Raw genomic sequence first — 56,316 nt, forward strand, 5'->3', positions numbered from 1 at the left:
CTTCGCCGAATGGCGGCGCCAGGTGCAGTTGGCGACGGCGGCGGCAGCGTTGATTCAGGGCGTGGCGGTGAGCGTCATTGCTCGCGATCTGGGTTATTCGCCGAGCAGCTTCAGCGACATGTTTCGCCGAGAGCTGGGGGTAGCGCCTTCGCAATTCTCGGCAACTTGAACAGATCCCTGTGGGAGCGAGCCTGCTCGCGAAAGCTTTGCACCAGGCAATGAAGTGCTGACTGGAAGACCGCATTCGCGAGCAGGCTCGCTCCCACACGGTTATATGGCGGCTGCAGAAGGTTTGTCCGAAATTCAGAAGTCCTTGGCCGATACCGCTCCGCCCGTTTCCCTAGACTCTGCCCATCACTTATCGCGGCGGAGTTCCCCCATGAACTACCTCATTTCTCTGGCCATCGGCCTGGGCGTCGGCCTGCTCTACGGCGCGCTCGATTTCCGTTCTCCCGCACCACCGGCGATCGCGCTGGTCGGTCTGCTCGGCATGTTGGCCGGTGAGCAGTTGTGGCCGCTGGGCCGGCAACTGGTCGCTGGCTGGTTGTCCTGAATTTCCCTTTTTCTTTTCGGTGGATGTGCCCATGAAAGCGTTGCAATTCGATCAGACCGGCGACCTGTCTGCCCTGCGTTTCGTCGACGTCCCGACCCCGGTGCCCGGCGCCGATGAAGTGCTGGTGCAGATCAAGGCTGCCGGCCTCAATCCCAGCGATGTGAAAAACGTCCTCGGGCGTTTTCCTTACACCACGCTGCCACGGGTTCCGGGGCGGGATTTTGCCGGGGTGGTGGTCGAGGGGCCGCAAGCACTGATCGGTCAGGAAGTCTGGGGTACCGGGCGCGAGCTGGGCTTCTTCGCCGACGGCGCCCATGCGCAGTTCGTCAAACTGCCGGCCAGCGGCGTGGCGCACAAACCGGCGCATTTGAGTTTTGCTCAGGCGGCCAGCCTTGGCGTGCCGTACACCACGGCGTGGGATGCGCTGGAACGCAGCCTGGTCAGCGCCGATACGCGTTTGCTGGTGATCGGCGGCGGGGCAGTGGCAACTGCGGCTTTGGCCCTGGCAAAAGTGCGCGGCGCGCAATTGCTGGCGGCGGCGCGCCGGCCCGAGCAGGTCGCCGATCTGCAGCAGCAGGGCTATCAGACGATTCAACTGGATAAGCCAGAAGACCTCGGTGCCCAGGTCAACGCGGTGTATCGCGGCGGCGCCGATGTGATCTTCGACACCACCGGTTTCTGGCTGCCGGCCTCGGTCGCCGCACTGGCGACCTTCGGCCGCATCGCCATCATCGCCGCGCCGGTCGACGGCCACGTGCAATTGCCGGCGCTGGCGCTGTATCGCAAGGGCGGCTCGGTGGTCGGGATCAACTCGTTGTTGTACGGCGTTGAGGCGTGCGCGGCGATGCTCGAGCAGTTCGGGCGGTTCTTCGATGAGGATCGCTTGCCGCTGCCGCAGGGCCTGGTGGAGGTGCCGCTGGCTGAAGGGCCGGCGCGCTATGACGAGGTCAATCAGGGCGGCGGCGACAAGATCATTTTGCTGCCCTGACTCACGCAAACCCCTGTGGGAGCGAGCCTGCTCGCGATGACGGTGTATGAGTGAAACATTCGCCGACTGACACACCGCTTTCGCGAGCAGGCTCGCTCCCTTAATTGGGCACTCGACAGTGCTAATTTCAGAAGAGTCTGACGGGCCTTCGTGTCGCCCTCGTAAGAGTCTTCTTGATTGTCTTCTCAGGATTGAACGCACCATTCCGCACTCCTAGGATTGCTTCCGCAGTCCTGCGAAAACGCTCGCACGAGCGGTCCAACCTCCATCATGCAGCCCGGCAGCGCTCTGGAAACTCGCAGCTTGGCAAGCTCTGATCGAATCAATCCGGCACTCGACAAGGAGTCGTGCGATGCCCCGCCAAAGCGACCTGCGTTTCACTTTCGAGCCCCTGCAAGGCGATCCCTTTGATGTGGTCTCGTTCACCCTCGAAGAAAGCCTGTCCCAGCCATTCAAACTCTCTCTGGAACTGGCCAGCCACAGCGCCGCCATCGACTTCAATCGCGTGCTTGACCTGGCAGGGCTGTTCACCATCTGGCGCGGCGAAACCGCGGTGCGCTACGTCCACGGTCTGGTCAGCCTGTTCACGCAGGGCGACACCGGTTTTCGTCGCACCCGCTACAGCGCCGTGATCGAACCGACCCTGAAGCGTTTCGATCTGCGCTCCAACTGGCGCATCTTCCAGGGCCAGACCGTGCCCGACATCATCACCAGCGTGCTGGCCGAGCAACAGCTCACCGACGTTCGCCGCGAAATCTGCTTCGACCACCAACCCCGCGAATACTGCGTACAGGCCGGCGAAACCGACCTCGATTTCATCGCCCGCCTCGCTGCCGAGGAAGGCTTGCTCTACACCTTCGAACACCGCACCGACGGCCACACCCTGATCCTGACCGACCGCGTCGGCGGACTCGGCACCATCGGCACCCATAAAGACTGCCCGGTGCTCTACCAACCGATGGCCGGCGGCGATTCCATCGAACCGGCACTGACCCGCTTCCACTACACCGAACAAGTGCGCACCGCACGCCAGGTGCAGCGCGACTACACCTTCACCCACCCGCGCTACAACCAGCAGCACACCGCCACTGGCGACCAGGACCTGAACAACCAGCACAAGAATTACGAACGCTACGACTATCCCGGCCGCTACAAGCGCGACATCGCCGGTAAACCCTTTACCAAAACCCGGCTGGCAGCGCTGCGCAACGACGCCAAACTCGCGCATCTGGAAGGTGATGACGCCCGCCTGCAACCGGGGCTTGCGTTCGACCTCAACGATCATCCCCGTGAGGATTTCAACGACCGTTGGCGCACCATCGCCGTTCAGCATCAAGGCAAACAGCACAGCAGCCTCGAAGAGGAATCGTTCGGCAGCGACCGAGGCACGTCTTATGAGATGCACGCCAGCGCAATCCGCTGGACCTCCGACTGGAAATCCCCGCTACGTGACAAACCCTGCATTGACGGCCCACAGATCGCCACCGTGGTCGGCCCGCCGGGGGAAGAGATCTATTGCGATGAATGGGGCCGGGTCAAAGTGCAGTTCCCGTGGGACCGTTCGGACAAAAACAACGATCAGAGTTCGTGCTGGATTCGTGTGGCTCAGGGCTGGGCCGGGGCGACCTGGGGTGCGATGGCGATACCACGAGTCGGGCAGGAACTGATCATCAGCTATCTCGACGGCGACCCCGACCAGCCAATTGCGACCGGGCGTGCATATCGGCAAACCAACCTGCCGCCGTATGAATTACCGAAACACAAAACCCGCATGACCATCAAAAGCCGCACGCACAAAGGGGCAGGTTTCAATGAGCTGCGGTTTGAGGATGAGTTGGGCCAGCAGGAGGTGTTTATCCATGCGGAAAGGGACAAGAACGTTCATGTCAAAAACGACAATGGAGTGTTTGTTGGCAATGATCGTAACAAGCGGGTCGAACATGATGAAAAAGTCGAGGTCGGCCATGACCGTATAGAACAGGTCAGCAACAACGAGACCGTGAATATTGGCCAGGACCATCGTCACGCCGTCGCTCGGGATAGGTTTCACCATGTCGGTCGTGATCACGAGATCGTCATCGACAACAACCGTATCGAATGTGTTGGCAATGAGCGCCACGATAAAACGGGAACTGATCATCACATTCGAACCGGCGGGAACGTCGATCACAAAGTACAGAGTAATTATCGGCTGGCGGTTGGTAAGACTATTGAACAGGAAACTTCTTACTACGAAGTGAAAGCAGGGCAGCGCATTGTCTTCAGGGCCCCTGCGGGAACTCTCACCCTCGACGACAGCGGCATCACACTCGACGGCTTATTGATCACTATCAAAGGTCCGGTCGAGATGCACGGCCGGCCTGAAGGCCATGGCGGCTGGAGGGGAGAAGGCAGTCCTTCAGCCGGCGACTTGCAAGAATTTTTTATCCTGCGGGACGCCAATACCGGTGCTCCGGTAGCCGATCGGCCTTATGAAATATCACGCGGCAGCGGCCACACTTTACGCGAAAGAACTGACGCCGAAGGCAAAACCAAAATTGTTAGTTCAAGCGATGCAGAGCCTTTGGAAATTCAAGTATTAGCCGATGAGAACAAACTCGTGAAGCTCCGTGCCGGATACTGGGATGACTTCGGCGTTATGGACATTGACTTTGCCCTGAACCCGACATCGGAAGAGAACAAGTCATGAATGAACCCTTAAAGCCGCGAACAGCAAGCCGAGCCCCTGCCGGTAAAACCCGCAGTGTCACTAAACCCAGTAGTAGCGGCATGGTGTTACCCGTCACGGACCCCCTGGACTTATGGTACTTGTGTGAAAAAGCCTCATACGCTAAAGCGACTCCCTATAAGCGCGCGAAGGATGGCTATCCAATGTATCAGCGCACCGTCTCGCAGTTAGTGCGGTGTGATAACGAAGCGTTCAAGTATCACTTTCCTTACTGCGGTGAAGTCGGCTTTGATATGAGCAAAAGTCCACCGCAACCGATCATGAGCAAGCGCGAGCCTCATCGGCCAAGCAGTTTTCCGCTTTCGCAGTATCAACAGTTGCGCAACCGTCACTTTGAACAACTTGCAAGCATGCGCGTTGAAACCGATCTGTTGAGCAAAACGGATCTTGAACAACTTTTGTCACCCACGCCTTCGACGAGTGACGGTGCACTCTGGATTGATGGACAAAAAAAACCTCGTGGATTGCTGCGTATACCTGATGTCCTACGTCTTAAATCGTTCGGAAACCCAGGGGTGTCGCAATACAGTCAAGGTAATTTGGCATCGGTGATTGAGATGAAGTTTCCGGGGGACAGGCTAACTCGTGATCAACAGACCGCATACGCGGATATTGCAGGGGGGTATCAGAAGCTGAGGCTCCTTGAGACCAGAAATTGCGACTCAAGCGATAAACAAAAGTGGCGTGAGTGGGTCCGCTCCTCGGCCAGTGAGCCAGTCTACCGTCCGGTCGCGCAAGTCACTAGCTTGGCGTCGCGCGCCGCAGCGGCCAGGCACAAGCTGCTGGTTGGCCGCATAGATGCAGAACATGCGGCAGCGCGGCTCAGATTGGAAAACCAGTTCGTAGCACTTGGAACGCCAGTGATGACAGCAGCGCCGGATGAACGAGCGATACAGGCTGAGAATCGACGAGCTGTTGCAGGCATTGAAATCACTTTGGCCGCACCCTTTGTGGCGATTGGCGCGGCGATGACATCCATGGCGGCCGCGCCCGCTACTGCTGCGGCTGAAGCAACTGCTCTGGTCGCAAATGCGGGCGGACATTCGATCCGCTTCAAGCCTTTCATCAGTGCTGTCACCAAGCGACTTCTGGCGGGTGGCGGTTTAGGGACTGGAGCCGCCATGCCAGCCTTTGCACATCTCAATACAGGGCCTTCACATTCGACTTTAGTCGCGGACGAGCAGGAGGCCCAAGCCCGGTGGACCGAATGGAACCAACGTCAGCAGCACCAGCAGACCACCATCCACAATTATGTGTTCTGGGAAGATGCGCCGGAGACCCATCATGAATGAAGAGACATTTTTCAAAGACTTCGATGCTCATCGCTGGGACTTCACCATTGTTGATGAGGACGATGAAGAGAAGCCGGTTTTACAAGTCGGGATGGTCGCGGTTTTTCATTTGGTCGATGCTTATCTTCCTGTGCGGAGAAAACATATTGCTCAGGCTTTTGAACTCTATTGCACGTATTTCGGTGAAAAATTGGTGTGGGGTTATACGGGGGGAGAGGTCATGATTGAGAGAGCCTTCAACCCGCAAAACAAGCAGGACTGCATTGCGTATATACAGTCGGATGGACTATCAGAGTCGGCTGCACTTATGTGGTCATCCGGCAAGGGGTTTGAAAAAGTCGGCGCGTATATGTTTGATGTTTGCTCGCCTGCAGGGTGGTACGAAAAGGTTCATGGCTCGATGACAACTGTCAGACTCTACCTTCCCGTAGAAGAGCTTAAGGGCCCCGGTAAGAAAAGATTCGACACCCTAATGCTCGATCTTTGCAATATTTTACGTCCGCTGCACGGCGCCGCCGGACTAGGCGTTCAACACAGTTTCGAGTGGGAAAATTATCAACACATTGAATATGAACTCATACAAGAGTATCGGGGGGCAGATTTGTGCATTCCCTGCGGCAATCAAAAGTGGCGCACCGGCTATACCAACCTCAATTGGTACACCTTTATCGCCCACCATTGGGTAAGCAAATTAGGCACAACTGCGGACTTGCTCGAACAACTCAACGACGTACGCATCGGCGTCTTGCCTTACGAATGGGGCACGATCTTTCGTGCTGGGGACTGGCCTGCCTTGGGTAAGGCCAGCGTTGACCCGCGTCCTGAACTGTATGTGATGGTCAACGAAGTGCTCAAGCCATTGCGGGTCAGCAACATCGGTTCACTGCATTACGGCTCGATTGCTGGCGAAGTGAGGCTCAACGAGCGCACCAGCAATCAATGGATGCGCCGGTTTGACCTTCCCAAAGACACCCCGAAGCGACAGCCTTCACCGCAGTACCGCCGCATATCAGCAGCGGAGCAGCAGCAATTAAATGCCAGCAGGCAGATGTTTGATGGCTTTCTAGGACAAGCCACCGAAGACAAATCACAACAGTGACCAAACCCTGCCGGCGTTGAACGGATTCTCGAACGCGTCCGCTACCATCGGCGAATCCAGCAGAGTAGTGGCGAGTTTGGGGGCCACTGACCGGTAATCCCGCAGCCGGAATTACCGTTCTGGATAAGAAGGAGTAAAAAAGATGCCCGATTACATACCCACCGAAAATGCGCCGGCGGCAGACGCCAGTAATCCGCTCTTCGACTATTCGCAACAGGACACCAGCAACGCTGAACCGGACCTGCCCGAGCAACAAGTCAAGCCCAAGCCAACCTTGCTGCTAGCAGATCCTGAATTCGACATACGCGGTGTGGCCTGGAACCCGCTGTGCGATGCCGCCACGCCGCTGATCGGTCTGGTCATTCGCCTGCGCCGTCTGGACCAGCACGACGACGTACCTGCGCTGTACCAAAGCGTCAGCAACCAGATCACCACGATCATGGAAGAAGTCAGCCAGCTCGACTACGACGCCGGCATGCTCAAGGCCTATTCCTACAGCCTGTGCCTGTTGATTGACGAAGTGGTCATGCGCACCACTTGGGGTCGGCTCTCGAGTTGGAGCGCACGCTCGTTGCTCAGTCAGTTCCACGGGGAAACCCAGGGCGGCGAAAAATTCTTCACCGTCATGAACAACATGATCCCCGAAGCCGCCCGGTACCAGCACGTGCTGGAGTTCATGTACCAGTGCCTGATCTCCGGCCTCAAGGGCAAATACGGCGCCCATGCCAAGGGCGATGACGAAATACAGAAGATCATCGAACAACTGCATGGCTTGCTGCGCCCACTGCGTGGCGAGACGCCCGCGCGCCTGACCGATCCGCTGAAAAACGTCGCGCCACGCAACTACCGGATCAAGCGGACATGGCCGTTGTGGACGCCTTGGGCCATGGCCGCCGTCGTGCTGACGGTTGCCTACACGATCTACACGATCCGCCTGAATGCCATCACTGAGGAAGTGCTGGTGTCCCTGGAACGGATTCTCAACCTGTAACCGATTTTCTTCTGAAGACGAGGCAAATAGGCCGCGCCCGGCATGCACCCGACAGAAACGCTCCACCACGCTCTGCTAGAATCCGCCCCATTCATTGCCAGAGACTCTCCCATGAGCGAGCCGATTCGTCTGACCCAATACAGCCATGGCGCCGGTTGTGGCTGCAAGATTTCCCCACAGGTGCTGGAAGTGATCCTCGCCGGCAGCGGCGCACAGAACCTCGATCCGAAACTCTGGGTCGGCAACGCATCGCGCGATGACGCGGCGGTGTATGCGATCGATGCCGAGCGCGGGGTGGTGTCGACCACCGATTTTTTCATGCCGATTGTCGATGACCCGTTCGACTTCGGCCGCATTGCCGCAACCAATGCGATCAGCGACATCTACGCGATGGGCGGCGATCCGTTGATGGCGATCGCGATTCTCGGCTGGCCGGTGAATGTGCTGGCGCCGGAAGTGGCGCGGGAAGTGATTCGTGGCGGTCGCTCGGTGTGCGACGCGGCGGGCATTCCGTTGGCGGGGGGGCATTCGATCGATGCGCCGGAGCCGATCTTCGGCCTCGCCGTCACCGGGCTTGTGGAAAAGCGCCACATGAAACGCAACGACACCGCCACCGTCGGTTGCCTGTTGTACCTGACCAAACCGCTGGGCATCGGCATCCTCACCACTGCGGAAAAGAAGGGCAAGTTGCGCGCCGCCGACGTCGGTGTCGCCCGCGATTGGATGTGTACGTTGAACAAGCCTGGCAGCCGTTTCGGCAAACTCGCCGGCGTCACCGCGATGACTGACGTCACCGGTTTCGGCCTGCTCGGGCATCTGGTGGAAATGGCCGATGGCAGCCAGTTGACCGCGCGCATCGCCTACGACCGCGTGCCGCGTCTGGACAGCGTCGAGTACTACCTCGATCAGGGCTGCGTGCCGGGCGGTACGCTGCGCAACTTCGACAGCTATTCGAGCAAGGTTGGCCGCGTGCAGGAGTTGCACAAACGCGTGCTGTGCGATCCGCAGACCAGCGGCGGTCTGCTGATTGCGGTCACGCCTGAAGGCAATGACGAGTTCCTCGGCGTCGCCGCCGAACTCGGCCTGAGCCTTGCGCCGATCGGCGAACTGGTTGAGCGACAGACGAACGCGGTCGAGGTGATTTGATGCTCCGCGACTGCACCGACTACCGCGATATTTTCCTCAACGACCGGCCAATGATGGATGCCCGCGCGCCGGTCGAGTTTCACAAAGGCTCGTTCCCCGGCGTGGTCAATCTGCCGCTGATGAATGATCTGGAACGGCAGAAGATCGGCACCTGCTACAAGCAGCATGGCCAGCAGGCGGCAATCGAGCTGGGCCATCAAATGGTGTCCGGCTCGGTCAAGGCCGAGCGCATCCAGGCCTGGGCCGACTTCGCCCGGGCTCATCCCGATGGTTATCTGTATTGTTTTCGCGGCGGTCTGCGCTCGCAGATCACCCAGCAGTGGCTGCGCGACGAGGCGGGCATCGACTATCCGCGCGTCGGCGGCGGCTACAAGGCGATGCGCAGCTTTTTGATCGACACCCTTGAGCAGGCCATCGCGCAGTGTGATTTTGTTTTGCTGGGCGGCATGACCGGCACCGGCAAGACCGAAGTGCTGGTGCAGTTGCGCAACGGTGTGGATCTGGAAGGCCACGCCAACCATCGCGGCTCCAGTTTCGGCAAACGTGCCACCGGGCAGCCGTCGAACATCGATTTCGAGAATCGCCTGGCCATCGACTTTCTGAAGAAACGCGATGCCGGGATCGAGCAGTTTGTGCTCGAAGACGAGAGCCGTGTGGTCGGCAGTTGCGCCTTGCCGTTGCCGCTGTATCAGGGCATGCAGCAATACCCGATGGTCTGGCTGGAAGATCGTTTCGAGGATCGTGTCGAACGGATCCTGCGTGATTACGTCATCGATCTGTCGGCGGAGTTCGCCTCGGTGCACGGTGAAAACGGTTTTGCCTTGTTCTCCGAACGTCTGCTGGAAAGCCTCAACAACGTACAGAAACGCCTCGGCGGTGAGCGCCACTCGCGGATGCTGGTGTTGATGGAGCAGGCGCTGGCCGAACAGGGCCGCAGCGGCGCGGTGGATCTGCATCGCGGCTGGATCGAGGGTTTGCTGCGTGAGTATTACGACCCGATGTATGTGTTCCAGCGCGAGAAGAAGGGCGGGCGGATCGAGTTTGCCGGAGAGCGTCAGGCGGTGATCGAGTATTTGCGTGGGCGGGTGAGCCAGAAGGCTTGAGGCGCAAGCGACTGGCCTCTTCGCGAGCAGGCTCGCTCCCACAGTTGAAATGCGTTCCCCTGTGGGAGCGAGCCTGCTCGCGAAGACGCAATATCAGGCGCTACAAAACTCAGGTCGGGCAGGTGTCCTTGCCGTTATCCAGTCCCTGCTTGTAGCTATGACTCTGCAGACTGGCCTTGCCGTTGTGCCACTTCAGGGTCAGCACATACAGCGAGTCGAAGTCATCGCCGGCCCAGTCATCGGTGATTTTCTGCCGCTCGCCCACCGCATTGCCGGCGACCTTGTTGATCAGCTCCGGCAGATAACCGTGAGACCAGGCGGTGTAGATCGTCGAGTTGTGGTACTTCTCGTCCAGCAGCTCGCGGGCCAGATCGCTGGTGTCGTTGGCGGAGAACTCGATGTTCACCGGCAGGCCGAGCTTGATCGCGGCCGGGCTGATGGTCATCAGCGGACGAATGTAGCTGTAGGAATTGTCCAGCTCGCCTTCCTCGACGTTGCGCGTCGGGTTGGCGGCGAACACGTAATCAGCCTTGCCGAATTTTTCCGGCAGCAGCGTCGACAGGTCGATGGCGCGGTTCAGGCCCTGGCAGTTGAGCTGGCCGAGGCCGCCCTCGGGTTTCTCCGCGTGGCGCAGGAACACCAGCGTCTGCGTGCCGTCCGCCGGTTGTGCGCGGCTTTCGCTGGATTCGAGGGACAGAAAAAGCGCGCTGACTGCCAGCAGGGAGGGCAGGGCCACGTACGCGCGATGTTTGAAACGTTTGGCGAAACTCATCAGATTCGTCATCAATTCGAGGGTTCTTCAGCAAAATCGGTTAAGGCTGACAAACCTTGGCACCGCGGGCTCCCAGCACCGGGTGTTTCCCTGTCATGAACAGCTTCCTCTGCGAGAAAGGCATAACTCAGAGTCCTGTAACGCCGTTTGGTTCGTTCCAGGCCAGTGCGCAGCACTCTAGCGGCAACCTTTGCGGGCATGCAGGCAGGTTAGCGACAGGATGTTACGGTTCGTGTAGGCGCAGCGGCAGGCCTACTTTATGATCGGTTTTTCAATTTGTGACTGGATGCTTCCAATGACCGATCTGTCTGCATTCTCGATTACTCAGAAATGGCCGGCGCAGTACCCGGACTGGATTCAGCTCTACTCCCTGCCGACCCCCAACGGCGTCAAAGTGTCGATCATGCTCGAAGAGATCGGCCTGCCGTACGAGCCGCACCGCGTCGGTTTCGACACCAACGACCAGACCTCGGCGGAATTTCTTTCGCTGAACCCGAACAACAAGATCCCGGCGATCCTCGACCCGCATGGCCCTGAAGACAAACCGCTGCCGTTGTTCGAATCCGGCGCGATCCTGATTTATCTCGCCGACAAGAGCGGCCAGTTGCTCGCTCAGGAAGGCGCGCTGCGCTACGAGACCATCCAATGGCTGATGTGGCAGATGGGCGGCATCGGCCCGATGTTCGGCCAGCTCGGTTTCTTCAACAAATTTGCCGGTAAGGATTACGAGGACAAGCGCCCGCGTGATCGTTATGTCGAGGAGAGCAAACGCCTGCTGAATGTACTCAACACCCGCCTCGAAGGCCGCGACTGGATCATGGGCGAGCGCTACACCATCGCTGACATCGCCACGTTCCCGTGGGTGCGCAATCTGCTTGGCTTCTATGAGGCCGGGGATCTGGTCGGCATTCAGAATTTCCCCAACGTCACCCGAGTGCTGGAGCGGTTTCTTGCTCGCCCGGCAGTCATCCGCGGCCTGACTATTCCTTCCTGACTCACCGCGTGCCACCTGTAGGAGCTGCCGAAGGCTGCGATCTTTTGACTTTGATCCCAAAAAACAAGATCAAGAGATCGCAGCCTTCGGCAGCTCCTACAGGGATTGTTGCACCTGCGGTAACGCTCTCTTGATTGATCCAGGTTTGTCCCGCACCCGCCGCAAGGCATAAGCTTCGTCCCCTACGACTTTCGTCTCATCCGCTGTTTTCAGGAAAGGCCCCATGTCCAGTCAGTTCCCCGAAGCACGTCCCCGCCGTCTGCGCCGCAATGCGAGCCTGCGCAGTCTGTTCCAGGAAACCGAGTTCAGCCTGAACGATCTGGTCCTGCCGATCTTCGTCGAGGAAGAGATCGACGACTTCGTGCCGATCACCAGCATGCCCGGCGTGCAGCGCATTCCCGAGCGCAAACTGGCCAGCGAAATCGAGCGCTATGCCCGTGCCGGCATCAAGTCGGTGATGACCTTTGGCGTGTCCCATCATCTGGACGCCAATGGCAGCGACACCTGGCGCGAAGACGGTCTGGTCTCGCGCATGTCGCGCATTGCCAAGGACGCCGTGCCGGAAATGATCGTGATGTCCGACACCTGCTTCTGCGAGTACACCGATCACGGCCATTGCGGTGTGATGCACAACCACGAAATCGACAACGACCAGACTCTGATCAATCTCGGCAAGCAAGCCGTGGCCGCCGCCCGCGCCGGGGCTGACGTGATTGCGCCCTCGGCAGCAATGGACGGCCAGGTGCGCGCGATTCGCCAGGCGCTCGACGCTGCCGGCTTCACGCAGATTCCGATCATGGCCTACTCGACCAAATTCGCTTCGGCACTGTACGGCCCGTTCCGCGAGGCTGGCGGCAGCGCGCTCAAGGGCGACCGCAAAAGCTATCAGATGAACCCGATGAACCGCCGCGAAGCCCTGCGCGAATCGTTGCTCGACGAGCAGGAAGGTGCCGATGCGCTGATGGTCAAACCGGCCGGCGCCTACCTCGACATCATCCGCGACATCCGCCAGGCCTCGAACCTGCCACTGGCGGCGTATCAGGTCAGCGGCGAGTACGCGATGATCAAGTTCGGCGCCCAGGCCGGTGCGATCGATGAGGATCGCGTGGTCCGCGAAAGCCTTGGCGCAATCAAGCGTGCCGGCGCGGATCTGATCTTCACTTACTTTGCGATGGATCTGGCACTCGCCGGGATCTAAGCCGCATCGCATAACCCCTGTGGGAGCGAGCCTGCTCGCGAAGCGTCCGGTCAAACACCACAAAAACCAAAAAGGCCCCGCAACCGTGAAGCTGCGGGGCCTTTTTTACGACGCAATCACGCTTAGAAGTCGATGGTCCCCGACAACTTCGCCACTCGCGGTTCGCCCTGGGTCAGGTAGCCGCCCTGAGCCGATTCCCAGTACTTCTTGTTCGCCACGTTCTCGACGCCGAACCGCACGGTCACGTCCTTCTCCGAGACCTTGAACGCATAGCGCGCGCCGGCATCGAAGCGGTTCCACGTTGGCAGGCTGAGGTTGTTCGCCGCGTCGGCGTATTGCCCGCCTGTGCGCAGCATCCGCGCATTCAGCGCAACGCCTTGCAGGCCCGGCACGTCCCAATCCACGCCAGCGTTGAACTGGAAGGTCGGTACGCCGATGGCGTGGTTACCGTCGTTGGCGCCGTTGAGGGTGTTTTTCAGTTCGGTATCCATCAGCGTCAGGCCGCTGATCAGGCGCAGGCCGTCGATCGGCTCGCCGAACACGTTCATCTCCACGCCTTTGTTGATCTGCTCGCCTTCGCGCACGTAGGTGCAAGTGGTAGCGCTGTTGATTTCGCAGTAGCCGTCGCTCGGCTGTTCGATGCGATAAACGCCCAGGCTCGCGCCGTAGGTGCCCATGTCGACTTTCACGCCCAGTTCGGTCTGCTTGGAGCGTTTCGGTGCGTAGACTTCGTTGCCGTTGGTGACGCGGAAACCGCCGGAGCTGGTCGGCGAGGTCGGCCCCTGGGCCAGGCCTTCGATATGGTTGGCGTAGAACGACACATGCTCCCACGGCTTGAACACGATGCCGTACACCGGCGTGGTGATCGATTCGTCGTAGCTCGACGATCGCGGGCCGCTGCCGTAGCTGGCGTAGCTGTAACCCTGCACCACCAGTTGCTGACGACGCAGACCGGCGGTGACCAATAGGCGATCATCGAAGAAACCGAGGGTGTCGGAGATCGCCACGCTGCGGTTGAAGGTCTTGCCGACGACGCCCGGATCGTTGAGATCGCCGCCAGAGAAATTGCCGACCGGTGCCGGAGGAGTGATCGGATGGTAGATGTTGTTCGAGTAGCGGGTCAGGTCGAAGTCATAGGCACTGCGCTGCTCGGCCCAGATCCCGGTCAGGCCGAAATTCAGCTTGTGGCTGACCGGGCCGGTGTTGAATTTGCCGTTGAGGCCGGCCATGACGCTGGTGTTGTCCTCATCATGCGGGACGAACGAGCCAGTGGTGAACGACGCGCCGCTGTTGCCGACCAGCGTGGTCGAGTTGTACCGGCCGACTTCGCGGGTGTGCTTGGCGCCACCGGCGGCGTAGGCGGTCCAGTTGTCGTTGAGGTCGTACTCGGCGCGGAGCATGCCGAAGGTGTCTTCGATGTCGGTGTAGCCCCACTTCGGCGCGTAGTTGGTGTCCGCCGATGGCGCGTCCGGGATGTGCGTGGCGGTGCCGAGGTTGACCGAGCTGCGGCCGCCGTTGACGCGTTCCTTCTGATAGGCAAAGTCGCCGGACACCCGCAGCGCATCGCCGCGATAATCCAGGCCGATGGCGAACAGTTTCGAGCGCTGGTTCTCGTGATCGATGCCGGTGTCGCCTTCGCGCTGCGACAGGTTGACTCGCGCGCCGAAGCGGTTGTCTTCGCCAAAACGCTGGCCGATATCGAAGTGATGACCGATGCGGCCTTCGCTGTTGATGTCGGTGGTGTAACGGCGCAGCGGCACGTCGCCGGCGCGCTTGGGTTGCAGGTTGACGCCGCCGCCGATGCCGGAACCGGTCGGGGTCACGCCGTTGATGAAGGCGTTGGGGCCTTTGAACACTTCCACGCGCTCCAGCGCGTCGGTGGAAATGATCTGACGGGGCAGCACGCCGTACAGGCCGTTATAGGAAATATCATCGCCATTGAGCGGCAGGCCGCGAATCATGAAGACCTGCGCCTGGTTGGAGAACCCCGAGGCCTGACGCACCGAGGAATCGTTGAGCAGCACATCGGCGACGTTTTCCGCCTGCTGATCCTGGATCAATTGCTCGGTGTAGGACGCTGCGCTGAACGGCACGTCCATCATGTCCTGATTGCCGAGCACGCCCAACTGGCCGCCGCGCGCGACCTGACCGCCAGCATAGACCGGGGGCAGGGCGTTGGATGCAGGGGCCTGGGCATTGACGTTGACGTCGTCGAGCACCAGCGCTTTGCTGTTGTCTTCAGCGGCGTGGGCGGTGACGGTCAGGGAGCACAGCAGAGCAAGCAAAGTCGGGCGGAACGGAGCGCCGAGTCGAGCAGAAGCGGGCATGTCGGATACCTGGAGGCGAGCGGCCAATGAAAAAATAAGGGCGGCGCGGAACTCCTTGCGCTAATGCGACTCCAGGCGCGAATGATAGGGTTTCGCAGTAACGTTTTGCAATCAGTTTGTCATCAGCGCGTAGGAGCTGCCGCAGGCTGCGATCTTTTGATCTTGCTTTTTGCAGATCAAGGTCAACATCAAGATCAAAAGATCGCAGCCTTCGGCAGCTCCTACGCGGGTTGTGTATGGTGGTCTGGCTAATTTGATTGGATGGAGCAACATGCGATTACTCATTACTCTCGGCGCCGTGCTGCTGCTCGCCGGTTGCGCCAGCCAGCGCAGCAACGAACCGGCGCCGCGTCCGCCGGCCGAAGTGAAGGCTGAAATTGTTCGGCTGTTGCCGGCGAAAACTGCCGACCGTCAGGGCTGGGCCACGGACATCTACGCTGCGTTTGCCGCACAAGGCATCAGCACCACCACGCAGAATCTGTGTTCGGTACTGGCTGTGGCCGAGCAGGAGTCCACTTTCCAGGCTGACCCGACGGTGCCCGGCCTGGGCAAGATCGCCCGCGACGAAATCGACCGCCGCGCCGCCAAGGTGCACATCCCCAGCCTGCTTGTCAGCGGCGCTCTGCAAGTGCGCTCGCCCAACGGCAAGAGCTACAGCGAACGTCTGAATGCGGCGCGCAGTGAAAAAGAGCTGAGCGCGATTTTCGACGACTTCATCGGCATGGTGCCGATGGGCCGCACGTTGTTCGGCGGCTTTAACCCGGTGCACACCGGCGGGCCGATGCAGGTCAGCATCGAATTCGCCGAGGAGCACGCCAAGGATTATCCGTACCCGGTGGACGGCACGATTCGTCGTGAAGTGTTCAGCCGGCGCGGCGGCATGTATTTCGGCATCGCCCACTTACTCGGCTACCCGGTAAATTACCGCGAGCCGCTGTATCGCTTCGCCGATTTCAACGCCGGCTGGTACGCCAGCCGCAATGCCGCGTTTCAGAATGCGGTCAGCCGCGCTTCCGGCATCCCGCTGACCCTGGACGGCGACCTGATTCGCTACGACTCGATCATGCCCGGCAGTACCGAACTGGCGGTGCGCACCCTCGGCAAGTCGCTGGGCATGCGCAACCCGACGATTCGCGATCAATTGGAGAAAGGCAAAACCCTGGAATTCGAAGAGACCAAGCTCTATCAGCGCGTGTTCGAACTGGCGGAGCGGGCCGAAGGCAAGGCGTTACCGCGCGCGGTATTGCCGGGGATTGTGCTGCAGAGTCCGAAGATCACCCGCAAACTCACCACTGCCTGGTTCGCCAAGCGCGTGGACGAGCGTTACAAGCGCTGCATGGCGAAGGCCGGATAAATCAGACAGACATAAAAAACCCGGCTGCGGGAGCCGGGTTTCTCTGCGGTGTTGCGCTTGCAGTCATGCATCAGGCAACACGGCGTTCGATCAGACGATCCGAACCACCTTCGGCAACACGGCGTTCGATCAGACGATCCGAACCACCTTCAGCAACACGGCGTTCGATCAGACGATCCGAACCACCTTCGGCAACGCGGCGTTCGATCAGACGATCCGAGCCACCTTCGGCAACGCGGCGTTCGATCAGACGATCCGAGCCGCCTTCAGCCAGACGGCTTTCGATCAGCTTGTCCGAACCGCCTTCGGCGATCATGGTGTGCGCCGGGGTGGCGGCGAAAGCGTTAACTGCGAAAACCGAGAAAGCGATGCTGAGAAGAGTCTGGCGTTTCATGATGGTGTGCTCCGGGGTGTTGTTGGTTGGTATGGAGCTGATGTTACGCCCGGGATTTTTTATGAGAACTTCATTGCCGTGATGGTGAACATCGACGTCGATGATGGTTGCGGACAACCGCGTAGCAGAGCCTCAGAGCACTTTCACCGCCCGCCCGATCGCCTGAATCGGCCCGGTCGGTTTGCCAATCGGCGAGCCATTGGCGCCTTCCAGGGTCAGCTCAAACAGCTGGTTGGGTTGCAGCGGCGGCAGTTTGTCCAGCGGCACCGACAAAGCCTGCCCCGGCTTTACCAGCCCCAACGACACCGGTCCCGACCAGCCGTCAGCCTTGGTCCAGAACTCCAGCGCCTTGTCCGCCGGCACCTCGACCACGCCCAGCGGAATCAACTGGATCTCCCGCGCATTGCTCGCCTGAATCACCCAGCCCGGCGCCTTGTCCTGCGGCGTCACCAGCACCACCAGATAACTCGGTTTCGGCGCAGTCTGGGTCAGCAGCATCGTGCCGAGGATCAATGTCGCCGCCAGCCCGGCCGCGCTCAAGCCGCGCCACAGCGGCAGCAGATTCCGCCACGAGGTTAGCGGTTTCTTCACCGTCAGCCGTTCGAGACTGCGCTCGATACGTGGCCATAACTGCGCCGAGGGTTGCTGAGGTTCGGCCAGATCGGTCAGCTCCAGCAGACGCCGCTCCCAGGCATCCACCGCTGCACGCAATTCGGGATCGTTCGGCAGGCGCCGTTGCACCTCGATGCGCTGCTCGAATGACAAGGTCCCGAGTACATATTCACCGGCCAGTTCATCCCGTTCCTGCGCTGATTCGCCGGTCATCCCATGCACTCCCGCAAAGCATTGAGGCTGCGCTTGATCCACGCTTTGACCGTGCCCAGCGGCGTGTCGAGGCGCGCGGAAATCTGCGCGTGGCTGTAACCGTCGACGTAGGCGTGGAGGATGCAGCTGCGCCGCTGCGGTTCCAGCTGCTCAAGGCAGCGATGAATGCGCGCCGAGTGAACATCGACCGACTCATCAGGCGCCGCTGCCTCATGTTCTTCGCTGAACGGCGTTTCCCGACTTTGCTTGCGCAACTGATTCAACGCCAGATGCCGGGTCACGCTGAACATCCAGCCCCGCGCCGAACCGCGCGCCGGATCGAACCCGGCGGCGCCGTGCCAGATCTTGATGAATGCCTCATGCACAATGTCCTCCGCCAGCGCCGTATCGCGCACCAGCCGCTTGGCCACGCCGAGCAGGCGCGGGCCTTCCTGCACATACAAATCGCGCAAAGCCGCGCGCTCGCCCCGGGCACAGGCGGCGAGGCGGGCTTCGTAATCGAAAACGGATTCGGCTAAAGGCATGGGGTGCAATCTAGCTCACATTTCCCAAACATCCAGACGCATTGTTCCCTGTGGGAGCGAGCAGGCTCGCTCCCACAGGATTGTGCACTGCTTCTGAATATCAGTTAGCCGCCCAGAAAATATAATCCGCCTGGTACTTCACCACTTCCTGCTTGCCCTTGTTTGCCATGGTGCACTCACTGCCCGGCGCGACGCCGCCCTTGAGCGCGACACGCTGGATATAGCTGACCCCGGTCATCGCGCCTTTGCCCTCGGCCGGATTGGCCTTGACCAGTTGATAGGGCAGGTTGCCCGGGCTCGACGGTGCCACGGCGAGTTGTGTGCCGGTGACTTTCGAACCGTCCTTGGCTTGCCAGGTCGCTGGCGGGCCGAAATAGGTGCCGACCTGTTTGCCGCTGCGATCATTGAGCACCGCTTTCGGGCCGACAAAGGTCCACTCGGTCTGCCCGGCCATATTGGGCTTGTCGCGGCATTCGTAGGTGATCTCGCCAACCCCGGTGGTTTCCAGGGCAATCTTGTGCCCGTCCGGCACCTTGATCGCGTCGGGATAACTGCTCTGGGCGAAGGTGGTCGCGGTGAAGGCGAGCAAACCGGTGAAGCCAATCAGCTGGGTGATGTTCATCCGATGATTCTCCGAAAAGGGTAGGGCGCTGACAGCACCAGAGTGGGCTGTTACAGGGACTACCCGTGGCGGAGGCGATTGGATGCAGTGCCGGAAAAATAAATTTCAAACACCACCGATCAAACCTGTGGGAGCGAGCCTGCTCGCGAAGGCGTCGGGTCAGTCAGCACTTATGTGACTGACGCAGCGCATTCGCGAGCAGGCTCGCTCCCACAAGGCTCTCTGTAAGGCTTGAGGGCCGAGGCTTTCAGTAACTCTTGGGTGTACGGATGTTTCGGCGCAGCGAAAATCTCCCGCGACGAGCCTTGTTCAACCACCTTGCCGTCCTTGATCACCATCAAGTCATGCGCCAGCGCATGCACCACCGCCAGGTCATGGCTGATGAACAGGTACGTCAGCCCATGCCTGATCTGCAACTGGCGCAACAATTCCACCACTTGCTTCTGCACCGTGCGATCCAGGGCCGAGGTCGGTTCGTCGAGCAGGATCAGCGCCGGTTCCAGCACCAGTGCGCGGGCGATGGAGATGCGCTGGCGCTGGCCGCCGGAAAACTCGTGGGGGTAACGATGGCGGCTTTGCGGGTCGAGGCCGACTTCCTCCAGCACGCGAATCACCGCTGCCTCGCGCTCGGCCTCGCTGCCGATGCCGTGGGTCAGCAAGCCTTCGGCAATGATCTGCTGCACCGACATGCGCGGGCTGAGGCTGCCGAACGGGTCCTGAAACACCACCTGGATCTGCCGGCGCAGCGGGCGCATCAGGCGCTGATTGAGCAGGCTCAACTGCTTGTTGCCAAAACGGATATTGCCCTCTGATTCGACCAGTCGCAGGATCGCCTGGCCCAGCGTCGACTTGCCCGAACCCGACTCGCCGACGATGCCCAACGTCTTGCCGCGTTGCAGGGTGAAACTGACCCCGTCCACCGCTTTGATGTAATCCTGCTGACGGCTGAAGAGTTTTTTCGGCAGGGGAAACCACACCTTCAAATCATCCACTTCCAGCAGGTTGTGCTCGTACTCACTGGGCACTGGCGCGCCGCTCGGTTCAGCCTCGATCAACAAGCGGCTGTAAGGATGTTGCGGCGCCTGGAATAGCGTCTCGCAATCGGCCTGTTCAACGATCTCGCCTTGACGCATAACGCACACGCGCTGAGCGATCCGGCGCACCAGATTGAGGTCGTGGCTGATCAGCAACAGCGACATGCCGAGGCGCTGCTGCAGTTCGATCAGCAGTTCAAGAATCTTCTGCTGTACGGTCACGTCCAGCGCTGTGGTCGGTTCGTCGGCAATCAACAATTCCGGCTCGTTGGCCAGCGCCATGGCGATCATCACCCGTTGCCGCTGACCACCGGAAAGCTGATGCGGATAGGCTTTCAAACGCTGCGACGGCTGGCGAATACCCACCAGCTCGAGCAGCTCCAGAGTCCGCGTGCGGGCGGCGCGGCCCTTGAGGCCCTTGTGGATTTCCAGCACTTCGCTGATCTGTTTTTCCACCGTGTGCAGCGGGTTCAGCGAGGTCATCGGCTCCTGGAATATCATCGCAATGCGATTGCCGCGCAGACCACGCATCTGCTGTTCGCTGGCGTGCAGCAAATCCACGCCGTTGTAGCGAATCGCGCCGCTGCTGCTGACGTTCTTGCCCGGCAACAGACGCAGAATCGAATGCGCCGTCACCGACTTGCCCGAGCCGGATTCACCGACCAGCGCCAGACACTCGCCACGGCGGATATCCAGGTTCACACCGTGCACCACTTCCTGCCCCGCGAAGGCGACGCGCAGGTCGCGGATCTCGATTAAATGGTCTTGCATGTCAGCTCCTCGGATCAAAGGCATCTCGGCACGCTTCACCGATGAAAACCAGCAAAGACAGGATCAGCGCCAGGGCAAAAAACGCTGTCAGCCCCAGCCACGGTGCCTGCAGATTGCGTTTGGCCTGGCCGATCAACTCGCCCAGCGACGCGGTGCCGGCGGGCATGCCAAAGCCGAGAAAATCCAGCGCGGTCAGGGTGGCGATGGCGCCGGTGAGAATGAACGGCAGGTAGGTTAGGGTGGAAGTCATGGCGTTGGGCAGAATGTGCCGGCGCATCAGTTCGCTGTCGGTCAGGCCCAGCGCCCGCGCGGCTTTCACGTATTCGAGATTGCGTCCACGGAGGAACTCGGCGCGCACCACATCGACCAGCGCCAGCCAGGAAAACAGCGCCATGATCCCCAGCAACCACCAGAAACTCGGCGAGACGAAGCCGGACAGAATGATCAGCAGATACAGCACCGGCAGCCCCGACCAGATTTCCAGTACACGCTGCCCGAGCAAGTCGACCCAGCCGCCGTAGTAGCCCTGCAAGGCCCCGGCGAGAATGCCGATCAACGCGCTGATGGCGGTGAGGATCAGCGCGAACAGAATCGAGATCCGCGTGCCGAAAATAACCCGCGCCAGAACATCGCGAGCCTGATCGTCGGTGCCCAGCCAATTGCTCGAAGACGGCGGGCTGGGCGCCGGTTCGGTGAGGTCGTAGTTGACCGTGTCGTAGCTGAACGGGATCGGCGGAAACAGCATCCAGCCGCCCTGATCCTCGATCAGCTTGTGTACGTAGTTGCTGGCGTAATCCGGTTGAAACGGCAGCTGGCCGCCGAAATCGGTTTCCAGGTAATCGCTGAGGATCGGAAAGTAAAAGGCGTCGTGGTAGCGGATCACCAGCGGCTTGTCATTGGCGATCAGCTCGCCACCGAGGCAGATCAGGCACAGGCCGATAAACAGCCACAGCGACCAGCGCCCACGGCGGTTGGCCTTGAATTGCGCGACGCGGCGCTGGCCCAGAGGCGACAGTGTGAACATCAGGCAGTCCTCGCCGAGAAATCGATGCGCGGGTCGAGCAGGGTGTAGCAGAGGTCGCCGATCAGCTTGATCAGCAGGCCGAACAGGGTGAACAGAAACAGCGCGCCAAACACCACCGGATAGTCGCGCGACACCGCCGCTTCGTAGCTCATGCGCCCGAGGCCGTCGAGATTGAAAATGGTTTCAATCAGCAGGGAGCCGGCGAAAAACACTTCGATCAGCGCCGACGGCACGCCGGCGACCACCAGCAGCATGGCGTTGCGAAACACGTGGCCGTAAAGCACGCGCCTCTCGGTCAGGCCCTTGGCTCGTGCGGTGATCACGTACTGCCGGCTGATCTCGTTGAGAAAGCTGTTTTTGGTCAGGATCGTCAGCGTGGCAAAGCCGCCGATTACCAGCGCCGTGACTGGCAGTACGAGGTGCCAGAGGTAGTCGCCGACCTTGCCCAATGTGCTGAGGCTGTCGAAGTTGTCCGACACCAGTCCCTGCACCGGAAACCAGTTGACGTAGCTGCCGCCGGCGAATACCACGATCAACAGAATGGCGAAGAGAAACGCTGGCATCGCATAACCGACGATGATCGCGGTGCTGCTCCAGACATCGAAGGCGCTGCCGTTACTGATTGCCTTGCGAATGCCCAGCGGGATTGAAATCAGGTAGGTGATCAGCGTCGCCCACAAGCCCAGCGACAGCGACACCGGCAGCTTCTGCACGATCAGGTCGGTGACCTTGGCGCCGCGAAAGAAACTGTTGCCCATATCCAGTTGTGCGTAGTTTTTCAGCAGCAGCCACAGGCGTTCGTGCAGCGGTTTGTCGAAGCCGTAATGGCGTTTGATTTCCTCGATCAGCGCCGGGTCCAGCCCACGGCTGCTGCGCCCGGCACCGCCGACCGCCGCGACTTCGCCGCCACCGCCCATGCTGTGCCCGCCAAAGCCTTGCAGGCGGGCGATGGCTTGTTCCACCGGGCCGCCGGGCGCGGACTGCACGATAAGAAAATTCACCACCAGAATGCACAACAGCGTGGGGATGATCAGCAGCAAACGGCGACTCAGATAACGCAGCATGTCACTGGCCTCCCGCAAGCTGAGCGCTCATCTGCTGAGTCGTCAGCGGCCTGGCCGAGACTTCCCACCAAGTGTTGAGGCCCTCGTCATACGAAGGTTGCACGGCGGGCATGCCGAAGCGGTTCTGATACACCGTCGGCGTGCCTTTGGAGTAGTAGTTGGGAATCATGTAGTAACCCCATTGCAGCACCCGGTCGAGGGCGCGGGCGTAATGCACCATGGCTTCGCGGCTGTTGGCCTGGACCAGCCCGTCGAGCAATTGATCGACCGCTGGATCGGCCAGCACCATCGCGTTCGAGCTGCCGACTTGCGTGGCACTTTGCGAGCCATACAGGCTGTACAACTCGCGGCCCGGCGAGACGATCGGATCGCCACTGCGCGGGAAAGCGCAGACGATCATGTCGTAATCGCGGGCGTTGAGACGGTTGATGTATTGCGCTGAATCGATGCGGCGCAGATTGAGCGTGATGCCGATCTGCGCGAGGGTGCGTTTGAACGGCAGCAGCATGCGATCGAAGCCGCCCTGACCATCGAGAAAGGTGAATTCCAGCGGCTCGCCGGCGGCGTTGACCAGACGATTTTTTTTCGCCGTCCAACCGGCTTCGGCGAGCAGCTTCAGCGCTTGCAATTGCTTGTCGCGGATGTAGCCGCTGCCATCGGTTTTCGGCGCTTCATAGACCGTGGTGAACACCTCGTCAGGGACCTTGCCGCGCAACGGTTCGAGGATCTTCAATTCCTCGGCATCGGGCAGGGCGCTGGCGGCCATTTCACTCTTGGGCCAGAAGCTGTTCTGACGCACGTAGAAGCCGCGCATCATCTGTTTGTTGGTCCACTCGAAATCCCAGAGCAGGCTGATCGCCTCGCGCACGCGGCGGTCCTGGAAGATCGGGTTTTGCAGGTTGAACACAAAACCTTGGGCGGCGGTGGGTTTGTGCGGCGCCAGAATGGCTTTTTGCAAGCGCCCGTCGCGCAGGGCCGGGCTGTCGTAGCCAACCACGTAACCCGAGGAAGAAAACTCGCGGTTGTAGTCGAACGCGCCGGCCTGCAACAGTTGGCGAGCGACGTCGGTGTCGCCGTAGAAATTCACCGTCAGGCTGTCGAAGTTGTACATGCCGCGACTGACCGGCAGGTCCTTGCCCCACCAGTCCGGGTCACGCTGGAAACTGATGCTGCGCCCGGCGTCGACCTTGCTCACCCGGTATGGCCCGCTGCCCAGCGGTGGCTCGAAGCCGCCGCCGTTGGCGAAGTCGCGGGTTTTCCACCAGTGCTCGGGCAGCACGCGCAGCGTCGCCAGATCCAGCGCGAGGGTGCGATTGAGGTTGTTCTTGAAGGTGAAACGGACCTGGCGTGGACCTTCGACCAGCACGTCCTGCACGTCGGCATATTGCTGGCGATAACTCAGGCTGCCCTTGGTCATCAGCAGGTTGAAGGTGTAGCGCACGTCTTCGGCGGTGATCGGCGTGCCGTCGGCAAAGCGTGCCTTGGGGTTGAGGGTGAAGCGCACCCAAAAACCTTCGGGATCGCGCTCGATCTGCTGCGCAACCAGAGCGTAAACCGTGTAGGGCTCATCCAGCGAACGGAACGCCAGCGGCGCGTAGACCCAGTCATTGACTTGCACCACCGAAATGCCCTGATCGGCATACGGCGTGATGTAGTTGTACTGACCGATCTCCATCGACGCACGGCTGAGCGAACCGCCCTTGGGCGCGTCGGGGTTAACAAAATCGAAATGCTTGAAGCCGGCCGGATACTTCGGCGCCTCGCCGTACACCGTCAGCGCGTGACTGCCGGCGGCCAGTGCCGAAGTGCCAGTGCACAGCAGCGCACTGCCGAGCAGCAGGCCAGCCATGTTGCGCAAAAAACTCATGAAGTCACTCCTGAAAATCCCTGAAAGTCCACGGACCCAATGTGGGAGCGAGCCCTTGTGGCGAGGGGATTTATCCCCGATCGGCTGCGCAGCAGTCGCAAGATCAATGCATGCGGTACTTCTGATGCTCCGCGTTGGCAGGTCCTGGGGGCGCTTCGCACCCCATCGGGGATAAATCCCTTCACCACAAAGGCTCGCTCCCACAGAGGGATGCGTTTTATTTGGGGTTAGAAGTGGTAAGTCATGCGCGCAAACAATGTCCGGCCCAGCGGGTCGGTGTAGCGCGGGTCATAGCCGCTCTGGAAGTTGTAGGCCTGGTTGGAGAACGGCGGGTTGCGGTCGAACACGTTCTTCATCCCGGCATCAACGTCGAGCACCTTGTTGAAGGTGTAACCGGCTGACAGATCCCACACCGAATACGAGGCCACGCGCGAATGGGTGTCGCGGTCATAGTCGTTGTAACCGGTGGTGAAGCGGTTGGTCAGCGCTGCCCGCGCCGCACCCAGGCTCCAGCTGCCGGTGAGGTTGTGCTTCCAGCGCGCGATCACGCCGTCACCCTGAAAGTCGCCGACCTTGTCGGTGAACGGGCCTTTGATGGTGCTCTGGAAGTCGTACTCGTCGACATAGGTGCCTTGCAGGCCGAGACCGAACTGACCGTACGGCGTGTTCGGAAAGCGATAGTCGAGCGACACGTCGACACCGTTGGTCTCGACGATGCCGAGGTTGGCGTTGCCGGTGACGATGTAGTTGAGCGTGCCGTCGGCGTTGCGCACGAAGCGGTCCGGGTAGGATCCGGCCTGATCGAACACGGTGGATTCCGGGAACGGCTGGATCTGGTTGGAGATGTGAATCCACCAGAAATCCAGACCCACCGACAGATTGCTGATCGGCTGGTAGACGAAGCCCAACGTCACGTTCCGCGCCTTCTCCGGGGCCAGATCCTCGTTGCCGCCAATCTGGTTGAGGAACTGCTGACCGCAATCGCGCCCGCCGTTGCCGCCCGGTTGCACCACACCGCCGGTACACAGCACCGGATCGTTGTAGAAACCCTGGGTGAAGGTGATGCTGCGCGGCGAATACAGCTCGTACAGCGACGGCGCGCGGAAACCTTCGCTGTAGGCGCCACGCACCACCAGCTCTTTCAACGGCTGATAACGGAACGAGTATTTCGGATTGGTGGTGCTGCCGAAGTCGCTGTATTTGTCGTGGCGCACAGCGGCGGACAATTCAAGGCTGTCGAGCACCGGCACGTTGAGTTCGGCATAGGCGGCCTTGACGCTGCGATCACCTTCGACGCTACCGGCCGGGTCGATGCCGAGGCTCTGGATGTCGCCGGCGAACGACTCGAAGTCCTGATGGAATTTCTCCTTGCGGTACTCGCCGCCCAGCGCCAGACCGGACGGACCTGCGCCGAACCAGTCGCCGATTTCACGGCTGACGCGGCCATCGAAACCGGCAACGCGGCCCACGGCTGTGGAGTAGGCGCCGTGGTACGCGGCGGCGTCGATGTACTGCTGGCCGGCAGCGGTCTGCGGGCCGAACGGGTTGAGCAGACCGCTGGCCAGGCCGTCAATCATCGCCTGGTCGCTGACATAACCACTGGTGACGCTGGAGACGATTTTGTTCTGGTTGTACGAGGCGCCGACGTTGTAATCCCAGCCGCCAACCAGACCATCGAAGCTCAGCAGAAAGCGCTGGCTGGTGTTCTGGTCTTTCGATTCACGCGGGCCGGCGGCAGTCTCGCGCCAGTTGACGTCGACCGGCTGCGTCGGGTCGAGGGCGAAATCGGTCGGCGCCGGGGTGATGCCGTTGCCGGGGTAGTAAGGCGACGAGGAATCCAGGCTCAGACCAGTCAGTGGCGCCGGGCCGACGGCGACGGCGTTGTTGTTGCGCGACCAGAAATATTCGAGGTTGGCGTTGTGATCATCGCCGAGCTTGGCAGTGGTCTTGCCGAAGAACGAGGTCTTCTCGGTCTGTGGCACCAGGTCGATGAATTCACGGGTGCTGAAGCGGCACAAGCCGTCGCGGGCGATCAGGTTGGGGCCGTTGCAGTTGCTGTTGGCCAACGGGTTGGTGGCGTTGCCGTTCTGGCTGTAGTTGCCGGGGAACGCGGTGCCGGAGGTCTGATCGAGACCGCGACCGGGCGCGTAGTCGGTGGCGAAGGAGCGGTCGTTGGCGTCGAGGTTCTGCTGCTTGTTGTAGTTGAACACGCCGAGGACGTTGAAGCGGTCTTCTTCCAGATCGCCGTAACCCCAACTGGCGCTCATGTCTTTGGTCGCGCCGCCACCGCTGTGGGTCGGCGTTTCGCCACCGAGGGTCAACGCGCCGTCGGTAAGGGATTTCTTGGTGATGAAGTTGATCACACCGCCGATGGCGTCGGTGCCGTACAGGGCCGAGGCGCCGTCGCGCAGCACTTCCACGCGTTCGATGGCGGCGAACGGGATCATGTTCAGGTCCACCGCGCCGCCGGCCGAGTTGGTCCCCGACAGGGCGTTATTGGCCAGGCGTCGACCATTGAGCAGCACCAGCGTCTTGTTCGCGCCGATGCCGCGCATGTCGGCAAACGACGCACCGCCCGTTGCCGCGCCGACGGAGCCGGCGCTGTTGTTGATCGACTGGCTGCCGGTGATGCGCTGGACCAGTTCGGCGGTGGTGGTCACGCCTTGTTTGCGCAGTTCCTCAGCCTTGAGGATGGTGATCGGCACCGCCGTTTCCGCATCGACCCGGCGAATCGCCGACCCGGTCACTTCGACCCGTTGCAGTTGCGTGGTCGGCGCCGCCACCACAGCGGCTGCCGGGGTGGCGCTGTTGTCGTCCTCGGCCGCTTGCACGGTCCCGGCGCCCATCCCCATGGCCACCAGATACAGCGGAACGAAACGGTGGCGAGACATGGTTGCCACCAAAGGTTTGAGCGTGAAGCGTGGAGTGTTCATCAGCATGGTTGTTTCCGATTTTCAGACGTTATCGAATTGGCCTTGTGAGCCGCTCATTGCTCCGCTTCCGGTGATACCGCGCGCGGAAAACCACTTTCTTCAAGCAAGCCGATCCCCTCCGAAGACGCGTAGCGTTTTTTCGGTCGGCCGGGTGCGACGGGATTTCTTTTTTCAGCGGTGCCGGGCGGATGCTTTCAACAGCCGCCCGGCACCGTCGTCAGTGGGTGGTCATCACCGAAATCTTGCTGATGCCGGAGCGTTCGATCGATGCCATGGCCTTGGCCACCTGGCCGTAATTGACGGCGGCATCGGCCTGCAATTGCACACGCACTTCGGCGTCTTTGGCCTTGACCTCCTTGAGGCTGGCCTCGAGGGATTCCGGGGCCAGCTCGGTCTTGGCCAGATAGAACTTGCCGTCCTGATCGACGCTGACCACCACCGGGTCTTTCTTTTCGGCAGGGGCGACGGCGTCGGTTTTCGGCAGGTTGACCTTGATCGCGTTGGTCATCAGCGGCGCGGTGACAATGAACACCACCAGCAGCACGAGCATCACGTCGACCAGCGGCGTGACGTTCATTTCGCTGAGCACTTCATCGCTGTCTTGAGTGGAGAAGGACATCAGCTGGCCTCCCGCACGGCGCTGGTGCTTTTGCTGGCAATGGCCTGGCGGCTGATGGAAAACGCACTGCGCGAAGCGAGGGCGTCGAAGTCGTGGGCGAAGTCGTCCATGTCCGCCGAGGCGAGTTTCAGCCGACGCAGAAAGAAGTTGTAGATCAGCACCGCCGGCACCGCGACGGCGATGCCCACGCCGGTGGCGATCAGCGCGTGGCCGATAGGCCCGGCGACCGCTTCAAGGCTGGCCGAGCCGGTTTCGCCAATGCTTTGCAGGGCTTCCATGATTCCCCACACGGTGCCGAATAGACCAATGAACGGCGCGGTGCTGCCGATACTGGCGAGAATCGCCTGGCCGTTTTCCAGGGAGCGACGTTCTTTCTGGATCTGCTGGCGCAGGTTGCGTTCCAGGCGATCGGAACGGTTGATGGTGTGCGCCAGTTGCTGCGTGGTGCGCGGCGACTCTTCCACCAGCAGGGCTTCGAAACCGCTGCTGGCGATGCGCGCCAGCGAGCCCGGATACTGGCTGGCGTGTTCAGCGGCGGTAAGCAGGTCCGGCGCGCTCCAGAAGGCTTTGGCGAACTGCTTGTTCTGCGCTTTCTGGCGCAGGTACTGGGCCGACTTGACCAGCAGGATCGCCCAACTGACCACGGAAAACAGCACCAGACCCCAGAGCACACCGGGGACAATCATCGAAGACAGTGAATCGTTCATGGCTACACCTCGCTTGCGTTAATCAGTAATGAGTCGGTTGCGCCGTCATTGCGGCAATTTGAAATCGATGGTCTGGGTGGCGAAGCCGTCGATCGGCGTGTCACCGCGCTTGGCCGGAATAAATTTCCAGTTCTTCACCGCCGCGACGGCCGCCTCATCCAGTTGCGGCTTGCCGCTGGACTTGGTCACCGTCACGCTGCCGGCACGGCCGCTGGCCAGCACCTGAATGCGCAGCACCACGCTGCCTTCCCAATTGCGGCGCAGCGCCAGCGACGGGTATTCCGGCGGCGGGTTGCCAAGGCTGGCCAGGCCGGAAATCGCCGCCGATTCCTTGACCGGAGCGGGCGCAGCAGGTGGTGCCGGTGGTGCGCTTGGTGTTGTCGGCGCCGCAGGTGCGGCAGGTTGCGCCGGGGCCGGCGGCGCTTTCGGTGGCTCGACTTTCTTCACCGGTTTGGGTTTCTCGACCGGTTTGGGTTTTTCGATTGGCTTGGGCTTCTCCACCGGTTTGGGCGGCGGCTTGACCGCGTCCTCGTCCTCCACCGGCTGCTCAGGCTCCGGCGGCGGTGGAGGCGGGGGCGGCGGTGGTGGTTCCGGTGTCGGTGGGGCCGGAGGCGTCGGGCTGGTCAGCTCGACGGTCATTTCCGGGATTTCCGGCGGCGTCGGCAGTGGCTCAGGACGCGCCTGATGGAAGAACCACCACGCGCCGCCGTGTATCAGCGCCGACACGGCGATCAGCAAGAGCAACTGTGGTTTGTTCAACCCGCCGGGTCGTGACGTATTGGCTGTAAACGCCGGCCTGCCCATTGCCGGCGGGACCGGTGCTTGCCGCAACGGCCCCGGCAGGGTTTTGTGCTTTACCGCATCGTTCATTAAAGCTCCCTCGGGTCAGATGAAGGGCAATAAGGTGCCGTCCGAACATATGGCTGATGTTCGAGTGAGTAGGTGTAACTTTCTTCAAGGTGTACGCGGGCCGATAGTTGGACTATCTGTTTAAACGGCCTCGGACAAACTTAGTGGCTTAGTAGCATCTATATCGATTGTTCATTATCCATTCCGTGGCTTGTTGTTGTGTGGAGACGTGAGCTGTCTCAGGTTTGTTACAGTTTGCAACAGGTGTGCCAGATGTTGCTGAAACGGGTTGAACGCAAATCTTCGGTGTTACTGATGTCGCATTTATATAAGTTTCAGTTTCGCCCACTGTTTATTCGGCGCGAAGCGGTCCTCAAGTCCTCGCAGAAGGGCTTTTTCCAGAGCGAGTCAGAGGGAACGCTGTATCACGCCAATCGGCGGGATAGAGCGGCTGCTCGGTGATCAGGCTTAGCACCTATCGGTGCGTAGCGAATCGATTTGGTGCAGGTCAGTCATTCAGCGGTTCACAGGACATGTTCCTTATTTTTGATTCTGGAGTTTTGGTTAACTGCATCACATTCGGGCGTGCGCTTTTGGTGCAACTTCAATGACGCAAAGTCATTGTTCGACAATCTTGTTGTTGTGCCTTTTATTAATTGCTGTATTTAAAAAATAAATAACACTTGGCGCCCGGCGATCGCTCGATCGCCAGGCACGCAAAGTGTGCATTGGGTTTCAGGTAATAAAGGAGAAACGCGCCAGGCTGAATAGGCTCGGCTGAACTTGGGGCTGGATTTGCGAGTGAATGGGGTATGTCGTACGGCGGAGCATTTGAAGATTCACGGGTGAACTCCTTATTGCCAGCTCGGACAGGCGAACTTTTGGTTCGCTGTCGCACCTTACAAGAACGCGGATAGCGTTCGATGAATGCTCTTGGTGCGGGATGGGCACCGCCAGCGCTGATTGGCGAAGGTTGATTTCGCAAGTCGGCAGTGCATGGGAAAAACGTGCCAATCACGACACATTTGCAGAATTTTCTACGTCAGGCCAGCCAGCCATCTACCCTGTGCAAAGGCCTTATCGGGGGAACGGACATGTACCAGCTCTACGGGCACAAGAATTCCGGCGCGGCTGCCGTCGAGGCGGCACTGGAGTTGTGCCAGATCGCCTATCGCTTCATTGATACCGAAGCCAGCGCCGAGGCCGACGAGGCGCTGGGCAAACTCAATCCGCTGAAACAGATACCGACCCTGCAACTGCCCGACGGCAGCGCCATGACTGAAAGCGCGGCGATCCTGATTCACCTGGGCCTGACGTTTCCCAAGTCCGGCCTGCTGCCGAGCAAGGCTGCCGATCGTGATCAGGCGATTCGCGGCCTCGCCTATATCGTCAGCAATTGCTACGCGGCGGTCGGCATCATCGATTACCCCGAGCGCTGGCTGAGCACGCCCGACGAGAACGCACGGCAAAACCTGATCGCCGGCACGCGCCAGCGCCTGCACTTCAGTTGGGAGGTGTTTGCCGATCAGTTTTCCGGGGAGCTGTATCTGGATGACGAAACGCCCGGCGCGCTGGATGTGCTGGCGGCCGTGGTAAGCCGCTGGGCCGGCAGCCGCGAACACCTGCGCCGGACCCGCCCGGGCTTTTATGCGTGGCTGCAAAGGATCGACCGGCACCCGGTGCTGGCACCGGTCTTTGAGCGGCATTGGCCGGCCTGACAGGCGCGATCGTTCCCACGCTCTGCGTGGGAATGCCTCAACGGACGCTCCGCGTTCGGCTTTAGAGGGACGCGGAGCGTCCCGGGCTGCATTCCCACGCAGAGCGTGGGAACGATCATCACTGACCTGGCGCATTCGCGAGCAGGCTCGCTCCCACAAGGGGGGCACGGCGGTGGGCTCATTCGCCGCGAATGTACTGCTCCAGCTGTTTGATCAGCTCGGCCTGTTCGGCAATCGCTTCCTTCACCAGGTCGCCGATCGACAACAGGCCGATCAACTGGCCGTCCTCGACCACCGGCAAGTGGCGCAGGCGTTTGTCCGACATGATCCCCAGGCAGGTGTCGACGGTTTGCCGGGTATCCACGGTAATCACGTCCTTGACCATGATGTCGCGCACTGGCGTGCCCACCGAAGAGCGCCCGTGCAGCACCAGTTTGCGTGCATAGTCACGCTCGCTGATGATGCCGACCACTTTGTCGTCTTCGACCACCAGCAAGGCGCCGACGTTTTTCTCGGCCATCTTCATCAGCGCTTCGAGCACCATGTGATCGGGTTTGATCTGGTGCACTTCCTGATTTTTCTGATCTTTGAGCTTGAGCAGTTGGGCGACGGTCTTCATGGCGGTTACTCAGGTGTTGTCGTTGTTCATCAAGCATCGTAGACGCAGCCGCGCAGAGCAAGGTGGCAAAGCGGCAGTTAGCGTGCAAAAAACGCCATTTGCCGGAAAAAACATCTTTGTATCGGTAAATGAAGCATCTGTGGTTAGGGGATTTATCCTTGTTGGCCTGCGCAGCAGGCCCTTTCATTAAAAGCGGGGCCGCTTCGCGGCCAGCGGGGATAAATCCCCTCGCCACAGATAAATCCCTAGCCACAAATGCTGCGTAGAATGGCGTTCTGATTGAAACGTTGAGGTCGCAGTGGTGGATTTACAGCAGGGCTTCGTTCTGACCCGGCATTGGCGCGATACGCCGGTCGGCACCGAAGTCGAGTTCTGGCTGGCAACGGACGCCGGGCCGCGCCGCGTGCGTCTGGCGCATCAGCCGTCGGTCGCGTTTATTCCTGCCGCACAGCGAGAAGCGGCCGAGCGTCTGCTGCACGACGAAAAGAACGTGGAACTGCGACCGTTGGCCTTGCTCGATTTTCAGCATCGTCCGGTGCTCGGTCTGTATTGCCAGCAGCACGGCCAGTTGATGCGCCTCGAAACCGCGATGAACCGCGCCGGCGTCGACGTCTTTGAAGCCGACGTGCGTCCTCCGGAACGCTATCTGATGGAGCGCTTCATCACCGCGCCGGTGCTGTTTGGCGGCACCCCGGATCCTGACGGCGTACTGATCAACGCCCAGCTGAAACCCGACCCCGATTACCGGCCGAAACTGCGCTTGGTCTCACTCGACATCGAGACCACCGAAAACGGCGAGCTGTATTCCATCGCGCTGGAAGGCTGTGGCGAGCGCCAGGTGTACATGCTCGGCGCGCCGAATGGCGATGCCAGCATTGTCGATTTCGACCTCGAATACTGCGATTCGCGCACGCTCATTCTCAAGAAGCTCAACGACTGGTTCGCCCGCCACGACCCCGACGCGATCATTGGCTGGAACGTCGTGCAGTTCGATTTGCGCATCCTCCATGAACACGCACGGCGTCTTGGCGTACCGCTGAAGATCGGTCGTGGCGGCGAAGAAATGCAGTGGCGCGAGCACGGCAGCCGCAATCACTACTTCGCCTCGGCAGCGGGGCGGCTGATCATCGATGGCATCGAGTCGTTGCGTTCGGCGACCTGGAGTTTTCCCTCGTTCAGCCTGGAAAACGTCGCGCAGACCCTGCTCGGCGAAGGCAAAGCGATCAACAATCCGTACCAGCGCATGGACGAGATCAACCGCATGTTCGCCGAGGACAAGCCAGCGCTGGCCAAATACAACCTCAAGGACTGCGAACTGGTCACGCGGATCTTCGCCAAGACCGAACTGCTGACGTTCCTGCTTGAGCGCGCCAGCGTTACCGGTTTGCCGGCCGACCGCAGCGGCGGTTCGGTCGCAGCGTTCACCCATTTGTACATGCCGTTGATGCATCGCCAGGGCTTCGTTGCGCCCAATCTGGGCACCAATCCACCGCAGGCCAGCCCCGGCGGTTTTGTCATGGATTCACGCCCGGGACTTTACGAATCGGTGTTGGTCCTCGATTACAAAAGCCTCTACCCGTCGATCATTCGCACCTTTCTGATCGACCCGGTGGGCTTGATCGAGGGCCTGCAACACCCGGACGACGCTGACTCGGTAGCGGGTTTTCGTGGCGCACGCTTCTCGCGCACCCGCCATTGTCTGCCGTCCATCGTGGCGCGGGTGGCCGAAGGGCGCGAAACCGCCAAGCGCGAGCACAACGCGCCGCTGTCCCAGGCGCTGAAGATCATCATGAACGCCTTCTACGGCGTGCTCGGCTCCAGCGGTTGCCGTTTTTTCGATACCCGGCTGGCCTCGTCGATCACCTTGCGCGGCCACGAAATCATGTTGCGCACTCGCCAGTTGATCGAAGAACAGGGCCACGCCGTCATTTACGGCGACACCGATTCAACCTTCGTCTGGCTGCGCAGTCTGCACGGTCAGGATGAAGCAGCGCAGATCGGCCATGCGCTGGTCAAGCACGTCAACGATTGGTGGCGCACGCATGTGCGCGAGGAATATGGGCTGGAAAGCGCGCTGGAATTGCAGTTCGAGATTCACTACAAGCGCTTCCTGATGCCGACGATTCGCGGCGCCGAGGAGGGCAGCAAGAAGCGCTACGCCGGACTGGTCACCCGCGCCGATGGCAGCGAAGAAATGGTCTACAAAGGCCTGGAAACCGTGCGCACCGACTGGTCGCTGCTGGCTCGGCAATTCCAGCAAGGACTGTATGAGCGGATCTTCCAGCGCAAGCCGTACCAGGATTACGTGCGCGATTACGTGCGCAAGACCCTCGCCGGCGAGTTCGACGACCGGCTGATCTACCGCAAACGTCTGCGCCGCACTCTCGACGATTACGAACGCAACGTACCGCCGCACGTCCGCGCCGCGCGGCTGGCCGATGACTACAACGCCGAGCAGGGTCGGCCCCGGCAGTATCAGAACGGCGGCTGGATCAGCTACGTCATCACCCTGGCCGGCCCGGAGCCGCTGGAGGTACGCCGCGCCGCCATCGACTACGACCACTACATCACCCGCCAGCTGCAACCAGTGGCGGATGCGATTCTGCCATTTGTCGACGACGACTTCTCAACCCTGATCGGTGGGCAACTGGGCCTGTTTTGAGTCGAGCAGTTGCAGCGTCCATTCATCGAGAATGCCGTGGAAGTACCGCTCCAGCGCCTGATGGAACAGACTGTCCTCGGCGCTGAACTGGGCGAACAGGGTCATCGAAGAATGAAATTTCAGGTCATCGGGATGGCCAAACATTTCTGCAATCGAGCGCTGCGGCACATTCAGCACCAGTTGCGTGCAGGTGCGCAGCCGCGCCCCGAGCAGCTCGTGGGCGAGATAGGCCTGGGCTTCCTCGGCTGAACCGATGGCGAAGCGTCGGGCCATTTCGCTGCCGCCCAATCCGGCGAACTGCGGGAAGACGAACCACATCCAGTGGCTGCGCTTGCGGCCTGTCTCGAGTTCACGCTGGACCCGTTCGAACACCGGGTCCTGCGCCTGCACGAAACGTTGCAGGTTGTACGGGTCGTGCAGATCTGTGCTTCTCATGGCGAAGCCCTCGCAGTCGGCAGCTCAGACCATGGCCAGCCGCTGCTTGCGTTGAGGCGCCGGGAACACTTTGTCCAGCGCCGCCAGATCCCCGGCGTCCAGTTGCAACCGGGCCGCCTCGGCATTGAGTTGCACATGCTCGGGGCGCACAGCTTTGGGAATCGCAATCACGCCGTCCTGGCGCAGGAGCCACGCCAGTGAAATCTGCGCCGGGGTGGCGTTGTAGCGACTGGCAATGTCCTGCAGAACCGGCTCGGCGAGCATCGCGCCGCCCTGGCCGATCGGACAGTACGCCATCAATGGCAGGCGCTGGTGTTGGCACCACGGCAGCAAATCGAATTCGATGCCGCGCTCCTCGAGGTTGTACAACACCTGATTGGTGGCGCAGGCCGAGCTGGACAGTTCTTCGAGGTCGTCGACATCGAAATTCGACACGCCCCAACGGCCGATCTTGCCGTCCTCGCGCAGACGCTCGAAGGCTTCGACGGTTTCCTCCAGCGGATACTGACCGCGCCAGTGCAGCAGATACAGATCGATGTAGTCGGTGCCGAGCCGACGCAAACTGCGCTCGCAGGCTTGCGGGATGCCCTGGCGGCTGGCGTTGTGCGGGTAGACCTTGCTGACCAGAAAGACTTGATCGCGCAGACCGGCAATGGCTTCGCCGACCACCGTTTCGGCACCGCCCTCGGCGTACATCTCGGCGGTGTCGATCAGGGTCATGCCTAGCTCGATTCCGCTGCGCAGCGCCGCCACTTCACGGCTATGCGCCGAACGATCCTCGCCCATGCGCCAGGTGCCTTGGCCAATCACGGGAACCTGCACGCCGGCCAACTCAAGGGTACGCATTCAAACCTCCTGCCTTAAAGAGTCGATATCTTTAGTGGGCAGCAGGATAGAGCAAGGGTTCCCGGAAGGAAGGGGGAGTCAAGCATGAAACCGGATCAGCTGTGGTCAGGGGATCTTGTGGCGGGGATTTGTGGCGAGGGGATTTATCCCCGCTGGGCTGCGAAGCAGCCCCAAAAACCTGCAATAGAACGCTGTCTGATACAACGCGTGTTGCAGGATCGGGGCTGCTTCGCATCCCAACGGGGATGAATCCCCTCGCCACAGGGGGTGCATGGCAGGTTACTTGGCGGAGAACTTGAGGATCACGCTGTGGGCATAAGTCTGCCCCGGATCAAGCCGCGTGCTCGGGAAATCCGGCTGGTTCGGCGAATCCGGGTAGTGCTGGGTCTCGAGGGTGAACGCGCCCCAGTGTGGATAGACCTTGCCGCCCTTGCCCTTGACCGTGCCGTCGAGGAAGTTGCTGGTGTAGAACTGCACGCCCGGCTCGCTGGTGAACAGTTGCAGGACGCGTCCGGATTGCGGGTCGCTGACTTCGGTGGCGAGCTTGCTGACATCGCCCTTGGTGTCCAGTGCCCAGTTGAAATCGAAGCCGCCCTGTTTCGGCTCGGCGAATTTCAGCTGCGGATGATCAGCCTTGATGTGCGTGCCGATTGCCGTCGGTTTGCTGAAGTCCATCGGCGTGCCGGCCACGGGCGCCAACTCGCCGGTCGGGATCAGTTTCGCGGTGACCGGCGTGTAACGGCTGGAGTTGATCATGGCGACTTGCTTGAGAATATCGCCATTGCCGGCGCCGGCCAGGTTGAAGTAACTGTGGTTGGTCAGGTTGAGCACGGTCGGTTTGTCGGTGCTGGCCTTGTAGTCGATGCGCAGCTCGTTGTTGTCGGTCAGGCGATAGGTGACTTCGGTGGTCAGATTCCCCGGGAAGCCCATCTCGCCGTCGGCCGACAGGTAGGTCAGGGTTACGCCCACCGAATCCTTGTCCTTGGTTTCCTTGGCCTTCCAGACTTTCTTGTCGAAACCTTCGGGGCCGCCGTGCAGAGCGTTGGATTTGTCGTTCTGCGGCACTTGATAGCGCTTGCCATCGAGTTCGAAAGCACCTTCGGCCAGGCGGTTGCCGAAGCGGCCGATGGTCGCGCCGAAGTACGCGGTGCCTTTCTGATAGCCCTGCACATCGTCAAAACCCAAGACGATGTCGTCGAACTTGCCGTGTTTGTCAGCGACTTTCAGCGCTTGCAGGGTCGCGCCGTAGGTGATCACGGTGGCTTGCATGCCGTGGCTGTTGCGCAGGATGTACTGTTCGACAGGCGTGCCGTCATTGGTTTTGCCGAAAGCTTTGTGTTCAGCGGTCAGGCCCGCCGCGTTGGCGGAAAGGGTAGCGATCATCAGGGACAGTCCGAGGCCGGAGAGCAGGTGACGGGATTGAAGCATGGTTGACCTTCCTTTTTGTTGTTGTTTTCGCATTGACCGTAGGAGCTGCCGAAGGCTGCGATCTTTTGATCTTGATCTTGATCTTGATTTTTAGAAGCAAGATCAAAAGATCGCAGCCTTCGGCAGCTCCTACATGTCACTAGTCATGCTATTTGAGTCGAGAGAGAAGATTTATAGCGGATTTACCGCTGTTGGCAAATATAAAGTCCGACTAATTGATATGGCGAAAAGCGCCGAAGGTCGGCTCACCGCCCGGGCACTGCACTTTTTCGCAATCGGCGGCTCTATGCATGGCCAGGATGCGGTGACCCCCGCCGCACAGGAATGTGCCTGTCCGAGACTTCATGCCGAGTGTTTTTGCCCTGATCACCGCCGCTCACCGCCGCCCGTGCCTGCTGCTGGCCTGCCTGTTGTCGCTGTTGCTCAGCGGCTGCAGCCACCAGAACGGCAATGGATTTTTCAATCAGATACGTGAAGGGCAGCCGCAGGAATTTCTGCAGACCAGCGTCGACCGCATGGCCACCCTGGCGATGCGCGATAACCTCGACAGCCTCTATCGATTGATGGGCAAGCTTTACCTGCGCAACCCGGAAGAACTGCGCAAATCCGGTTTCCTCACCGTCAACGCCGCCGTGAAACAGGTGCGTCTCGCTGTCGAGCAACAGCAGCCGTTGCCCGTGCTGGGCGGGCGCAAGGACCTGGCGGCGCTGAGCTATGCGATGAGTCCGGAATTCCTCGGCGACCGCGTCGGCGCCTTCATCTATGCGATCGGCAGCATGCTGGTTACCGCCCACGGCAATCGCACCGAGTTCTACATGACCGACGCGATCAACCCGACGTTCGTGCACAACGCCGCGCGCAACATCGAAAAAGCCATGTGGATTTTGTCGCAACGACAAAACAAGGAAGGTCAGCCGTTGCTGTTCTCCAACGAAATCTCGGAGGAGGGCAGCAATCTCAGCTTCGCCACCGAATTCAGCAAAATCGTCGCGCGCCTGGATCTGCTCACGCAGATGCTCGATGAGCGCTATCGCAGGATCGGCCTGAATTACGCGCAGAGTCTGCTGTTCTTGAATTTCCTGCCGGTGCAGTGAGCCTTGCAGGTTTGCTGTGGCGCAAAGATCCACTGTGGGATCTGCGGTGAATTCGATATGGCATAACGATAGACCGCATCGATATATGTGGTTATAAGAAAAATCGCTATGCTGCGGGCCAGATTTTCCTGTCGTTTTCTGGACGTTTGAATGGAATTGGCAAATTTCGGCCTGGTGATTGCCGGGCTGGTGGTTGGGTTTATCGTAGGCATGACCGGTGTCGGCGGCGGTTCGTTGATGACGCCGATTCTGCTGTGGTTCGGCATCAACCCGGCGACGGCGGTGGGTACCGATCTGCTGTACGCTGCGATCACCAAATCCAGCGGCGTCCTCGTTCACAGGAAGAACAAGAACATCGACTGGGCGATCACCGGCTGGCTGACCCTCGGCAGCGTGCCAGCCGTGGCCATGACCCTGTGGTTCCTCAGCACCCTGCACACCGCGCCGGACGCGATGAACGCCATCATCAAACAGGCGCTCGGCTTCGTCCTCTTCGCCACTGCCCTGGCAATCTTCTTCAAGAAACGCTTGCTCGAATTCGCCCACAAACGCGCGGGTGGCAACTACAACCCGAGCGGTTCGCGCCTGAATATCATGACGGTGATCACCGGTCTGATCCTCGGCACCATGGTCGCCCTGACCTCGATCGGCGCCGGCGCACTGGGCACCGTCGCCTTGTTCATCCTCTACCCGCTACTGCCAACCCGCCGCCTGGTCGGCACCGAAATCGCCCACGCCGTACCCCTGACCCTCGTCGCCGGCCTCGGCCACGCAAGCATGGGCAACATGGATTGGGGCGTGCTGGGCTTCCTGCTGATGGGCTCGCTGCCCGGCATCTGGCTCGGCAGCCACCTGACCGGACGCATCTCCGACGAAGTCCTGCGCCCGTGCCTGGCGACGATGCTGGTGTTGATTGGTTATAAGTTGGCGTTCTGATCCGTCGATGAATGAAACCTATGTCCACTGCGAAGGCCGTCTCGTCATCACCGTCGAGCCACGTGAGATGCGCATGAGCCATTGGCTGTACGCGCCGCGGTTAGTCGATCTGCAGCAGCAAAAAGTGCTGCTGGATATGAGCGAGAGTCTGTGGGATTTGCTCGGTACCGCCGACGAGACCGCCAGTGGCATCGAGCTGGTGCTGCGCAAGTACCCTGGCGACCGGGCGTCGGTGAGGTTGAGAGTTGATCTCGATAGCGGTGAACTCAAACTCGGTGGACAACCCGTCGCCCCCTCGCAATTGCTCTCGGCACTCGATTCAGCGCTGGAGTGAGGCGGCAGCTTGCGGCGAGCCGCCTCACCACGGGTTAGCGCTGAATGACGTATTTCATCACCACCACCGGCAGCTCCTCATAAATCAGCTTCTCGACTACTTGCCAGCCCAGTCGCGCATACAGTGACTGCGAAGTGTCGGTGTAAAGATATAGCTCAGGCACGCCCAGCGCCGCTGCTTCTTCAACCACTCGATTGACCAGTTGCGAAGCCACGCCTTTGCCGCGGTGTTCGGCTTTGACGTAGACCCCGGCCAGCCACGGCGTCAGTTCCGGCCGCAGGTCAAGATCGCTGTCGATCAGCAAGGCACCGCCGAGCAGCTCCGCGCCTTCCAAAGCCACCACCACGCTGGGTATCTCGCCCTTGCCACACGCAGAGCGCATCAACTCGATGCGGGCTTCGATGCTGTCGCCTGGCGCGAAATCACCCCATTCCTTGAAGTTGAGTGTGGCCAGTTCTTCGATAAATCCGGGGTGGTTGCACAGATAGTCGATGTGCATGCAGGTGAACTCCATTTCATTGGCAGAGCAGCCACGGTAGTGCGCCGTTGGCCGGTAAGCAAATCGACAGCATGATCACGTCTGCCATGTTGCGCAAAGCGCTCCCTGACCTAAGCTTCTGACAGGGCAATGCCTTTTTGCCAGACGCCGCCGGAACAATCGCCACGATGCGCAATCAGTAGTGCGTGGATATCAAAAGGAGATGCGCATGCTCATCAGGTCCCTGACCCTGACCCTCTTGCTGGCAATCGCCGGCCCCCTGTTCGCCGCCGACAGCGATTCACCCCTGGCCGGGGACGTGGGCCGCGCCCGCCCGCTGATCGTGATTGCGCAAAGCACTGTCGACCCGGTCTGGCTGAGCCTGAAGAAGTCGCTGGAAGATCCGGCCAACAAAAAGGGCGTCACCGACCGCAACATCAAGGTCTACACCATCCTCAGCATGTCCGGACAGCTCGACGGCAAGGACATGGGCCAGCAGGACACCATGGCCCTGCTGCGTTCGCTGAAGCTCGGCGCCGGCGCTTATCCCAAAGTGTTCCTGGTAGGCAAGGACGGCGAAACCAAGCTCTCCGCCTCGGGTGATGAAGCCAAGGCATTGAGCCTGGCGAAAATCTTCGAAACCATCGACGCCATGCCCATGGCCGAAAAAGAAGCCGCCGCTGCGGCCGCCGGCGCACAAACGCCTGCCGCCACCGAGCCGGAACCGGCCAAAGGCGCGAAGGGCAGCAAACCGGCGAAACCGAGCAAACCGCCGCAGATGCCGGATGATTGATTGCGCGTTGACTGAATGAAGCAAAATTCCTGTGGGAGTTGGCAAACCAGCTCCCACATTTTTTTGTGAAGTGCACAGTTCAAATGTGGGAGCGAGCCTGCTCGCGATAGCGGTTTTTCAGGCGCTGAAAGGTGACTGATCGAGCGCATTCGCGAGAAGGCTCGCTCCCACAAGTCATCTGCTGATCGAAAGTCATTGCAGCATGTGCCTGCCGAAACGTCTGACGCCAACACCCTTCAAACCCAGTGGATTTTTCCTGCAAGACGCGGCGGTCGTGGTGAACTGGTGCGTTGTGACGCAGAGGGATAACCTCTTTTGGCCGCTGAAAACACAGTGGTCGGATGTGGAAGTCCGGTGATTCCCGAGCGCGCATTGCGCCTGTAAACACATGTTGGTGGTTTTTATGCCAACATTGTTTGCTTATGGCAGCTATGCGCAGGAGCACTCTCGAGTGCACCGGGTTCCTCGGGCTTCCCCGGACTTCCACACCTGCGCAAAGCTGCCACCCTCTCGTGGAAGTGAGTTCGGCAGTTTTTTCTTTAAATGTCCCGAGGATTTATTAATGAAAAAACACACTCCAAATCCCCCCGAATCCCCCATGGATTCAAGCTCCTTCGACTCCAATAATCCGCGTCTGCGCCACCCCGGCCAACCCGATCCCATTAGCCACGTTTTCACCATTCTCCCCGACATCGACACGGCGACACTGCTGAGCCATGCCTGCGAAACCCTTGCCTCACTGAACGTACTGACCACCGATCTGGCCTGCGAGTTGAGCGGTGCGCAGCGCAGCCTGACGTTGTCGATCCAGCAATTGGCGGTAGTCGGAGAACTGCTGGTCAACCGCGCGCTGGACAATCTCGATTCACCCGCAACGGCGACTCAACATTGAACAGGGAGGTTCTACCATGGCGCGTTACATACCGATCACCGGGATTGACTGCAAAATTCCCTGTGTGCTGATCGACAGCGAAGCCCCCATCGACGTGTTGCACGGCACCGCGGCTTACCGCTTGCGCTGTGTGACGCAGCTGATGGAGAGCCTTTCGCTGGACGAGGGCAAGGGACAAGATGCATTGCTGTTGCAGGATTTCGCCCGGGTGCTGGCGATTCCGTTGCGCGATAGCTGTGACTTGATGGATGTCATTGGCTGGCGCTTGCAGGCGCAGCTTTAAGCGCTGAAACGAAAAAGATCGCAGCCTGCGGCGGCTCCTACAGGATCGGGTTTTCACTCGGTCAATGGAGCTGCCGCAGGCTGCGATCTTTTGATCTTTATTCGGTCAACTGACTGAAAATCTCATGCGCAATCTTCACCCGTTCGGCATTCGGGTAGTTCTTGTTGGCCAGAATCACGATGCCCATATCCCGCGACGGCACGAACGCCACATACGCGCCAAAGCCCCGTGTAGAACCGGTCTTATTGAACAGCACATTGGCTGGTTCAGCTTGCGGTGGAGTCAGCCACTCGACTTTGTGCGGCTCCATGGCCATGGGGGTCGAGTTGCCGTTTTGCAGTTTTTCCAGGCTGATCGGGTAGGCGTAGCGCTCCCAGCCCAGGCCCTGGGTCATGTCGCCGACGCGGTAATAACCGATGTGGGTGTTGGCGATGGCTTGGTGCAGATCAGGCGCAAGGCTGGCCGGTTTCAGCTGTGCCTGGACGTAACGCAGCAGGTCGGCGGCGCTGGTTTTGATGCCGTAGGCTTCGGCGTCGAGGGCGCCGGGGCTGACGCGTACCGGTTGGTCGGCGCTGTCGTAGCCTTGGGCATAAAGCTTCGACTGCGCTGACGGTACGCTGAGGAAGGTGTGCTGAAGGCCGAGTTTCGGCAGCAGGGTTTGCGTCATTGCCTGGTCGAACGGCTGGCCGAGGCTTTTCGCCGTCAGGTAGCCGAACAGGCCCAGGCTCGGGTTGGAATACAGGCGATGGCTGCCGGCGGGAAACTGCGGTTTCCATTGTTGGTAATAGCCGAGCATCCTGTCGGAAGAATCCGCGTCAGCGGGGAATTGCAGCGGCAGTCCGCCTGCACTGTAGGTGCCCAGTTGCAGCACGCTGATGTTGTCGAAGGCGCTGCCCTTGAGCTCCGGCCAGAGTTGGCTGGCCTTGCTCGACAGGTCGAGTTTGCCTGTGGCCTGGGCGTAACCGGCGAGGGTGGCGGTGAAGGTTTTACTCACCGAGCCGACTTCGAAGAGGGTGTTTTCACTGACTTTTTGCCCGGTGTCTTTGGCAGCGACTCCGTAATTAAAGTAATGCACCTGGCCATTCAGCGTGATCGCTACGGTCAGCCCCGGGATGTTGTTTTGCTGCATCACCGGGGTGACAGCTTGGCTGACCAGTGCCTGCAATTGCGCATCCGTCGGCGTTGCGGCATGACAGGCAACGCTGCCGAAGAACAGTGCGAAAGCGCTGTAGGAAAAGACCTTGCTCGGTTTTAAGGAACACATGATTGAATCACTCTCCATGAGTGTCGATTGTTGTATCCCGCTACACTGCGGGTGATTTTTCATCGGGCGGCCGATCAGCGCGGCCAATTTAGGCACTTCGCTGGATCTCGACAAACGATGAAAACTCGCATGGGCCATTAGAAAAATTTGGGGCAACGCATGATTCGACCGCAACTGCCGCTCAACGCTCTGCGCGCATTTGAAGCCTCGGCACGTCATTTGAGTTTTACCCGTGCTGCCGTCGAGTTGTGCGTGACACAAGCGGCGGTGAGCCATCAGGTCAAAAGCCTGGAAGCGCAACTCAACCTGACCCTGTTCAAACGCCTGCCCCGTGGGCTGATGCTGACCAGTGAAGGCGAAACCTTGCTGCCGGTACTCAGCACATCATTCGATCATATTGCGCAGATGCTCGAGCGTCTGGCCGGTGGGCAGTATCGCGACATGTTGACGGTCGGCGCGGTGGGCACTTTTGCTGTGGGTTGGCTGTTGCCGAGGCTGGCGGACTTTCGGGGGAAACATCCGCTTATAGATTTACGTCTGTCGACCAATAACAACCGGGTGGATGTGGCGGCGGAAGGACTGGATTACGCCATTCGTTTCGGTGCTGGCGCGTGGCATGGCATCGAGGCGACACGCTTGCTCGATGCGCCGTTGTCGGTATTGTGCGTGCCGGAGATTGCCCGGCAGCTGCACTCGCCGGCGGACCTGTTGCAGCAGACCTTGCTGCGTTCCTATCGCACCGATGAATGGCCGGAGTGGTTTCACGCAGCGGGCCTGGCGACGCAGGCCGCGCCACCGCAAAGCATCGTGTTCGATTCGTCGCTGGCAATGATGGAAGCCGCATTGCAGGGCGGCGGCGTGGCGTTGGCGCCGCCGCTGATGTTCGCCCGGCAACTGGCGGCAGATGCGATTTGCCAGCCGTTTGCGATCGAGATCACCACCGGCAGTTACTGGCTGACACGGTTGCAGTCGCGAGCGGAAACGGTGGCGATGAAAGCGTTCAAAACCTGGTTGCTGCAAATCTCAAGCTGAAAACCGATTTGTAGGAGCTGCCGAAGGCTGCGATCTTTTGATTCTGTTTTGAAGATCAAAAGATCGCAGCCTTCGGCAGCTCCTACTCCCACAATTGAAATCAGCGGCGCCTGCTAGATCACCGCACCAGACACGGCCGCTTGTTATCGAATTTCCACCCCGGAATCAGAAACTGCATCGCCACGCTGTCGTCCCGCGCGCCGAGGCCCATGCCTTTGTACAGTTCGTGGGCCTTGGCCACTTGATCCATATCCAGCTCCACGCCCAGTCCCGGTTTCTGCGGCACTTGTACGCAGCCGTCGACAATCTGCAGCGGCGCCTTGGTCAGGCGCTGACCGTCCTGCCAGATCCAGTGGGTGTCGATGGCGGTGATCTCGCCCGGTGCCGCAGCGGCAACGTGGGTGAACATCGCCAGGGAAATATCGAAGTGGTTGTTGGAATGCGAGCCCCAGGTCAGGCCCCACTCGTGGCACATCTGCGCGACGCGTACCGAGCCCTGCATGGTCCAGAAGTGCGGGTCGGCCAGCGGGATGTCCACTGACTGCAACTGAATCGCGTGGCCCATTTCGCGCCAGTCGGTGGCGATCATGTTGGTCGCGGTTTTCAGTCCGGTGGCGCGGCGGAATTCAGCCATGACTTCGCGCCCGGAATAACCGTTTTCGGCACCGCACGGATCTTCGGCGTAGGCGAGTACGTGGTGCTGATCGCGGCACAGACGAATCGCCTCTTTCAGCGACCATGCGCCGTTCGGATCGAGGGTGATTCGCGCTTCAGGGAAGCGCTCGGCCAGTGCCGTGACCGCTTCGATTTCGGCATCGCCGCTGAGCACGCCGCCCTTGAGTTTGAAATCCTTGAAACCGTACTTGGCGTGCGCCGCCTCCGCCAGACGCACGACTGCTTCGGCGGTCATGGCTTTCTCGTGGCGCACACGGAACCAGTCGTTGTCGGCGTCCGGTTCGCTGCGATAGGCCAGATCAGTTTCGTGTTGATCGCCGACGTAGAACAGATAACCGAGCATCTTCACTTCGTCGCGTTGCTGACCTTCACCGAGCAGCGCCGCCACCGGCACGTCGAGGTGCTGGCCGAGCAGGTCGATGAGGGCGGCTTCCAGGCCGGTGACCGCGTGAATGGTGATGCGCAGGTCGAATGTTTGCAGGCCGCGGCCGCCGGCATCGCGGTCGGCGAAGGTCTGGCGCACCTGATTGAGGATCTTCTGGTAGGTGCCGATGGGGCTGCCGACCACCAGATTGCGCGCGTCTTCCAGGGTCTGGCGAATGCGCTCGCCACCGGGCACTTCGCCGACGCCGGTGTGGCCGGCGTTGTCCTTGAGGATGACGATGTTGCGGGTGAAAAACGGCCCGTGGGCGCCGCTCAGGTTGAGCAGCATGCCGTCGTGACCGGCCACCGGAATGACCTGCATGTCGGTGATGATCGGAGCTTTGGCGGTGTCATGAACAGTCATTGTTGTTTTCCTTGTCGAGACGTAGTCAGGCGTGTTTCGGCGCGGCGTCGGCCACAGCCTTTTCAGCAGCGGGTTTCGGCGTGGTGCGTGCGGCGAAGACGATGATTGCGGCGATGATCGAGGTAGCGGCCAGACCATAGAGGCCGCCCTGAATCGAGCCGGTGTGTTGCTCCAGCAGGCCGAAGGTGGTCGGCGCGACGAAGCCGCCGAGGTTGCCCACCGAATTGATCAGCGCGATCACTGCCGCCGCGATGCGTGCATCCAGATAAGCCTGGGGAATCGGCCAGAACAGCGACGAGGCGGATTTGAAACCCAGTGCCGCAAAGCAGATCGCGACGAAGGCAAAGATCGGCCCGCCAGTGGTGGACATGAACATCCCCGCTGCGGCGATCAACAGGGCAGTGGCGACCCAGGCTTGTTGATGTTTCCACTTCGCCGACAGCGAGGCGAAGGCGTACATGCCGACGATCGACAGCAACCATGGAATCGAGTTGAACAGGCCGACCTGCACGTCGCTGAGTTCGCCCATCTTCTTGATGATGCTCGGCAGCCAGAAAGTCGCCGCATAAATGGTCAACTGAATGAAGAAGTAGATCAGGCAGAACAGAATGATCTGCCGGTCTTTGAGCAGTTTGCCCAGCGACGGCCGGATCGGCGTCGCGGCTTCGCGGGCCTTTTGCTCGTCGTCGATGGCGCTGACCAACGCATCCTGTTCGGCGCGGCTCAGCCATTTGGCGTCGTGGGGTTTGGCATCCAGCCAGAACCAGACAAACACGCACAGGCACACCGAGAACATCCCCTCGATGAAGTACATCCACTGCCAGCCGTGCATGCCCAGCCCATTGATCTGCAGGAGCAGACCGGACAGCGGACCGGAGATCAGCGAGGCCACGGCCGAGCCGCTGAGGAAGATCGCGATCGCCTTGCCGCGCTCAACGCCAGGCAGCCAACGGGTGAAGTAATAAATCACCCCGGGAAAGAACCCGGCCTCGGCGACACCGAGCAGGAAGCGCAGGATATAGAAGTGGGTTTCGTTCTGGATGAAGGCCATGCAGGCGGCGACTATGCCCCAGGTGAACATGATGCGGGTCAGCCAGATGCGTGCGCCGACTTTCTGCAAAAGCATGTTGGACGGCACTTCGAACAGCGCGTAACCGATAAAGAACAGCCCGGCGCCGAAGCCGTAGGCGGCAGCACCAATGCCCAGATCGGTTTCCATGTGCGTGCGGACGAAACCGATGTTCACCCGGTCAATGTAATTGACGATGAACATGATCACGAAGAGCGGCAGGACGTGGCGTTTGACTTTGGAGATGGCTGAGGCGAGCGTCGGATCGACGCTGTCCTGCATCCCGGAGATGGAGGTTTTCACGTGTGTTTCTCCCACTGATTATTTTTATGCGGGTAGGACTGTGTGTTGCGTTGTTGATAGACATCATACAACTGTGGTTTTTTGTCCTACAAGTGGGGAGGGCGATCAAATTCTTCTGATTGTTCGGTTTTTTATGCGAAAACCGGATTATAGCTCGTATTTATTGAACATTCCGCCAGTCGAGCGCAGCGCCTTTTTGAGATGTGAATGGTGATTCGTGGTGGCTGGCTATCAAAAATATTCGACGTAATTGAGTGTTGTCATACAAGTTGATGGCCCATCGACCGCTAAAATCCATCTCAACCGTCATCCCGCAGTGCTACGATCGGCAAGCCCCGATCACCGGAACCGATCATGCAAGAAGACCTCGACGCGCCCGCGCGCAAACGCACGCACAACCTCGCTCATGACCTGGTGGAAAAGCTCACCCAGAGCATCCTGCTCGGACAACTGTCGCCCGGTGACAAGCTGCCTTCGGAGAACTCCATCGTTCAGGAGCACGGCGTCAGCCGCACGGTGGTGCGCGAGGCCATTTCCAAGTTGCAGGCCTCGGGGCTGGTCGAGACGCGCCACGGCATCGGTACCTTCGTGATCGAGCGTGCAGCGGAGCAGGGCCTGCGCCTGAACGTCGATACGGCGCTCGGCGTGCGCAGCATTCTCGAATTGCGCATGGGCCTGGAGACGCAAGCGGCGGCGCTGGCGGCGCAGCGGCGCAGTGAGCAGCAGGTGCAGCAGATGCGTCAGGCGCTGGATGACTATCAACGGCTGCTGGCGAACAACGACAGCTGCGTGGAGGCCGATCGGCGTTTTCATCTGCTGATCGCCGAGGCCACCGGCAACGCTTGTTTCAGCGAGATCATGCAGCACCTGGGCAGTGCGATGATCCCGCGCAATCGCCTGAATGCCGCCGAGCGCGGCGCGGCGGATCTGAGCAAGCTCGGCCACTTGGCCAATCTGGAACACGAGGCGATTCTGAATGCGATCAAACGTCAGGACGCCGATGCCGCCCGCGCTGCGATGTGGCTGCACTTGACCAACAGTCGCGATCGTTTTATCGCCCAAGGCTGATGCCGCTGGTCTGATCCACCGCACGCCCTCAGCATCCGCGCTTCCAAGTAATACGCCCCGGATAATCCGGGCCAGTAATGTGAGGTGCAGCATGGCTGATGACTCGCTTGTTCCCGGTGGCATGGCGCCCACCGATCAGACCCGCCCCGTATCCGGCACCGACGAGCCGACCCTGAGCGATCACGATGCACCGCCGGGCATGGACCCGGGGCGCGATCCACTGAGCGATGCCGACCGACCGGATGACTGGAAGGATCCGCCGGATGACGAGGATGTCCCGCCGGCGGATGAGCCGACACCGTTGTCGGATGATATGCGCTGAGGTCTGGATTATTCATTGAGTGGGCCGGCCTCTTCGCGAGCAGGCTCGCTCCCACAGTGGATGACACAAACTCCCTGTGGGAGCGAGCCTGCTCGCGAAGACGGCATCGGCTTCGCAGCAAATCACGGCCATGCGGCGAGTGCCAGACAAGATCGCCAGTCAACCAACACGCAAATCCCGCATCAACAACCCAAAGCGTAAATCCACCGCATCCGGTATCGGCACGTACACCGTATGCCCGTCCCCCGGCGCCACTTCGATTGCTTGCCCGCTGACACTCTGCAATTCATGCAGATCAAAATGGAAATTGCCCATGGGCGTCATCAGTTCCAGATGATCGCCCACAGCAAAACGATTCTTCACTTTCACCTCGGCCAGGCGATCCCGGCGCTCGCCGGTCAGCTCGCCAACGAACTGCTGCCGCTCCGACACCGAACTGCCGTGCTGATAGTTCTGATATTCGTCATGCACATGGCGGCGCAGAAAACCTTCGGTGTAGCCGCGCTGGGCCAGCGACTCGAGATCCAGCATCAGGCCGCGATCAAACGCGCGCCCGGCCACGGCATCATCGATCGCCCGGCGATACACCTGGGTGGTGCGTGCGCAGTAGAAATGCGATTTGGTCCGGCCTTCGATCTTCAATGAATGCACGCCCATGCGCGTCAGGCGCTCGACATGCTGCACGGCGCGCAGGTCCTTGGCGTTCATGATGTAGGTGCCGTGTTCGTCTTCGAAAGCCGGCATCAATTCATCGGGGCGGTTGGCTTCCTGCAACAGAAAGACCTGATCGGTCGGTGCGCCGAGGCCCAGGGTCGGCTCGGGTTGAAAGGTCTGGACGATCTCGCCGAGCTGGTTTTCCGTGGCTTGTTGCGCCGTGTACTTCCAGCGGCAGGCGTTGGTGCAGGTGCCCTGATTGGCGTCACGCTTGTTCATGTAGCCGGAGAGTAGACAGCGCCCGGAATATGCCATGCATAGCGCGCCGTGCACGAACACTTCCAGCTCTATGCCCGGCACCTGCTCGCGGATTTCACCGATCTCCTCCAGCGACAGCTCGCGCGACAGAATGATCCGGCTCAGTCCCTGTTGCTGCCAGAACTCGACGCTCGCCCAATTCACCGTGTTGGCCTGCACCGAAAGATGAATCGGCATCAGCGGAAAATGCCGGCGCACCAGCATGATCAGGCCGGGGTCGGACATGATCAGCGCATCCGGGGCCATCTCGATCACCGGCGCCAGATCCTTGAGGAATGTCTTCAGCTTGGCGTTGTGCGGGGCGATGTTGACCACCACGTAGAAGCGCTTGCCCTGCGCCTGCGCCTCACGAATGCCCAGCGCCAGGTTGGCGTGGTCGAATTCGTTGTTGCGCACCCGCAGGCTGTAGCGCGGCTGGCCGGCGTAGACCGCATCGGCGCCATAAGCGAAGGCGTAACGCATATTTTTCAGGGTGCCGGCGGGGGCGAGAAGCTCGGGGGCAATGAGAGTCTGCATTTGGCTGTCGGTCGCAAAAGCCGCGCAGGGTAGGGCAGCTGTCGCAAGGGTTTATTGATCTGCATCTATGCTCCATGAATAAACATGGCACTCGCGCGCTCGGCGGCTGACTAAGTGGGGCGGGCGTGCGTGACGCCTGACTGACATGGACCGGATATGAACGAAAAGAGTCTGCAATTCAAATCCCTGACGGTGCTGCTGGTGCTGGTCACGGTGGCCTTTATCTGGATTCTGCTGCCGTTTTACGGCGCGGTGTTCTGGGCTGTCATCCTCGGCATTCTGTTTGCGCCGGTACAGCGCAGGTTGCAGCAGAAGTTCGGCTGGCAACGCAACGTGACGTCGCTGTGCACCTTGAGCCTGTGCCTGGTGATCGCGATTCTGCCGGTGATCATCGTCAGCATCCTGCTGGTGCAGGAAGGCGCGACGGTCTACAAGAACATTGAAAGCGGCGAGCTGGACATCGCTGCGTATCTGGCGCAGTTCAAGCACAGCCTGCCGCCGTACTTTCAGCACTTGCTCGACCGCTTCGGCATGGGCGAACTCGACAGCTTGCGCGAGAAGATCGTCAAAGCGGCGATGCAGGGCAGCCAGGCACTGGCGACTCAGGCGTTCAGCTTCGGCCAGGGCACATTCGAATTCGTGGTGAGCTTTTTCATCATGCTGTATCTGCTGTTTTTCTTTCTGCGTGACGGCCCCGAGCTGGCGCGCAAAATGCGCACTGCCGTGCCGCTGGAGGAAAACCACAAGCGCCGCCTGCAACTGAAGTTCAACCGCGTGGTGCGCGCGACGGTCAAAGGCAACGTGGTGGTGGCCGTGACCCAAGGCGCGCTGGGCGGGTTGATTTTCTGGTTTCTCGATATTCCCAGCGCGCTGCTTTGGGCGGTGCTGATGGCGTTTCTGTCGCTGTTGCCAGCGGTGGGCGCGGGGATTGTCTGGGCGCCGGTGGCGGTGTACTTCCTGCTCAGCGGCATGATCTGGCAGGGCGTGGTGCTGGGCTTGTTCGGCGTATTCGTGATCGGCCTGGTCGACAACGTGCTGCGCCCGATCCTGGTCGGCAAAGACACCAAAATGCCCGATTACCTGATCCTGGTCTCGACCCTCGGCGGCCTCGCGGTCTTCGGCCTCAACGGCTTTGTGATCGGGCCGCTGATTGCCGCACTGTTCCTGTCGAGCTGGGCGCTGTTCGTCGAGACCAAGCCGAAGGTGCAACTGCCTTAAGCGTGAAACGTGCTGCTGGCGACCTGTTGCGACAAGGCCTGTGCTGCTGGCAAGGAGGTGAGCGGGCCGCTGATCGGCTCGCCATCGCGCACCAGATACCAGCAAGCAAGCAGACCGGATGCACGCAGCGAAGCGGGAACTGCGCTGCCGATCACCGACATGATTTGAACCTGTGCCATGGGAAACCTCCATCAAACTGATGGGGCTACCTTAGGGGTTTGCCGGCACCACGGACAATCAACGCTTTCGATAGTGGTCATTGATGCCAGTGAGGTCTGGCGTCATTCCACCACTTGATCGAGCATGTGCATGACTTCGCGCTCATTGAGCAGGCCCTTGTGCACGAGGTTTTCGGCGAGCAGGGACAGCAGCTTGGCGCAGCGATGGCCTTCCAGATGCTTGAGCTCGGTAAGTGCGTTGTACACCTTGCTCGAGGTGCACAGACCGACGATGCGGTGCGGGTTTTGTGTGGGCATACAGTCGTCCTTGTTGTTATCGATCTGTTGTTTACGGACGGATTCAGATTGCGGTTCCGTCATGACAAAGCGGTGACCGTTTGATGAAAAAAGCCCGACGGTCGATTCCATCATGCCGACTTTAGCTGCTCGAACTGTCCTCACAGCGACCTTGGCGCGATTTTTTCAGACGTTGGCCGACCAACGGTCATAAAAAAGCCCCGCTCGAAAGCAGGGCTCTGTGTTGCGCTTACCAGCGTGGACCGCCGTAGTAGCCATGCGGGCCGCCGTAGTAGCCGTGGGGCCGACCGTAATAACCACGAGGCGGGCCGTAATAGACGGGGGCCGGCTGCACGTAGACCGGTTGTTGTACATACACCGGCGCCGGCTGGTAATAGACCGGTGGCGGCGGTTGCTGCACGTAGACCGGCTGCGGCTGCACATAAACCGGTTGTTGTTGCACATACACCGGCCGATCCTGATTGATCAGTGCCGAGCCGATGATGGCCGAGCCGACGATCGCGCCAAACACTGCAGGGCCCTGCCAGCCATGGCCACCACCCGCTTCAGCCTGGCTGGTGACGGCAAGTGCGCCAATCAACACAGCCATGATGGGAAGTTTACGAATCATGATAAGTCCTCGGTTCTTCGACCCGGCGCCGCAGCCTGAATCAGGCCCACAGTTGTTGCGGGGATACAGCTAAGACAGCAAATTTGCGAAATTCAGCACAGCCGCTGGGTAAATTTTGTGTAAGGTCTGTAGCGGCTTCTTTACCCGGCTGCGCGGCGCCACAAACAAGCCTCAATGATGATTCAGAACCCGGTGGGCAGGCCAATCCCGTCCATCCGAAAGTGCGTTTGAAGGAGAAGTTTCATGCAGATGAACCCGAACAAAGACACCCAACTGTGCATGTCCCTGTCGGGGCGCCCGGGGAATTTCGGTCTGCGTTTTCACAACCATTTGTATGAACAGCTGGGCCTGAATTTCTACTACAAGGCGTTCAGCAGCCAGGACCTGACCGGCGCGGTCGGCGGCATCCGGGCGCTGGGCATTCGCGGCTGCGGCGTGTCGATGCCGTTCAAGGAAGCCTGCATTGCGCTGGTCGATGAGCTGGATGCGTCGGCGGCAGCGATCCAGTCGATCAACACCATCGTCAACACTGGTGGCCACCTCAAGGCCTACAACACCGACTACATCGCCGTCGCGCAATTGCTGGAAAGTCACGCGGTGCCGAAGGATTCCACCTTTGCCCTGCGCGGCAGCGGCGGCATGGCCAAAGCGGTGGCCAGCGCCCTGCGCGATGGTGGGTACAAGAACGGTTTGATTGTCGCCCGTAACGAACGCGCCGGCCGCGCCCTGGCGGATTCGCTGGGTTATCGCTGGCAGGCCGAGCTGGGTGACGAGCGCCCGCAGATGCTGATCAATGTCACCCCGGTAGGCATGGACGGCGGGCCGGAGGCGGGGCAACTGGCGTTTGAGCCTGAAGTGATCAAAACGGCTGAGACTGTATTCGACGTGGTGGCGATCCCTTCGGAAACGCCGCTGATCGTTCGGGCGCGGGCCGAGGGCAAGCGGGTGATCACCGGGCTTGAGGTGATTGCGATTCAGGCGCTGGAGCAGTTTGTCCTGTACACCGGAGTGCGGCCGAATGAGGCGCAGTTTGCGGCGGCGGTGGATTTTGCGCGTAGCTGATTGATCTTTTAGTGGCTGGGCTGGCCTCTTCGCGAGCAGGCTCGCTCCCACAGGTTGAGCGTGTTCCTCCAGTTGGGATGCGATTGAATGTGGGAGCGAGCCTGCTCGCGAAGGCGGCGGGTCATTCGAGGTCGTGGTGACTGACACTACGCTTTCGCGAGCAGGCTCGCTCCCAAAAAGGTTCTGTTGTGATTATTCGAGGCGGGCCAGGCGTTCTTCCAGTGCGGCGATCCGCGCTTCCAGTTCTTCGATACGCTCCAGGGACACGCCACTACTCGATCGCTCCCCAGGATTCTGCCGCGCCGCCAGGATCGCTTCGATATCCGCCGGATCGCCCAAGGCATGGGTATAACGATCCTCGCGCTGCCCGGCCTGACGCGGAATCAATACCGCCAGTCCGCGTGCAATCAGGCGTTCGAGCTGATGCACGACCTGCTCGGCGTCTTCGAACTCGTGCATGCGCCCGCTGCGGGTCAGCAGTTCGTTGACGGTCTGCGGACCGCGCAGAAACATCAGACCCGTCAGAATCACCTGCGCCGGCACCAGTTCCAGCGCCTTGTCGACCTTGTGCTCCCAGCGGTCGGCACGGCTGCCCATTACCAGCCGGGTAAAACCACGCCCCTCCAGAGCGCGCAGGCTCTGCCCGACCTGGCCCTGATTGAGGTTCATCACCGGTTCACGACTGGTTTTCTGATTGCAGGCCAGCACCAGTGCGTTGAGAGTCAGCGGATAGGTTTCCGGGCTGGTGGCCTGTTTTTCGATCAGCGCACCGAGAATGCGGATTTCCGTGGCATTGAGCCGTGGCTGGTCGGAGGTGGATTCTTGTTCGTTGCTCATCGCGCGTTCCCTCAGCAGTCGAAGCCGCCTAGCCTAATCCTTGCCAAACAAAAGGCAAGCCGTGTGCTCATCAAGCATGGCTATAATCGCCACCACGTATTACCCAGCCATCACATGAGATTGCCATGACCATTTCACTGTACGCCGCATCCGTCCCGGTTTTTCAACAAATGCTCAACGCCCTGAGCGATGTGCTGAAAAAGGCCGAAGCCCACGCCAGCGCGAAAAACATCGACCAGAGCGTCTTCCTGCAAGCGCGTCTGTACCCGGACATGTTCCCGCTGGTGCGTCAGGTGCAGATCGCCGTGGATTTCGCCAAAGGCGTGTCGGCGCGTCTGGCTGAAGTCGAACTGCCGAAGTACGACGACACTGAAACCACCTTCGCCGAACTGCAAACGCTGATCACCAAGGTCCTGGCCTTCATCGGCGAGATCAAGCCAGAGCAGATCGATGGCAAGGAAGGCATCGAAATCGTCACCCGTCCGGGCACGCCGAAAGAGAAGCGCTTCAGTGGTCAGGCGTATCTGCTGACTTACGGCTTGCCGCAGTTCTTCTTTCACGTCACCACCACCTATGCGTTGCTGCGTCATAACGGCGTGGAAGTGGGCAAGCGCGATTACATGGGCGCGTTCTAAACACCTGGACACGAAAAAGCCCGCCAAGGTTCGCGCCTTGGCGGGCTTTTGTTTTCCTGTGGGAGCGAGCCTGCTCGCGAATGCGGCGTATCAGGCGATATTAATGCTGAATGTCTCGCCCCTTTCGCGAGCAGGCTCGCTCCCACAAGGTAAGGCGGTTACGCCGTACGCTGAGCCTTCTCTTCTTCGCCCAGGCAAGCCGCCGCTGTAAACAGCACGTCAGTCGACGAGTTCAGCGCGGTCTCCGCCGAATCCTGCAGTACGCCAATAATGAAGCCAACCGCCACGACCTGCATGGCGATCTCGCTCGGGATGCCGAACAGGCTGCACGCCAGCGGAATCAGCAGCAGCGACCCACCGGCCACACCCGAAGCACCACAGGCGCAAATGGCTGCGACGACGCTGAGCAGGATCGCGGTCGGAATGTCCACAGCGATGCCCAAGGTGTGCACCGCCGCCAGGGTCAGCACGGTAATGGTGATCGCCGCACCGGCCATGTTGATGGTCGCACCCAGCGGGATCGATACCGAGTAGGTGTCTTCGTGCAGGCCCAGGCGCTTGCTCAATTCCAGGTTGACCGGAATGTTCGCCGCCGAGCTGCGGGTGAAGAACGCGGTGATGCCGCTTTCGCGCAGGCACATCAGGGTCAACGGGTACGGATTGCGGCGCAGCTTCCAGAACACGATCAGCGGGTTCATCACCAGCGCGACGAACAGCATGCAGCCCAGCAGCACCGCCAGCAGGTGCGCGTAGCCGAGCAGCGCGCCAAAACCGGAGGTGGCCAATGTCGACGCGACCAGGCCGAAGATGCCCAGCGGCGCGAAGCGAATGACCACGCGGACGATCACGGTGACGCCGTTGGACAAGTCACCGAGCACTTCGCGAGTGGTGTCGCCAGCGTGGCGGATGGCAATGCCCATGCCGATCGCCCAGGCCAGAATGCCGATGAAGTTGGCATTCATCAGCGCGCTGACCGGGTTGTCGACGACGCTCAGCAACAGGCTTTGCAGCACTTCGCCGATGCCGCCGGGTGCTGTCACGGCAACGTTTTCGGTCGATAACACCAGATTCGACGGGAACGCCATGCTGGCGACCACGGCCACCACCGCAGCGCTGAATGTGCCCAGCAGGTACAGGAACAGGATCGGCCGGATGTGGGTTTCCTGACCGTGCT

General features: G+C 60.4%; 54 protein-coding genes (2 of these 54 running past the window's edge). 26 read left to right on the forward strand and 28 right to left on the reverse strand.

Annotated elements, in window-relative coordinates; genetic code table 11:
- The 9 genes from AC0IXA_RS03850 to mnmH all read left to right on the forward strand — a co-directional run.
- Positions 1-169 carry the 3' end of an AraC family transcriptional regulator gene (locus AC0IXA_RS03850; protein ID WP_471811811.1) on the forward strand. The gene continues 599 nt to the left of window position 1, outside the view, so the window shows 169 of its 768 coding nt (coding positions 600-768); its start codon lies off the left edge, out of view; the stop codon is at positions 167-169.
- A 210-nt stretch (positions 170-379) separates the two neighbouring features.
- Positions 380-553, forward strand: coding sequence for a DUF1427 family protein (locus tag AC0IXA_RS03855; protein WP_073471384.1), 174 nt, complete (start codon positions 380-382; stop codon positions 551-553).
- Between the two features lie 31 nt (positions 554-584).
- A complete protein-coding gene (locus AC0IXA_RS03860) occupies positions 585-1,541 on the forward strand; it encodes a quinone oxidoreductase family protein (protein ID WP_471811813.1) in 957 nt (318 codons plus the stop codon).
- 352 nt (positions 1,542-1,893) lie between these two features.
- Positions 1,894-4,230: a type VI secretion system Vgr family protein gene (locus tag AC0IXA_RS03865; RefSeq protein ID WP_471811815.1), complete on the forward strand. Its 2,337-nt coding sequence runs from the start codon at positions 1,894-1,896 to the stop codon at positions 4,228-4,230.
- 182 nt (positions 4,231-4,412) lie between these two features.
- The gene (locus AC0IXA_RS03870) at positions 4,413-5,561 is read left to right on the forward strand and encodes a VRR-NUC domain-containing protein (RefSeq protein WP_122611208.1); all 1,149 of its coding nucleotides are present in this window, start codon (positions 4,413-4,415) and stop codon (positions 5,559-5,561) included.
- A complete protein-coding gene (locus AC0IXA_RS03875; RefSeq protein ID WP_130900824.1) occupies positions 5,554-6,660 on the forward strand; it encodes a type VI immunity family protein in 1,107 nt (368 codons plus the stop codon). The genes AC0IXA_RS03870 and AC0IXA_RS03875 overlap by 8 nt, the downstream gene beginning before the upstream one ends.
- Positions 6,661-6,802: 142 nt before the next feature.
- A complete protein-coding gene (icmH, locus tag AC0IXA_RS03880; RefSeq protein WP_281119609.1) occupies positions 6,803-7,651 on the forward strand; it encodes a type IVB secretion system protein IcmH/DotU in 849 nt (282 codons plus the stop codon).
- A gap of 111 nt (positions 7,652-7,762) precedes the next feature.
- Positions 7,763-8,797 (forward strand): selenide, water dikinase SelD, encoded by a 1,035-nt coding sequence (gene selD / locus AC0IXA_RS03885; protein ID WP_471811818.1) that lies wholly within the window; start codon positions 7,763-7,765, stop codon positions 8,795-8,797.
- Positions 8,797-9,900: a tRNA 2-selenouridine(34) synthase MnmH gene (gene mnmH / locus AC0IXA_RS03890; RefSeq protein WP_471811820.1), complete on the forward strand. Its 1,104-nt coding sequence runs from the start codon at positions 8,797-8,799 to the stop codon at positions 9,898-9,900. The genes selD and mnmH overlap by 1 nt, the downstream gene beginning before the upstream one ends.
- A gap of 109 nt (positions 9,901-10,009) precedes the next feature.
- Here mnmH and AC0IXA_RS03895 read toward each other — a convergent pair whose 3' ends face one another.
- Complete coding sequence (locus AC0IXA_RS03895; RefSeq protein ID WP_039763430.1) at positions 10,010-10,684, reverse strand: hypothetical protein; 675 nt, start codon at positions 10,682-10,684, stop codon at positions 10,010-10,012.
- Between the two features lie 283 nt (positions 10,685-10,967).
- Between AC0IXA_RS03895 and AC0IXA_RS03900 the strand changes: the two genes are divergently transcribed.
- A complete protein-coding gene (locus AC0IXA_RS03900; protein ID WP_341637099.1) occupies positions 10,968-11,666 on the forward strand; it encodes a glutathione binding-like protein in 699 nt (232 codons plus the stop codon).
- 223 nt (positions 11,667-11,889) lie between these two features.
- Positions 11,890-12,864: a porphobilinogen synthase gene (gene hemB, locus AC0IXA_RS03905; protein ID WP_471811823.1), complete on the forward strand. Its 975-nt coding sequence runs from the start codon at positions 11,890-11,892 to the stop codon at positions 12,862-12,864.
- Positions 12,865-12,986: 122 nt separating this feature from the next.
- Here the strand turns inward: hemB and AC0IXA_RS03910 are convergent, their stop codons facing one another.
- Entirely contained in the window at positions 12,987-15,191 is a 2,205-nt protein-coding gene (locus tag AC0IXA_RS03910; RefSeq protein WP_471811825.1) for a TonB-dependent receptor, read from the reverse strand.
- A 271-nt stretch (positions 15,192-15,462) separates the two neighbouring features.
- Here AC0IXA_RS03910 and AC0IXA_RS03915 point away from each other — a divergent pair, with 271 nt between their 5' ends.
- Positions 15,463-16,545, forward strand: a complete 1,083-nt coding sequence (locus tag AC0IXA_RS03915) for a DUF1615 family protein (protein ID WP_122750538.1) — start codon at positions 15,463-15,465, stop codon at positions 16,543-16,545.
- A 70-nt stretch (positions 16,546-16,615) separates the two neighbouring features.
- Here AC0IXA_RS03915 and AC0IXA_RS03920 read toward each other — a convergent pair whose 3' ends face one another.
- From AC0IXA_RS03920 to AC0IXA_RS03975, 12 genes are all read right to left on the reverse strand, one after another.
- Entirely contained in the window at positions 16,616-16,939 is a 324-nt protein-coding gene (locus tag AC0IXA_RS03920) for a hypothetical protein (RefSeq protein WP_223631112.1), read from the reverse strand.
- Positions 16,940-17,071: 132 nt separating this feature from the next.
- Positions 17,072-17,764 (reverse strand): anti-sigma factor, encoded by a 693-nt coding sequence (locus AC0IXA_RS03925; protein ID WP_471811828.1) that lies wholly within the window; start codon positions 17,762-17,764, stop codon positions 17,072-17,074.
- A complete protein-coding gene (locus AC0IXA_RS03930; RefSeq protein WP_471811830.1) occupies positions 17,761-18,288 on the reverse strand; it encodes a sigma-70 family RNA polymerase sigma factor in 528 nt (175 codons plus the stop codon). The genes AC0IXA_RS03925 and AC0IXA_RS03930 overlap by 4 nt, the downstream gene beginning before the upstream one ends.
- Before the next feature lie 100 nt (positions 18,289-18,388).
- A complete protein-coding gene (locus AC0IXA_RS03935; protein WP_016775383.1) occupies positions 18,389-18,910 on the reverse strand; it encodes a DUF3455 domain-containing protein in 522 nt (173 codons plus the stop codon).
- A gap of 170 nt (positions 18,911-19,080) precedes the next feature.
- The gene (locus tag AC0IXA_RS03940; RefSeq protein ID WP_341637102.1) at positions 19,081-20,715 is read right to left on the reverse strand and encodes an ABC transporter ATP-binding protein; all 1,635 of its coding nucleotides are present in this window, start codon (positions 20,713-20,715) and stop codon (positions 19,081-19,083) included.
- Between the two features lies 1 nt (position 20,716).
- Complete coding sequence (locus AC0IXA_RS03945) at positions 20,717-21,739, reverse strand: ABC transporter permease (protein WP_471811832.1); 1,023 nt, start codon at positions 21,737-21,739, stop codon at positions 20,717-20,719.
- Positions 21,739-22,803: a microcin C ABC transporter permease YejB gene (locus tag AC0IXA_RS03950; RefSeq protein ID WP_471811834.1), complete on the reverse strand. Its 1,065-nt coding sequence runs from the start codon at positions 22,801-22,803 to the stop codon at positions 21,739-21,741. The genes AC0IXA_RS03945 and AC0IXA_RS03950 overlap by 1 nt, the downstream gene beginning before the upstream one ends.
- A 1-nt stretch (position 22,804) precedes the next feature.
- Positions 22,805-24,670 carry an extracellular solute-binding protein gene (locus tag AC0IXA_RS03955; RefSeq protein WP_471811836.1) on the reverse strand — a complete coding sequence of 622 codons (1,866 nt, stop codon included), beginning with the start codon at positions 24,668-24,670 and terminating at the stop codon, positions 22,805-22,807.
- A gap of 227 nt (positions 24,671-24,897) precedes the next feature.
- Positions 24,898-27,609, reverse strand: coding sequence for a TonB-dependent receptor (locus AC0IXA_RS03960; protein WP_163018908.1), 2,712 nt, complete (start codon positions 27,607-27,609; stop codon positions 24,898-24,900).
- Positions 27,610-27,820: 211 nt separating this feature from the next.
- Positions 27,821-28,222, reverse strand: a complete 402-nt coding sequence (locus AC0IXA_RS03965) for an ExbD/TolR family protein (protein ID WP_016775377.1) — start codon at positions 28,220-28,222, stop codon at positions 27,821-27,823.
- On the reverse strand, positions 28,222-28,929 hold the full coding sequence (locus tag AC0IXA_RS03970; protein WP_471811839.1) for a MotA/TolQ/ExbB proton channel family protein: 708 nt from the start codon (positions 28,927-28,929) through the stop codon (positions 28,222-28,224). Before AC0IXA_RS03970 ends, AC0IXA_RS03965 begins: the two co-directional genes overlap by 1 nt.
- 45 nt (positions 28,930-28,974) lie before the next feature.
- Positions 28,975-29,799, reverse strand: a complete 825-nt coding sequence (locus AC0IXA_RS03975) for an energy transducer TonB (protein WP_471811841.1) — start codon at positions 29,797-29,799, stop codon at positions 28,975-28,977.
- Between the two features lie 1,073 nt (positions 29,800-30,872).
- Here AC0IXA_RS03975 and AC0IXA_RS03980 point away from each other — a divergent pair.
- A complete protein-coding gene (locus tag AC0IXA_RS03980; RefSeq protein WP_341637106.1) occupies positions 30,873-31,496 on the forward strand; it encodes a glutathione S-transferase N-terminal domain-containing protein in 624 nt (207 codons plus the stop codon).
- 178 nt (positions 31,497-31,674) lie between these two features.
- Here the strand turns inward: AC0IXA_RS03980 and AC0IXA_RS03985 are convergent, their stop codons facing one another.
- Positions 31,675-32,115 carry a CBS domain-containing protein gene (locus tag AC0IXA_RS03985; RefSeq protein WP_016775372.1) on the reverse strand — a complete coding sequence of 147 codons (441 nt, stop codon included), beginning with the start codon at positions 32,113-32,115 and terminating at the stop codon, positions 31,675-31,677.
- A 301-nt stretch (positions 32,116-32,416) separates the two neighbouring features.
- On the opposite strand from AC0IXA_RS03985, the gene AC0IXA_RS03990 reads away from it, so the two are divergent.
- Positions 32,417-34,777 (forward strand): DNA polymerase II, encoded by a 2,361-nt coding sequence (locus tag AC0IXA_RS03990; RefSeq protein WP_471811843.1) that lies wholly within the window; start codon positions 32,417-32,419, stop codon positions 34,775-34,777.
- Here the strand turns inward: AC0IXA_RS03990 and AC0IXA_RS03995 are convergent.
- The 3 genes from AC0IXA_RS03995 to AC0IXA_RS04005 form a co-directional block, all read right to left on the reverse strand.
- Positions 34,742-35,212, reverse strand: coding sequence for a DUF1810 domain-containing protein (locus AC0IXA_RS03995; protein WP_122880166.1), 471 nt, complete (start codon positions 35,210-35,212; stop codon positions 34,742-34,744). The genes AC0IXA_RS03990 and AC0IXA_RS03995 overlap by 36 nt on opposite strands.
- 24 nt (positions 35,213-35,236) lie before the next feature.
- The gene (locus AC0IXA_RS04000; protein ID WP_471811846.1) at positions 35,237-36,058 is read right to left on the reverse strand and encodes an aldo/keto reductase; all 822 of its coding nucleotides are present in this window, start codon (positions 36,056-36,058) and stop codon (positions 35,237-35,239) included.
- A 279-nt stretch (positions 36,059-36,337) separates the two neighbouring features.
- Positions 36,338-37,486 carry an aldose epimerase family protein gene (locus AC0IXA_RS04005; protein WP_471811848.1) on the reverse strand — a complete coding sequence of 383 codons (1,149 nt, stop codon included), beginning with the start codon at positions 37,484-37,486 and terminating at the stop codon, positions 36,338-36,340.
- 344 nt (positions 37,487-37,830) lie between these two features.
- Here AC0IXA_RS04005 and AC0IXA_RS04010 point away from each other — a divergent pair, with 344 nt between their 5' ends.
- From AC0IXA_RS04010 to AC0IXA_RS04020, 3 genes are all read left to right on the forward strand, one after another.
- The gene (locus tag AC0IXA_RS04010) at positions 37,831-38,580 is read left to right on the forward strand and encodes a hypothetical protein (RefSeq protein ID WP_016775367.1); all 750 of its coding nucleotides are present in this window, start codon (positions 37,831-37,833) and stop codon (positions 38,578-38,580) included.
- Between the two features lie 150 nt (positions 38,581-38,730).
- Positions 38,731-39,516 (forward strand): sulfite exporter TauE/SafE family protein, encoded by a 786-nt coding sequence (locus AC0IXA_RS04015; RefSeq protein WP_039763409.1) that lies wholly within the window; start codon positions 38,731-38,733, stop codon positions 39,514-39,516.
- 7 nt (positions 39,517-39,523) lie between these two features.
- Positions 39,524-39,850, forward strand: a complete 327-nt coding sequence (locus AC0IXA_RS04020) for a hypothetical protein (protein WP_122508138.1) — start codon at positions 39,524-39,526, stop codon at positions 39,848-39,850.
- Positions 39,851-39,884: 34 nt separating this feature from the next.
- Here AC0IXA_RS04020 and AC0IXA_RS04025 read toward each other — a convergent pair whose 3' ends face one another.
- Positions 39,885-40,349 carry a GNAT family N-acetyltransferase gene (locus tag AC0IXA_RS04025; RefSeq protein ID WP_125918113.1) on the reverse strand — a complete coding sequence of 155 codons (465 nt, stop codon included), beginning with the start codon at positions 40,347-40,349 and terminating at the stop codon, positions 39,885-39,887.
- Between the two features lie 208 nt (positions 40,350-40,557).
- Here AC0IXA_RS04025 and AC0IXA_RS04030 point away from each other — a divergent pair, with 208 nt between their 5' ends.
- The 3 genes from AC0IXA_RS04030 to AC0IXA_RS04040 all read left to right on the forward strand — a co-directional run bounded on the left by AC0IXA_RS04030 (position 40,558) and on the right by AC0IXA_RS04040 (position 42,296).
- Entirely contained in the window at positions 40,558-41,121 is a 564-nt protein-coding gene (locus tag AC0IXA_RS04030) for a DUF4174 domain-containing protein (RefSeq protein WP_471811852.1), read from the forward strand.
- 562 nt (positions 41,122-41,683) lie between these two features.
- Complete coding sequence (locus AC0IXA_RS04035; protein WP_039763404.1) at positions 41,684-42,013, forward strand: DUF6124 family protein; 330 nt, start codon at positions 41,684-41,686, stop codon at positions 42,011-42,013.
- Between the two features lie 16 nt (positions 42,014-42,029).
- Positions 42,030-42,296 carry a hypothetical protein gene (locus AC0IXA_RS04040; RefSeq protein WP_110600717.1) on the forward strand — a complete coding sequence of 89 codons (267 nt, stop codon included), beginning with the start codon at positions 42,030-42,032 and terminating at the stop codon, positions 42,294-42,296.
- 97 nt (positions 42,297-42,393) lie between these two features.
- Here the strand turns inward: AC0IXA_RS04040 and ampC are convergent, their stop codons facing one another.
- A complete protein-coding gene (gene ampC, locus AC0IXA_RS04045) occupies positions 42,394-43,560 on the reverse strand; it encodes a class C beta-lactamase (protein ID WP_471811854.1) in 1,167 nt (388 codons plus the stop codon).
- Between the two features lie 159 nt (positions 43,561-43,719).
- On the opposite strand from ampC, the gene AC0IXA_RS04050 reads away from it, so the two are divergent.
- On the forward strand, positions 43,720-44,592 hold the full coding sequence (locus AC0IXA_RS04050) for a LysR family transcriptional regulator (RefSeq protein WP_122611228.1): 873 nt from the start codon (positions 43,720-43,722) through the stop codon (positions 44,590-44,592).
- A gap of 118 nt (positions 44,593-44,710) precedes the next feature.
- On the opposite strand, the gene gudD is transcribed toward AC0IXA_RS04050, so the two are convergent.
- Both gudD and AC0IXA_RS04060 read right to left on the reverse strand, forming a co-directional pair.
- Positions 44,711-46,054: a glucarate dehydratase gene (gudD, locus tag AC0IXA_RS04055; protein ID WP_471811856.1), complete on the reverse strand. Its 1,344-nt coding sequence runs from the start codon at positions 46,052-46,054 to the stop codon at positions 44,711-44,713.
- A 25-nt stretch (positions 46,055-46,079) separates the two neighbouring features.
- Positions 46,080-47,426: an MFS transporter gene (locus AC0IXA_RS04060; protein ID WP_024013478.1), complete on the reverse strand. Its 1,347-nt coding sequence runs from the start codon at positions 47,424-47,426 to the stop codon at positions 46,080-46,082.
- A 354-nt stretch (positions 47,427-47,780) separates the two neighbouring features.
- Here AC0IXA_RS04060 and AC0IXA_RS04065 point away from each other — a divergent pair, with 354 nt between their 5' ends.
- Together AC0IXA_RS04065 and AC0IXA_RS04070 are read left to right on the forward strand one after the other, a co-directional pair.
- Positions 47,781-48,494, forward strand: a complete 714-nt coding sequence (locus tag AC0IXA_RS04065; protein ID WP_016775357.1) for a FadR/GntR family transcriptional regulator — start codon at positions 47,781-47,783, stop codon at positions 48,492-48,494.
- 91 nt (positions 48,495-48,585) lie between these two features.
- A complete protein-coding gene (locus AC0IXA_RS04070) occupies positions 48,586-48,816 on the forward strand; it encodes a hypothetical protein (RefSeq protein WP_071172961.1) in 231 nt (76 codons plus the stop codon).
- Between the two features lie 159 nt (positions 48,817-48,975).
- On the opposite strand, the gene trhP is transcribed toward AC0IXA_RS04070, so the two are convergent.
- Positions 48,976-50,304 (reverse strand): prephenate-dependent tRNA uridine(34) hydroxylase TrhP, encoded by a 1,329-nt coding sequence (trhP, locus tag AC0IXA_RS04075; RefSeq protein ID WP_471811859.1) that lies wholly within the window; start codon positions 50,302-50,304, stop codon positions 48,976-48,978.
- Positions 50,305-50,460: 156 nt separating this feature from the next.
- Here trhP and AC0IXA_RS04080 point away from each other — a divergent pair, with 156 nt between their 5' ends.
- On the forward strand, positions 50,461-51,522 hold the full coding sequence (locus tag AC0IXA_RS04080) for an AI-2E family transporter (protein ID WP_071172957.1): 1,062 nt from the start codon (positions 50,461-50,463) through the stop codon (positions 51,520-51,522).
- On the opposite strand, the gene AC0IXA_RS04085 is transcribed toward AC0IXA_RS04080, so the two are convergent.
- The 3 genes from AC0IXA_RS04085 to AC0IXA_RS04095 form a co-directional block, all read right to left on the reverse strand.
- Entirely contained in the window at positions 51,519-51,701 is a 183-nt protein-coding gene (locus AC0IXA_RS04085; RefSeq protein ID WP_041477171.1) for a hypothetical protein, read from the reverse strand. The genes AC0IXA_RS04080 and AC0IXA_RS04085 overlap by 4 nt on opposite strands.
- 102 nt (positions 51,702-51,803) lie before the next feature.
- Positions 51,804-51,998: a hypothetical protein gene (locus AC0IXA_RS04090; RefSeq protein ID WP_471811862.1), complete on the reverse strand. Its 195-nt coding sequence runs from the start codon at positions 51,996-51,998 to the stop codon at positions 51,804-51,806.
- A gap of 229 nt (positions 51,999-52,227) precedes the next feature.
- Positions 52,228-52,608 (reverse strand): hypothetical protein, encoded by a 381-nt coding sequence (locus AC0IXA_RS04095; protein WP_471811864.1) that lies wholly within the window; start codon positions 52,606-52,608, stop codon positions 52,228-52,230.
- Between the two features lie 243 nt (positions 52,609-52,851).
- Here AC0IXA_RS04095 and AC0IXA_RS04100 point away from each other — a divergent pair, with 243 nt between their 5' ends.
- Positions 52,852-53,670: a shikimate 5-dehydrogenase gene (locus AC0IXA_RS04100; protein ID WP_471811866.1), complete on the forward strand. Its 819-nt coding sequence runs from the start codon at positions 52,852-52,854 to the stop codon at positions 53,668-53,670.
- 192 nt (positions 53,671-53,862) lie between these two features.
- On the opposite strand, the gene AC0IXA_RS04105 is transcribed toward AC0IXA_RS04100, so the two are convergent.
- Entirely contained in the window at positions 53,863-54,507 is a 645-nt protein-coding gene (locus tag AC0IXA_RS04105) for a YceH family protein (RefSeq protein WP_471811868.1), read from the reverse strand.
- Positions 54,508-54,632: 125 nt separating this feature from the next.
- Between AC0IXA_RS04105 and AC0IXA_RS04110 the strand changes: the two genes are divergently transcribed.
- Entirely contained in the window at positions 54,633-55,142 is a 510-nt protein-coding gene (locus AC0IXA_RS04110; RefSeq protein WP_125918103.1) for a DUF1993 domain-containing protein, read from the forward strand.
- Positions 55,143-55,300: 158 nt separating this feature from the next.
- Here the strand turns inward: AC0IXA_RS04110 and sstT are convergent, their stop codons facing one another.
- Positions 55,301-56,316 carry the 3' portion of a serine/threonine transporter SstT gene (gene sstT / locus AC0IXA_RS04115; protein ID WP_110600731.1) on the reverse strand. The gene runs 217 nt beyond the window's last position, so the window shows 1,016 of its 1,233 coding nt (coding positions 218-1,233); the start codon falls outside the window, past its right edge; its stop codon occupies positions 55,301-55,303.

The organism is Pseudomonas sp. AC083 (assembly GCF_979253165.1).

Coding starts and splice junctions, on each gene's coding strand:
- AC0IXA_RS03855 (WP_073471384.1), top strand. CDS start 380: ATGAACTACCTCATTTCTCTGGCCATCGGCCTGGGCGTCGGCCTGCTC.
- AC0IXA_RS03860 (WP_471811813.1), top strand. CDS start 585: ATGAAAGCGTTGCAATTCGATCAGACCGGCGACCTGTCTGCCCTGCGT.
- AC0IXA_RS03865 (WP_471811815.1), top strand. CDS start 1,894: ATGCCCCGCCAAAGCGACCTGCGTTTCACTTTCGAGCCCCTGCAAGGC.
- AC0IXA_RS03870 (WP_122611208.1), top strand. CDS start 4,413: ATGTATCAGCGCACCGTCTCGCAGTTAGTGCGGTGTGATAACGAAGCG.
- AC0IXA_RS03875 (WP_130900824.1), top strand. CDS start 5,554: ATGAATGAAGAGACATTTTTCAAAGACTTCGATGCTCATCGCTGGGAC.
- icmH (WP_281119609.1), top strand. CDS start 6,803: ATGCCCGATTACATACCCACCGAAAATGCGCCGGCGGCAGACGCCAGT.
- selD (WP_471811818.1), top strand. CDS start 7,763: ATGAGCGAGCCGATTCGTCTGACCCAATACAGCCATGGCGCCGGTTGT.
- mnmH (WP_471811820.1), top strand. CDS start 8,797: ATGCTCCGCGACTGCACCGACTACCGCGATATTTTCCTCAACGACCGG.
- AC0IXA_RS03895 (WP_039763430.1), bottom strand. CDS start 10,684: ATGACGAATCTGATGAGTTTCGCCAAACGTTTCAAACATCGCGCGTAC.
- AC0IXA_RS03900 (WP_341637099.1), top strand. CDS start 10,968: ATGACCGATCTGTCTGCATTCTCGATTACTCAGAAATGGCCGGCGCAG.
- hemB (WP_471811823.1), top strand. CDS start 11,890: ATGTCCAGTCAGTTCCCCGAAGCACGTCCCCGCCGTCTGCGCCGCAAT.
- AC0IXA_RS03910 (WP_471811825.1), bottom strand. CDS start 15,191: ATGCCCGCTTCTGCTCGACTCGGCGCTCCGTTCCGCCCGACTTTGCTT.
- AC0IXA_RS03915 (WP_122750538.1), top strand. CDS start 15,463: ATGCGATTACTCATTACTCTCGGCGCCGTGCTGCTGCTCGCCGGTTGC.
- AC0IXA_RS03920 (WP_223631112.1), bottom strand. CDS start 16,939: ATGAAACGCCAGACTCTTCTCAGCATCGCTTTCTCGGTTTTCGCAGTT.
- AC0IXA_RS03925 (WP_471811828.1), bottom strand. CDS start 17,764: ATGACCGGCGAATCAGCGCAGGAACGGGATGAACTGGCCGGTGAATAT.
- AC0IXA_RS03930 (WP_471811830.1), bottom strand. CDS start 18,288: ATGCCTTTAGCCGAATCCGTTTTCGATTACGAAGCCCGCCTCGCCGCC.
- AC0IXA_RS03935 (WP_016775383.1), bottom strand. CDS start 18,910: ATGAACATCACCCAGCTGATTGGCTTCACCGGTTTGCTCGCCTTCACC.
- AC0IXA_RS03940 (WP_341637102.1), bottom strand. CDS start 20,715: ATGCAAGACCATTTAATCGAGATCCGCGACCTGCGCGTCGCCTTCGCG.
- AC0IXA_RS03945 (WP_471811832.1), bottom strand. CDS start 21,739: ATGTTCACACTGTCGCCTCTGGGCCAGCGCCGCGTCGCGCAATTCAAG.
- AC0IXA_RS03950 (WP_471811834.1), bottom strand. CDS start 22,803: ATGCTGCGTTATCTGAGTCGCCGTTTGCTGCTGATCATCCCCACGCTG.
- AC0IXA_RS03955 (WP_471811836.1), bottom strand. CDS start 24,670: ATGAGTTTTTTGCGCAACATGGCTGGCCTGCTGCTCGGCAGTGCGCTG.
- AC0IXA_RS03960 (WP_163018908.1), bottom strand. CDS start 27,609: ATGCTGATGAACACTCCACGCTTCACGCTCAAACCTTTGGTGGCAACC.
- AC0IXA_RS03965 (WP_016775377.1), bottom strand. CDS start 28,222: ATGTCCTTCTCCACTCAAGACAGCGATGAAGTGCTCAGCGAAATGAAC.
- AC0IXA_RS03970 (WP_471811839.1), bottom strand. CDS start 28,929: ATGAACGATTCACTGTCTTCGATGATTGTCCCCGGTGTGCTCTGGGGT.
- AC0IXA_RS03975 (WP_471811841.1), bottom strand. CDS start 29,799: ATGAACGATGCGGTAAAGCACAAAACCCTGCCGGGGCCGTTGCGGCAA.
- AC0IXA_RS03980 (WP_341637106.1), top strand. CDS start 30,873: ATGTACCAGCTCTACGGGCACAAGAATTCCGGCGCGGCTGCCGTCGAG.
- AC0IXA_RS03985 (WP_016775372.1), bottom strand. CDS start 32,115: ATGAAGACCGTCGCCCAACTGCTCAAGCTCAAAGATCAGAAAAATCAG.
- AC0IXA_RS03995 (WP_122880166.1), bottom strand. CDS start 35,212: ATGAGAAGCACAGATCTGCACGACCCGTACAACCTGCAACGTTTCGTG.
- AC0IXA_RS04000 (WP_471811846.1), bottom strand. CDS start 36,058: ATGCGTACCCTTGAGTTGGCCGGCGTGCAGGTTCCCGTGATTGGCCAA.
- AC0IXA_RS04005 (WP_471811848.1), bottom strand. CDS start 37,486: ATGCTTCAATCCCGTCACCTGCTCTCCGGCCTCGGACTGTCCCTGATG.
- AC0IXA_RS04010 (WP_016775367.1), top strand. CDS start 37,831: ATGCCGAGTGTTTTTGCCCTGATCACCGCCGCTCACCGCCGCCCGTGC.
- AC0IXA_RS04015 (WP_039763409.1), top strand. CDS start 38,731: ATGGAATTGGCAAATTTCGGCCTGGTGATTGCCGGGCTGGTGGTTGGG.
- AC0IXA_RS04020 (WP_122508138.1), top strand. CDS start 39,524: ATGAATGAAACCTATGTCCACTGCGAAGGCCGTCTCGTCATCACCGTC.
- AC0IXA_RS04025 (WP_125918113.1), bottom strand. CDS start 40,349: ATGCACATCGACTATCTGTGCAACCACCCCGGATTTATCGAAGAACTG.
- AC0IXA_RS04030 (WP_471811852.1), top strand. CDS start 40,558: ATGCTCATCAGGTCCCTGACCCTGACCCTCTTGCTGGCAATCGCCGGC.
- AC0IXA_RS04035 (WP_039763404.1), top strand. CDS start 41,684: ATGAAAAAACACACTCCAAATCCCCCCGAATCCCCCATGGATTCAAGC.
- AC0IXA_RS04040 (WP_110600717.1), top strand. CDS start 42,030: ATGGCGCGTTACATACCGATCACCGGGATTGACTGCAAAATTCCCTGT.
- ampC (WP_471811854.1), bottom strand. CDS start 43,560: ATGTGTTCCTTAAAACCGAGCAAGGTCTTTTCCTACAGCGCTTTCGCA.
- AC0IXA_RS04050 (WP_122611228.1), top strand. CDS start 43,720: ATGATTCGACCGCAACTGCCGCTCAACGCTCTGCGCGCATTTGAAGCC.
- gudD (WP_471811856.1), bottom strand. CDS start 46,054: ATGACTGTTCATGACACCGCCAAAGCTCCGATCATCACCGACATGCAG.
- AC0IXA_RS04065 (WP_016775357.1), top strand. CDS start 47,781: ATGCAAGAAGACCTCGACGCGCCCGCGCGCAAACGCACGCACAACCTC.
- AC0IXA_RS04070 (WP_071172961.1), top strand. CDS start 48,586: ATGGCTGATGACTCGCTTGTTCCCGGTGGCATGGCGCCCACCGATCAG.
- trhP (WP_471811859.1), bottom strand. CDS start 50,304: ATGCAGACTCTCATTGCCCCCGAGCTTCTCGCCCCCGCCGGCACCCTG.
- AC0IXA_RS04080 (WP_071172957.1), top strand. CDS start 50,461: ATGAACGAAAAGAGTCTGCAATTCAAATCCCTGACGGTGCTGCTGGTG.
- AC0IXA_RS04085 (WP_041477171.1), bottom strand. CDS start 51,701: ATGGCACAGGTTCAAATCATGTCGGTGATCGGCAGCGCAGTTCCCGCT.
- AC0IXA_RS04090 (WP_471811862.1), bottom strand. CDS start 51,998: ATGCCCACACAAAACCCGCACCGCATCGTCGGTCTGTGCACCTCGAGC.
- AC0IXA_RS04095 (WP_471811864.1), bottom strand. CDS start 52,608: ATGATTCGTAAACTTCCCATCATGGCTGTGTTGATTGGCGCACTTGCC.
- AC0IXA_RS04100 (WP_471811866.1), top strand. CDS start 52,852: ATGCAGATGAACCCGAACAAAGACACCCAACTGTGCATGTCCCTGTCG.
- AC0IXA_RS04105 (WP_471811868.1), bottom strand. CDS start 54,507: ATGAGCAACGAACAAGAATCCACCTCCGACCAGCCACGGCTCAATGCC.
- AC0IXA_RS04110 (WP_125918103.1), top strand. CDS start 54,633: ATGACCATTTCACTGTACGCCGCATCCGTCCCGGTTTTTCAACAAATG.